The sequence below is a fragment of the Sorangium sp. So ce394 genome, from assembly GCF_051474665.1.
In the GTDB taxonomy this organism is placed as follows: Bacteria; Myxococcota_A; Polyangia; order Polyangiales; family Polyangiaceae; genus Sorangium; species Sorangium cellulosum_D.
In genome coordinates this window covers 6640097-6697767 of the sequence record NZ_CP150339.1, presented here as the reverse complement: position 1 = coordinate 6697767, position 57671 = coordinate 6640097, and the positions used below count along the sequence as shown (strand labels likewise).

Annotated in this window: 43 protein-coding genes (2 of these 43 running past the window's edge); 20 read left to right on the top strand and 23 right to left on the bottom strand. The window is 70.0% G+C overall.

Annotation, left to right across the window (positions count from 1 at the left end):
* The 10 genes in view from WMF33_RS24600 to trpA are tightly spaced (at most 14 nt apart) and all read left to right on the top strand, a layout consistent with a single transcriptional unit that may run on beyond the window.
* A protein-coding gene (locus WMF33_RS24600) for a Gfo/Idh/MocA family protein (RefSeq protein WP_437339400.1) crosses the window boundary here: on the top strand, nucleotides 1-1121 show its 3' portion. The gene continues 64 nt to the left of window position 1, outside the view; only the last 1121 of its 1185 coding nucleotides appear in the window; the start codon falls outside the window, past its left edge; its stop codon occupies nucleotides 1119-1121.
* Nucleotides 1118-2260, top strand: coding sequence for a DegT/DnrJ/EryC1/StrS family aminotransferase (locus WMF33_RS24595; protein WP_437339399.1), 1143 nt, complete (start codon nucleotides 1118-1120; stop codon nucleotides 2258-2260). Before WMF33_RS24600 ends, WMF33_RS24595 begins: the two co-directional genes overlap by 4 nt.
* On the top strand, nucleotides 2257-3366 hold the full coding sequence (locus tag WMF33_RS24590) for a DegT/DnrJ/EryC1/StrS family aminotransferase (RefSeq protein ID WP_437339398.1): 1110 nt from the start codon (nucleotides 2257-2259) through the stop codon (nucleotides 3364-3366). The genes WMF33_RS24595 and WMF33_RS24590 overlap by 4 nt, the downstream gene beginning before the upstream one ends.
* Nucleotides 3359-4228 (top strand): sugar phosphate isomerase/epimerase family protein, encoded by an 870-nt coding sequence (locus WMF33_RS24585; RefSeq protein ID WP_437339397.1) that lies wholly within the window; start codon nucleotides 3359-3361, stop codon nucleotides 4226-4228. The genes WMF33_RS24590 and WMF33_RS24585 overlap by 8 nt, the downstream gene beginning before the upstream one ends.
* Nucleotides 4225-5547, top strand: a complete 1323-nt coding sequence (locus WMF33_RS24580; RefSeq protein WP_437339396.1) for a M20/M25/M40 family metallo-hydrolase — start codon at nucleotides 4225-4227, stop codon at nucleotides 5545-5547. Before WMF33_RS24585 ends, WMF33_RS24580 begins: the two co-directional genes overlap by 4 nt.
* Entirely contained in the window at nucleotides 5544-6665 is a 1122-nt protein-coding gene (locus WMF33_RS24575) for an Ldh family oxidoreductase (protein WP_061627865.1), read from the top strand. Before WMF33_RS24580 ends, WMF33_RS24575 begins: the two co-directional genes overlap by 4 nt.
* A 14-nt stretch (nucleotides 6666-6679) precedes the next feature.
* Nucleotides 6680-7999 (top strand): Gfo/Idh/MocA family protein, encoded by a 1320-nt coding sequence (locus WMF33_RS24570; RefSeq protein ID WP_437339513.1) that lies wholly within the window; start codon nucleotides 6680-6682, stop codon nucleotides 7997-7999.
* A gap of 1 nt (nucleotide 8000) precedes the next feature.
* Nucleotides 8001-9035 carry an anthranilate phosphoribosyltransferase gene (trpD, locus tag WMF33_RS24565; RefSeq protein WP_437339395.1) on the top strand — a complete coding sequence of 345 codons (1035 nt, stop codon included), beginning with the start codon at nucleotides 8001-8003 and terminating at the stop codon, nucleotides 9033-9035.
* An 8-nt stretch (nucleotides 9036-9043) separates the two neighbouring features.
* Nucleotides 9044-10996: a tryptophan synthase subunit beta gene (trpB, locus tag WMF33_RS24560; RefSeq protein ID WP_437339394.1), complete on the top strand. Its 1953-nt coding sequence runs from the start codon at nucleotides 9044-9046 to the stop codon at nucleotides 10994-10996.
* Nucleotides 10997-10998: 2 nt separating this feature from the next.
* Complete coding sequence (gene trpA, locus WMF33_RS24555) at nucleotides 10999-11796, top strand: tryptophan synthase subunit alpha (protein WP_061627862.1); 798 nt, start codon at nucleotides 10999-11001, stop codon at nucleotides 11794-11796.
* 35 nt (nucleotides 11797-11831) lie between these two features.
* On the opposite strand, the gene WMF33_RS24550 is transcribed toward trpA, so the two are convergent.
* The 4 genes from WMF33_RS24550 to WMF33_RS24535 all read right to left on the bottom strand — a co-directional run bounded on the left by WMF33_RS24550 (nucleotide 11832) and on the right by WMF33_RS24535 (nucleotide 18608).
* Nucleotides 11832-12731 (bottom strand): DMT family transporter, encoded by a 900-nt coding sequence (locus WMF33_RS24550; RefSeq protein ID WP_437339393.1) that lies wholly within the window; start codon nucleotides 12729-12731, stop codon nucleotides 11832-11834.
* Between the two features lie 210 nt (nucleotides 12732-12941).
* On the bottom strand, nucleotides 12942-15713 hold the full coding sequence (locus WMF33_RS24545) for a beta-propeller fold lactonase family protein (RefSeq protein ID WP_437339392.1): 2772 nt from the start codon (nucleotides 15711-15713) through the stop codon (nucleotides 12942-12944).
* A 341-nt stretch (nucleotides 15714-16054) separates the two neighbouring features.
* A complete protein-coding gene (locus tag WMF33_RS24540; protein ID WP_437339391.1) occupies nucleotides 16055-17512 on the bottom strand; it encodes an NCS1 family nucleobase:cation symporter-1 in 1458 nt (485 codons plus the stop codon).
* Nucleotides 17513-17696: 184 nt separating this feature from the next.
* Entirely contained in the window at nucleotides 17697-18608 is a 912-nt protein-coding gene (locus WMF33_RS24535; protein ID WP_437339390.1) for a PAS domain S-box protein, read from the bottom strand.
* A 384-nt stretch (nucleotides 18609-18992) separates the two neighbouring features.
* On the opposite strand from WMF33_RS24535, the gene WMF33_RS24530 reads away from it, so the two are divergent.
* Nucleotides 18993-20075 carry a transaldolase family protein gene (locus WMF33_RS24530; protein WP_437339389.1) on the top strand — a complete coding sequence of 361 codons (1083 nt, stop codon included), beginning with the start codon at nucleotides 18993-18995 and terminating at the stop codon, nucleotides 20073-20075.
* A gap of 133 nt (nucleotides 20076-20208) precedes the next feature.
* Here the strand turns inward: WMF33_RS24530 and WMF33_RS24525 are convergent, their stop codons facing one another.
* The 11 genes from WMF33_RS24525 to WMF33_RS24475 form a co-directional block, all read right to left on the bottom strand.
* Nucleotides 20209-21096: a MurR/RpiR family transcriptional regulator gene (locus WMF33_RS24525; RefSeq protein ID WP_437339388.1), complete on the bottom strand. Its 888-nt coding sequence runs from the start codon at nucleotides 21094-21096 to the stop codon at nucleotides 20209-20211.
* Nucleotides 21097-22596: a CoA-acylating methylmalonate-semialdehyde dehydrogenase gene (locus WMF33_RS24520; protein ID WP_437339387.1), complete on the bottom strand. Its 1500-nt coding sequence runs from the start codon at nucleotides 22594-22596 to the stop codon at nucleotides 21097-21099.
* A 31-nt stretch (nucleotides 22597-22627) separates the two neighbouring features.
* Nucleotides 22628-23416 (bottom strand): SDR family NAD(P)-dependent oxidoreductase, encoded by a 789-nt coding sequence (locus tag WMF33_RS24515; RefSeq protein ID WP_437339386.1) that lies wholly within the window; start codon nucleotides 23414-23416, stop codon nucleotides 22628-22630.
* Between the two features lie 7 nt (nucleotides 23417-23423).
* The gene (locus WMF33_RS24510; protein ID WP_437339385.1) at nucleotides 23424-24197 is read right to left on the bottom strand and encodes an SDR family NAD(P)-dependent oxidoreductase; all 774 of its coding nucleotides are present in this window, start codon (nucleotides 24195-24197) and stop codon (nucleotides 23424-23426) included.
* Nucleotides 24198-24206: 9 nt separating this feature from the next.
* Complete coding sequence (locus WMF33_RS24505; RefSeq protein ID WP_437339384.1) at nucleotides 24207-24824, bottom strand: ATP-binding cassette domain-containing protein; 618 nt, start codon at nucleotides 24822-24824, stop codon at nucleotides 24207-24209.
* A complete protein-coding gene (locus tag WMF33_RS24500; RefSeq protein WP_437339383.1) occupies nucleotides 24821-25510 on the bottom strand; it encodes an ABC transporter ATP-binding protein in 690 nt (229 codons plus the stop codon). The genes WMF33_RS24505 and WMF33_RS24500 overlap by 4 nt, the downstream gene beginning before the upstream one ends.
* Entirely contained in the window at nucleotides 25503-26252 is a 750-nt protein-coding gene (locus WMF33_RS24495) for an ABC transporter ATP-binding protein (protein ID WP_437339382.1), read from the bottom strand. The genes WMF33_RS24500 and WMF33_RS24495 overlap by 8 nt, the downstream gene beginning before the upstream one ends.
* The gene (locus WMF33_RS24490; RefSeq protein ID WP_437339381.1) at nucleotides 26239-27216 is read right to left on the bottom strand and encodes a branched-chain amino acid ABC transporter permease; all 978 of its coding nucleotides are present in this window, start codon (nucleotides 27214-27216) and stop codon (nucleotides 26239-26241) included. The genes WMF33_RS24495 and WMF33_RS24490 overlap by 14 nt, the downstream gene beginning before the upstream one ends.
* Nucleotides 27217-27288: 72 nt before the next feature.
* Entirely contained in the window at nucleotides 27289-28194 is a 906-nt protein-coding gene (locus WMF33_RS24485) for a branched-chain amino acid ABC transporter permease (protein WP_437339380.1), read from the bottom strand.
* A 3-nt stretch (nucleotides 28195-28197) separates the two neighbouring features.
* Complete coding sequence (locus tag WMF33_RS24480) at nucleotides 28198-29487, bottom strand: ABC transporter substrate-binding protein (RefSeq protein WP_437339379.1); 1290 nt, start codon at nucleotides 29485-29487, stop codon at nucleotides 28198-28200.
* On the bottom strand, nucleotides 29484-30383 hold the full coding sequence (locus WMF33_RS24475; protein WP_437339378.1) for an NAD(P)-dependent oxidoreductase: 900 nt from the start codon (nucleotides 30381-30383) through the stop codon (nucleotides 29484-29486). Before WMF33_RS24475 ends, WMF33_RS24480 begins: the two co-directional genes overlap by 4 nt.
* A gap of 599 nt (nucleotides 30384-30982) precedes the next feature.
* Here WMF33_RS24475 and WMF33_RS24470 point away from each other — a divergent pair.
* Nucleotides 30983-32359, top strand: coding sequence for a porin (locus WMF33_RS24470; protein ID WP_437339377.1), 1377 nt, complete (start codon nucleotides 30983-30985; stop codon nucleotides 32357-32359).
* A 69-nt stretch (nucleotides 32360-32428) separates the two neighbouring features.
* On the opposite strand, the gene WMF33_RS24465 is transcribed toward WMF33_RS24470, so the two are convergent.
* A complete protein-coding gene (locus WMF33_RS24465) occupies nucleotides 32429-32752 on the bottom strand; it encodes an ArsR/SmtB family transcription factor (protein ID WP_437339376.1) in 324 nt (107 codons plus the stop codon).
* A 143-nt stretch (nucleotides 32753-32895) separates the two neighbouring features.
* Between WMF33_RS24465 and WMF33_RS24460 the strand changes: the two genes are divergently transcribed.
* Together WMF33_RS24460 and WMF33_RS24455 are read left to right on the top strand one after the other, a co-directional pair.
* The gene (locus WMF33_RS24460) at nucleotides 32896-33630 is read left to right on the top strand and encodes a TetR/AcrR family transcriptional regulator (RefSeq protein ID WP_437339375.1); all 735 of its coding nucleotides are present in this window, start codon (nucleotides 32896-32898) and stop codon (nucleotides 33628-33630) included.
* 6 nt (nucleotides 33631-33636) lie between these two features.
* Nucleotides 33637-34851: a cytochrome P450 gene (locus WMF33_RS24455; protein WP_437339374.1), complete on the top strand. Its 1215-nt coding sequence runs from the start codon at nucleotides 33637-33639 to the stop codon at nucleotides 34849-34851.
* A 56-nt stretch (nucleotides 34852-34907) separates the two neighbouring features.
* Here WMF33_RS24455 and WMF33_RS24450 read toward each other — a convergent pair whose 3' ends face one another.
* The 5 genes from WMF33_RS24450 to WMF33_RS24430 all read right to left on the bottom strand — a co-directional run bounded on the left by WMF33_RS24450 (nucleotide 34908) and on the right by WMF33_RS24430 (nucleotide 43679).
* Nucleotides 34908-37643 (bottom strand): bifunctional acetate--CoA ligase family protein/GNAT family N-acetyltransferase, encoded by a 2736-nt coding sequence (locus tag WMF33_RS24450; protein ID WP_437339373.1) that lies wholly within the window; start codon nucleotides 37641-37643, stop codon nucleotides 34908-34910.
* A 194-nt stretch (nucleotides 37644-37837) separates the two neighbouring features.
* Complete coding sequence (locus WMF33_RS24445; protein ID WP_437339372.1) at nucleotides 37838-38851, bottom strand: fibrinogen-like YCDxxxxGGGW domain-containing protein; 1014 nt, start codon at nucleotides 38849-38851, stop codon at nucleotides 37838-37840.
* 293 nt (nucleotides 38852-39144) lie between these two features.
* On the bottom strand, nucleotides 39145-40743 hold the full coding sequence (locus WMF33_RS24440; RefSeq protein WP_437339371.1) for a hypothetical protein: 1599 nt from the start codon (nucleotides 40741-40743) through the stop codon (nucleotides 39145-39147).
* A gap of 174 nt (nucleotides 40744-40917) precedes the next feature.
* Entirely contained in the window at nucleotides 40918-42555 is a 1638-nt protein-coding gene (locus WMF33_RS24435) for a hypothetical protein (protein WP_437339370.1), read from the bottom strand.
* A 296-nt stretch (nucleotides 42556-42851) separates the two neighbouring features.
* Nucleotides 42852-43679: a TetR/AcrR family transcriptional regulator gene (locus tag WMF33_RS24430; RefSeq protein WP_437339369.1), complete on the bottom strand. Its 828-nt coding sequence runs from the start codon at nucleotides 43677-43679 to the stop codon at nucleotides 42852-42854.
* A 1141-nt stretch (nucleotides 43680-44820) separates the two neighbouring features.
* On the opposite strand from WMF33_RS24430, the gene WMF33_RS24425 reads away from it, so the two are divergent.
* Both WMF33_RS24425 and uxuA read left to right on the top strand, forming a co-directional pair.
* Nucleotides 44821-48168 carry a glycosyl hydrolase 115 family protein gene (locus WMF33_RS24425; protein WP_437339368.1) on the top strand — a complete coding sequence of 1116 codons (3348 nt, stop codon included), beginning with the start codon at nucleotides 44821-44823 and terminating at the stop codon, nucleotides 48166-48168.
* Nucleotides 48169-48403: 235 nt separating this feature from the next.
* Entirely contained in the window at nucleotides 48404-49477 is a 1074-nt protein-coding gene (uxuA, locus tag WMF33_RS24420; protein ID WP_437339367.1) for a mannonate dehydratase, read from the top strand.
* A gap of 63 nt (nucleotides 49478-49540) precedes the next feature.
* Here the strand turns inward: uxuA and WMF33_RS24415 are convergent, their stop codons facing one another.
* A complete protein-coding gene (locus WMF33_RS24415; RefSeq protein WP_437339366.1) occupies nucleotides 49541-50014 on the bottom strand; it encodes an SH3 domain-containing protein in 474 nt (157 codons plus the stop codon).
* 652 nt (nucleotides 50015-50666) lie between these two features.
* Between WMF33_RS24415 and rnk the strand changes: the two genes are divergently transcribed.
* From rnk to WMF33_RS24395, 4 genes are all read left to right on the top strand, one after another.
* Nucleotides 50667-51089 (top strand): nucleoside diphosphate kinase regulator, encoded by a 423-nt coding sequence (gene rnk / locus WMF33_RS24410; RefSeq protein WP_020736811.1) that lies wholly within the window; start codon nucleotides 50667-50669, stop codon nucleotides 51087-51089.
* Between the two features lie 264 nt (nucleotides 51090-51353).
* On the top strand, nucleotides 51354-52334 hold the full coding sequence (locus tag WMF33_RS24405; RefSeq protein WP_437339365.1) for a mechanosensitive ion channel family protein: 981 nt from the start codon (nucleotides 51354-51356) through the stop codon (nucleotides 52332-52334).
* Nucleotides 52335-52469: 135 nt separating this feature from the next.
* Nucleotides 52470-54149: a protein kinase domain-containing protein gene (locus WMF33_RS24400; RefSeq protein ID WP_437339364.1), complete on the top strand. Its 1680-nt coding sequence runs from the start codon at nucleotides 52470-52472 to the stop codon at nucleotides 54147-54149.
* Nucleotides 54150-54222: 73 nt separating this feature from the next.
* A complete protein-coding gene (locus tag WMF33_RS24395; protein ID WP_437339363.1) occupies nucleotides 54223-55674 on the top strand; it encodes a PEGA domain-containing protein in 1452 nt (483 codons plus the stop codon).
* 110 nt (nucleotides 55675-55784) lie between these two features.
* On the opposite strand, the gene WMF33_RS24390 is transcribed toward WMF33_RS24395, so the two are convergent.
* Nucleotides 55785-57671 carry the 3' portion of a hydantoinase B/oxoprolinase family protein gene (locus WMF33_RS24390; protein WP_437339362.1) on the bottom strand. 1770 nt of this gene lie beyond the right edge of the window, so 1887 of the gene's 3657 nt are visible here — the last part of the coding sequence; its start codon lies off the right edge, out of view; its stop codon occupies nucleotides 55785-55787.

The following is a 57671-nucleotide window of genomic DNA, read 5'->3' as shown; positions in this document are numbered from 1 at the left end:
GCAAGGCGCGACACAGGCCGGAGGGGCGAGGGCTGTTCGATGAGCGCATCGGCGTCGTCGATCCGCTCGTCGCCTCGGGAGGCGCGCTCCAGGGCGCGGCCGGCCTCCCGGCCTATCCCTCGATCGCCGACGCGCGCGGAGCCTTCGATCCGCGGCGCACGGTGGTCCACATCTGCACGGGGCCGTCGGAGCACTACCCGGTGTTCGTCGCGGCCGTCTCCGCCGGGTTCCGCCGCTTCGTCGTGGAGAAGCCGTTCACCATCCATGTCTCCGACGCGCGCGAGATCCTCGCCCTCGAGCGGGAGGCCGGCCTCGACGTCGCCGTCGTGAGCAACTGGCTCTCGAGCCCGGTGACGGCGCGCCTCAAGGCGATCATCGACAGCGGTGAGCTCGGCGCGCTCGAGCGGATGGTCATCGAGAGCAGCAAGCCGCGCATCAACCGCACGCTGGCGAGCAGCAGCCATCAGACCGCCTTCGACGTCGAGATGCCTCACCAGATCGCGCTGGCGCTCGCCCTCGGCGGGACCGAGGCCGCGGTCCTCCACGCCGAGTGCACCGATCTCTCCGCCGCCTCGGGCACGGTGCCTCACATGGGCGGCGCGACCATCGCGACGATGCACGGCGATCGCGTGGCCGCGGTCTGCCACTCCGATCTCGGCTGCCCGATGCGAAAGCGCGACGTCATCCTCGAGCTCGAGCGCGGAACGGTCATTGGATATTACCAGACCGGCGCCGACGACAACCACGCCTGGGTCAAGGTCTTCAGCGGCGACGGCCGCCTCGTCGCGACGGACGTATACGAGGACGACCCCCTGAGCACCTGCTTCATCGAATATTATCGTCACTTCGCCGCTCAGGGGCCCGAGCCGCTGAGCAGCGTGGAGTTCAACACGGGGGTGGTGGACGTCATCGCCCGCGCCAAGGTCCTGAGCGGCCTCCTCCATCCGGCCGGCGTGCCGGACGCCGTCCTGCGCGGGGCGGGGAGGTCGCGAGGGCGCGCGGGCGCGGGCGCACCCGCCGCCTGCTCGGAGCTCGCCGCCGAGCTCTCGTCGGGCGCCGCCCGGGCGCTCATGCCGCCGCCCGTCGCGGCGCGGAGCTTCAAGCAACGGAGTCGTACATGACAGCAGTTATCCCGTTTTACACGTGCGCGGCGTCGCTCGAGCGGCAGCGCGGCGAGATCGACGCCCTGATCGACGAGCTCTTCGCCGGCGGGTCGTTCACCGACGGCGCGCTCGTCCGCCGCCTGGAGCGGCGCATCGCCCTCTTCACGGAGGCGCGCCACACGATCGCCTGCGGCAACGCCACCGACGCCCTCACCATCATGCTCATGGCCGCGGGCGTCGGGCCCGGCGACGAGGTCATCGTCCCTTCGTTCAGCTTCTTCGCGTCCGCGTCCTCCATCGCGCACGCGGGGGCCAAGCCGGTCTTCGTCGATATCGATCCGGTCACGTACGCGATGGATCCAACCCAGATCTCCGCGGCCGTCACGCGGCACACCAGGGCCGTCATGCCGGTCCACCTGTTCACGCAGATGGCCGATATGCCCGCCATCGTCGACGTCGCCCGCCACCACGGCCTGCTCGTCCTCGAGGACAGCGCGGAGGGCATCGGGATGTGGCTCGGCGGACGGCACGCCGGCCTCATCGGCGACGCCGGGGTCCTCTCGTTCTTCCCGACCAAGACGCTGGGGGCGTTCGGCGACGCCGGCATGGTCCTCACGAACGACGACCGGCTCGCCGAGGCCGCGCGCATGCTCCGCAACCACGGCCAGAGGGAGGGCGAGCCCCAGGTCTATCGCCGCCTCGGCTTCAACAGCCGCATGGACAGCCTCCAGGCGGCGATCCTCCTGGCGCGCCTCGGGCGCTTGCCCCAGGACATCGCCAGGCGCGCCGCGCTCGCCGCCCTGTACGATCGCGGCCTCGCCGGCCTCTCCCCCAGCGTCTCGACGCCGCGCATCCGGCGCCGCCCCGAGGGCGCGGGCCCTGTCTACTACGTCTATCTGATCGAGTGCGAGCAGCGCGACGCGCTCGCCTCTCACCTCGCCCGAGAGGGGATCGGGACCGAGACCTACTACCCTGTGCCGCTGCACCTGCAGCCTTGTTTTCGGGGGCTCGGCTACGTGCGCGGCGACATGCCCGTCGCGGAGCGCGCCTGCACCCGGACGCTCGGCCTCCCGATGTATCCGGACATGACGGCTGAACACGTCGAGCGCGTCTGCGGCGCCATCGCCGATTTCTTCCAGCGCGGAGGCGCCCGATGAAGGTCGCGTACTTCGATTATCCGAGGCGCTTCGGCGCCGACGCGGCGCTCGTCAAGCAGCTCGTGGCCGAGGTGGGCGCCTCGGGCGCGTTCATCCTGAAACAGCGCGTCTCCGAGCTCGAGGATGCCATCAAGGGCCAGACCGGCGCCGCCCACGCCGTCGCCGTCTCGAACGGCACGGACGCGCTGCTCATCGCGCTGGCGTCCCTCGGCGTCGGCCCGGGCGTCGACGTGCTGACGCCCGCCTTCTCGTTCATCTCCACGGCGAGCGCGCCGGCCCTCCTGGGTGCCCGGCCGGTCTTCGTCGACGTGGACCCCGACACCGGCACCATCGCCGCCGACGAGCTCGCGCGCCGGCGCACGCCGGAATCGAAGGTCGTCATCGCCGCTCATCTCTTCTCCTCGCTCGCCGCGATGGCCGAGATCCAGGCCGCCGCGAGGGCGCTCGGCCTCCGCGTCCTGGAGGACAGCGCCGTCGCGCTCGGCGCGAGGACGGCGGGTGTTCCCGCGGGGCTCGCGGGCGACGTCGGCGTCTATTCCTTCTTTCCCGCGAAGCCCCTCGGCGGCATCGGCGACGCCGGGATGATCGTCTCCAACGACGCCGCGCTCGGCGACATGTGCCGGCGGCTGCGCAATCACGGCCAGGACGGCGTCACACGCTTTCTGCATCACCACCTGGGATGGAACCACCGAATGGATGAAATCGTGGCTGCCTACCTGACGACGAAGCTCGCGCGGCTCCCCGCGCTGCACGCGCGCCGCCGCGCCATCGGCGAGCACTACGACGCCGAGCTCGGCAAGCTCGGCGCCGCGATCAGGCCGCTCGCGTCCGCGCCGGGCGAGCGCGTGTTCTATACCTATGTCATCCGCGCCGAGCGCCGTGACGCGCTCCGCGCCCACCTCTTCGAGCGCGGCGTCGAGACCCAGCTCTATTACTCGGTGCCCCTGCACCTGCAGCCGTGCTTTGCCCACCTCGGGCACGTGGCAGGCGACTTCCCCGGTGCCGAGACGCTCTCGCGCGAGGCGCTGGCGCTGCCCCTCTATGCAGAGATGACGGACGCCGAAGCGGATTACGTCGTCTCCGCGGTCAGGAGCTTCCATGCGTGAGGCGCCTCCCGTGCTCCTCGCCGGCGTGGGCGATGAGGCCTCTCCGGACCTCGACGGCCAGCTGCAGGCGCTGCGCCGCCTCGGCTTTCGGGGCATCGAGCTCCGTACACTGGATGGCGTCGCCGTCGCCGACCTCGACCCCGCGCGCTTCGCGGACGCCGCGCGGCGCATCGCGGACGACGGGATGAGCGTCGTGGCCCTGGCGAGCCGGATAGGCGGCTGGGCGCGCCCGGTCTCCGGGCCGTTCGGCCGCGACCTGGGAGAGCTCAGGATCCTCGCCGACCGCGCCCACGCGCTCGGCTGCAGGTTCATCCGCATCATGTCCTATCCGAACCAGGGGCTCGACGGCGCCGGCTGGCGCCGCGAAGCCATGCGTCGGGTCGCCGAGCTCGTCGAGCTCGCCGCGGCGCTCGACGTCACGCTCCTCCACGAGAACTGCTCGGGCTGGGCCTCCCAGGGCGTGGAGCAAACCCTCGCGATGCTGCGCGAGATAGCGAGCCCCCATCTGGGGCTCCTGTTCGACGTCGGCAACGTGCGCGTCGCGGATCAGGACCCCGTCGCGTTCCTCGGTCGCGTTCTCCCGCACGTGCGCCACGTCCACGTCAAGGATGTCGTCTGGGACGCCGACGGCGCCGCCCAGTTCACCTGGCCGGGCGAAGGTGAAGCCCAGCTCGCCGAGTGCCTCTCGATGCTCGAGGCGGCGGGCTATGCCGGCGCCATCGCCATCGAGCCGCACCTGGCCCACATCCCTCACCTCGGCATCACCGCCGACACGGCCACGCTGCGAGAGTGCTTCGTCGAGTTCGGCGGCCGCTTCGAGCGCATCGCCCGGACCGTCTGGCGCGCAGGGAGGAGTCAATGAACGATCCGCAGATCCGTTTCACCCCCGAGCACCTCGAGCACCTCCTCGGCTTGCTTGCGATCGACACGACGAGCCCCATGGAGACCGGCGTGCCGAGCGACATCCCGGACGCTCAGCGGGCCTTCCGCGACTTCGCGGTTTCCCGCGGCTTCACCGAAGCTTACCTGGGCGCTCCGTGCGCATCGGTCCTGAGCGGCGCGCACGTCCCTGTCTCCGTGCGTGAGGTGGCCGCGAGGATGGGCGGCGCGTTCCTCTCGTCGCAGCCGAACCTGGTCCTCCGCGCCGGCGGAGGCCGCTCGGCGGCTCGCACCGTGATGTTCAACCTCCACATGGACACGGTCGCTGGGCACGTCCCCGTCGCGTGCGAGGACGGGATCGTCACCGGCCGCGGCGCCGTCGACATGAAAGGCCCCGGCGTCGCGGTGCTCGCCGGCATCGAGGCGGCCATGCGCCAGGATCCCCGCCTCGCGGGCGAGATCCAGGTGCTCGTCCAGTCGGTCGCCGGCGAGGAAGGCGGCGCCATGGGCGTCTACGGGACCAAGGCCCTCGTGGACCTCGGCTACGTCGGCCGATTGAACATCTTCGCCGAGCCGAGCGAGGGCCACTTCTTCGACCGTTCGACCACGTCGATGACGGCCCGCGTCTCGGTCGAGGGGGTCGGCTCGACCGACGACGCGCCCCACGCCGGCCAGAACGCCACGGTCATCCTCGCCGCCGTCGCAATGCGGTTCGCCCGCGATCTGGTCGCCGACGTGCGTCGCATCGGCGGCAAGACCTGTGTCGCCGGCATCCACACCGGCAGGATGCATAACCGGGTTTACGGCGAGGGGGCGCTGCTCGTCAACTTCGCGTACTCCACGATGGCCCAGGCCGAGGCGATCGAGGAGGCGACCGAGATCCGCTTCGCGGAGGCCCTCCAGGGCCTCGCGACCGATTTCGCCGGCTCCGAGGTCCTCGGCGCGACGGCCTCGGCCGCGCGCGCCGTGACGCGCCTCGAATGGCTCAAGCGCCGCCTCCCGACGCTCGACAACCGCGATGACGCCATGAGGCGCGTCCTCGCGGCGGCCGGCATCGGCCGGACGCCGCCCGCGCTCGCGCATCGCGCGTTCACCTGCGACGCCATGTGGGCGCAGCGCCCCGACCGCTACACGGTCGTCTACGGCCCTTGCAGCCTGGAGCACAACCGCGCGCACGCCGACGGCGAGTTCATCGCCGTGGCCGACCTCGAGCGGTTCGCCCGCGAGGTCGAGGCCATCGTCCTCGCCTTCGGCGACCACTGTCGCAGCGGCGCCGCCCTTCTCGATGAGGAATCGATATGAGCAAACTGAACATCTCTCTCGATGAGCTGCGGCGCTTCGCGGCCGACGCCCTGACCCGGGCCGGCCTCGCGCCGGCGCACGCCCGCATCGCGGCCGAGCCGCTCGTCTACGCGGACAAAAAGGGCTTCGATACCCACGGTATCGCCAATCTCGGCCGCATCTACGTGGCCAAGCTGAGGAGCGGCCGCATCCGCGGCGACGCCGAGCCACGCATCCTCAAGGACGAGGGCGCGACGGCGCTCATCGATGGTCAGGACGGCCTCGGCCTGGTGACCGGGGTCAAGGCGATGCGCCTCGCGATGGACAAGGCTGCGGCGTCCGGCGTCGGCGCCGTCGCCGTGCGCCGCAGCTCCCATTTCGGTCCGGCCGGCTACTACGCCGAGCTCGCGCTCGAGCGCGGCATGGTCGGTATCGCCATGTCGAACCTCGGCTCCCAGACGATCGCTCGCCCGCCGCATGGCGGGGCGAAGATCGTCGGGACCAACCCGATCTGCCTCGCCGCCCCCGGCGGGGAGATGCCGGCCTTCGTCCTGGATATGAGCACGACCGTCGTCTCGACCGGCAGGGTCCGCGCCGCGGCCCGCCTGGGCGAGCGCATCCCCGAAGGCTGGCTCGTCGACGAGCACGGCGCTCCGGTCACCGATCCGGCCGCGTACGACGCCGGCACGGGGCACCTCCAGCTGCTCGGCGGCCAGCCCGAGACCGGCGCGTGGAAGGGTCTTGGCCTGGCCCTCTGGGTGGACATCCTCTGCGGCGCCCTCGCCGGCGCCGCGGCCGGTCCGGATCCAGACCTCTTCGGCCCCTCGGGCGAGGCCCGCTCCCGCGACGATCGCGACGTCGGCCACTTCTTCCTCGCCCTGGACATCCGCCGCTTCGGTGAGCTGTCGGAGTTCCAGCGGCGCATGGACCGGATCCTCGCTGGCGTCGTCGAGTGCCCGGCCAACGGGCCGGGCCGGCGCGTCACTTATCCTGGATATCTGGAGCACGAGCGCCGCCGCGCCCTGCGCGTCGACGCGGTGAGCGTGGACTCCGACCTGCTCGCGGCGCTCGGCGGGCTGGCCCGCGAGCTGGGGATCAAGCCCCTCGAGACCCTCGTTGAAGAAGGAGATGCAGCGTGACGGTGCGTATCGGTATGATCGGTATGGGAGTCATCTCGAAGTTCTATGTCGCGGGCTTTCCGCGCGTGGACGGGGCGAGGCTGGTCGCCGTGTGCGACCTGCGGAAGGAGCGCGTCGCGCCCTTCGAGGAGCGCGGCATCGACGCGACGCTCGATTACCGAGAGCTCTTGGCCCGCGACGACATCGACGCGGTCATCATCAACGTCCCCAACGACGAGCATTACGCCATCTGTCGCGACGCGCTGGCGGCCGACAAGCATGTCTGCTGCGAGAAGCCTCTGACCATCCGCCGCGCGGACGCCGAGCGCCTCGTCGGCCAGGCGCGCGCCGCCGGCCGGACGTTGTTCACGGCGTTTCACCGCCGCTACAACGCCAACGTCGTGCGCGCGTTGCCGCAGCTCGCCGACCGGTCGCGCATCGCCGCGGTCACCGCCCGATATCTCGAGAAGATCGAGGAGCACGCGGGAGACGACCGCTGGTACCTCGATTCGCGCCGCTGCGGCGGCGGCTGCCTCGCCGACAACGGCCCGAACGTCTTCGACACGCTCGCCTCGTTCCTCGGCCGGATGGAGGTCACCCGCGCCGCGATCGAGCGCGACGGCGCCGGCATCGACCGCGAAGCCGACGTGGACCTCGTGAGCGCCGATGGCATCCCGGTGCACGTCCGCCTCGACTGGGCCTACCCGCGCGGCGAGCGAAAGGACATCGAGGTCTCGCTCAAGAGCGGTGAGCGCATCGCCATCGACATGCTCGCTGGCTTCGACGAGTTCAAGGGCTCTCTCTGGCACGAGTACGAGGAGATCCTGCGCGACTTCGTCGCCACGATCGGGGCGGGCGGCTGCCACGGCGAGGACGGCCTCGACGCCGTGAGGCTCGTGAACGATGCTTACGCCGCGGAGGGGCCCGCCCGCACGGCGCAGGCGCGCAAGCGCGCCGTCCCGACGACGGTGGTGAAGCTCCTCCAGCACAAGCGGAGCGACCGCGGCTTCGTCATCGAGCGACACGCGACGCGCTGCGTGCGCGCCGGCGAGGTCCACGAGCTCGTCACCACCGATCAGGCGACCGCCGGGCCGGGCGACCGCGTCGACCGGGTGGGATTCCTCGGCTTCGTCGAGGCGCGCGCCGCCGGCGTCATCGAGCGCGGCGACCTCGTGGTCCACGGCGGCACCGTGATCGGCAGGGTGCTCGGCTTCGACGCCTGCCATTTCCCGAACCATTACAACGTCCTCGTCGCCGCCGCGGCGCCCGTCACCGCGGGCGAGCTCGGTCTCGCCGTCGAGGACACGGTGAAGTTCCTGCCGGGCGAGCCGTCGCCCGAGGGCGAAGGGCGCTGACATGAGACCTGTCGAGGTCCTGACGCGCGCGGCCGCCCGCGAGCACCTCCTCGCGAGCGAGGCGCGCGACGCCATGCTCGCGCTGCTCGACGGCGCCTTCACGCCGGCGCAGGCGGCGGCGTGGCTGTCGCTGCTCGCCTGCAAAGGCGAGACGGTCGCCGAGCTCGAGGGCTTCTTCGCCGCGCTCATGACGCGCGCCGTCCGTGTCCCGCAGAGGGCCGATGCGATCGACACCGCCGGCACCGGCGGCGACCGCCACGCCAGCTTCAACGCCTCCACGGCCGCCGCGCTGATCGCCGCCGCCGCGGGCGCCGTCGTCGCCAAGGCGGGCAACCGCGCCGCCTCGAGCCGCTGCGGCAGCGCCGACCTGCTGGAGGCGATGGACATCGATATCGATCTCGGGCCTGCGGAGGTGGATCGATCGCTCGACGAGACCGGCTTTGCCTTCCTGTTCAGCCAGCGCTTCCACCCGGCGCTCCGCGGGCTCGCGCCGCTGCGCCGCGAGCTCGGCCTGCGGACGGCGCTCAACCTCCTCGGGCCGCTGGCCAACCCAGCCGCCCCCGCGCGCCGCGTCCTGGGCGTCGCCAAGCCGGCCCTCGTCGATCTCTACGCCGAGTTCCTCCCGGCGATCGGCGCCCAGCGCGCGCTGATCGTGCACGCCCGCGACGGCCTCGACGAGCTGAGCCTCGCCGCGCCGACCGACATCGCCGAGCTGCGCGACGGCGCCCTGCGCCGGTTCACGGTGACGCCGGAGGACCTCGGCCTCGCCCGCTGCGATCTCGCGGCGTTGCGCGGCGCAGGTCCGGCCGAGAACGCGGCGCTGCTCCGCGCGCTCTGCCGGGGCGAGCGCGGGCCTCTTCATGATTTTTGCGCCGCAAATGCAGCCGCGGCGCTGTACCTCGCCGGCCTCGCGAGCGACCTGCGCGATGGCGTCGAGGTCGCCCGGCGCGCCATCCGGTCGGGGGCGCTGGCTTCGCTTGTGGACAACCTGATTGCACGCTCGGCGACGCGCCGGAGCGCGGAAGGACTGCGATGATTCTCGATGTGATCCTCGAACACAAGCGCGGCGAGATCGCCGCCAAGGAGCGCCGCGTCCCGCGCGCCGCGCTGGAGCAGCGGGCCAGGGCGGCCCGACCGCCCCGCAATTTCGCGGGGGCGCTGCGCAAAGATGGCGTGTCCGCCATCGCCGAGATCAAGCTGAAGTCGCCCTCGAAAGGCGTGTTCCGCGAGGGCTTCGACCCGGTGGCCATCGCCCGCGCCTACGCGGCGAACGGCGCCCGCGCCATCAGCGTGCTCGCCGACCGGGAGTTCTTCGGCGGCGGCCCCGAGATCGTGGAGGCCGTGGCGAACGACGCGGGGGTGAATGTCCCCGTGATGTACAAGGAGTTCGTCGTCCACCCGTACCAGGTGATCGAGGCCCGCGCCGCCGGCGCCGACGCCGTGCTGCTCATCGCGCGCGGCGTCGACGCGGCGCTCCTCACCGAGCTGATCGCGCTCGCGCGCTCGCTCGGCATGGAGGCGCTGGTCGAGACCTTCGACGCCGGCGAGATCGAGCGGGCCGTGCAGGCCGGCGCTCGCATCATCGGCGTCAACAACCGCGATCTGTCGACGTTCGCGGTCGACCTCGACAGGTCCCGCGCGCTCCGCCGGCTCATCCCGGCCGACGTGCTCGCGGTCAGCGAGAGCGGCCTCAAGAGCGCCGCGGACGTGGCCGCCGTCGCCGGCATGGGGTTCGACGGCATCCTCGTCGGCGAGGCGCTGGTCAGCGCGCCCGATCCCGGCGCGGCCCTCAGGTCGCTCCTTGGCTCCGCGGGGCCCGCGCCGGGGGTGTTCGGCGCGTTCGGCGGCCGCTTCGTCGCCGAGACCCTGATGCGCAATCTCGAGGAGCTCGAGCAGGGCTTTCTCCGCTACAAGGACGACGCGGAGTTCAACCGGACGCTCGGCGACATCCTCACGAGCTTCGTTGGCCGCCCGACGCCGCTCACGCCGCTCCTGCGCCTCAGCGAGTCCCTCGGCGGCGCGCGCATCTACGCCAAGCGCGAGGATCTCGCCCACACCGGCGCCCACAAGATCAACAACGCCGTCGCCCAGGCGCTGCTCGCGGTCCGGCTCGGCAAGCGCCGCATCGTCGCAGAGACCGGGGCCGGCCAGCACGGCGTCGCCATCGCGACAGCGTCGTGCCTGCTCGGGCTCGATTGCACGGTCTACATGGGGGCCGTCGACGCCGAGCGCCAGGCGATGAACGTCCAGCGAATCCGCATGCTGGGCGCCGATCTCCGGTTCGTCCACGCCGGCTCGAGGACGCTGAAGGACGCGAGCAACGAGGCCCTGCGCGACTGGATCGCCAACGTCGACTCGACGCATTACCTGCTCGGGTCCGCGGTGGGACCGCACCCGTTCCCCACCATCGTTCGCCACTTTCAAACGGTGATCGGCGCCGAGTGCCGGGCGCAGGTGCTCGAGCGCGAGGGGCGCCTGCCCGACGCCGTGGTCGCGTGCATCGGCGGCGGCAGCAATGCGATCGGCATCTTCGCGCCGTTCCTCGACGAGCCGTCGGTCGATCTCATCGGCGTCCAGGCCGCCGGCGGCGGCCTCGCGAGCGGGCTGCATGCGGCGTCGCTCCTCGCCGGCAAGGTCGGCGTCCTCCAGGGCTCCAAGACCTATGTCCTTCAGAATGACGACGGCCAGATCCTCGAGACCCACAGCATCGCGCCGGGCCTCGACTACCCGGGCGTCGGCCCCGAGCACGCCCACCTGCGCGACACGGGCCGCGTCCGGTACGTCGGCGTCGACGACGCGCGCGCCCTCGAAGCGTTCCAGACGCTCTGCCGCATGGAGGGCATCCTCCCTGCGCTCGAGTCCTCGCACGCGGTCGCGCACGCCCTTGAGCTCGCCCCGAGCCTCGGGCGCGACGCGATCCTGGTGGTGAACATCTCCGGCCGCGGCGACAAGGACCTCGCCTCGGCGATCGAACACATGCACAGGGAGAAAGCCTGATCATGAGAAAACTCGAAGCTCGGTTCGCGGAGCTCTCTCGCCGCGGCGAGCGGGCGTTGATCCCCTACGTGACCGCCGGCCACCCGTCGCGGGAGTCGCTCATCCCGCTGCTCGCGGCGCTCCAGCGCGCCGGCGCTGACGCCATCGAGGTCGGCGTACCGTTCTCGGATCCGGTCGCCGACGGCCCGGTGATCCAGAAGTCCAGCCACGACGCGCTGGCCAATGGCGCGAGCCTCGCCTGGCTGCTCGCCGAGATCACCCGTGCCCGCGCGGCTTCCGTGTCGGTGCCGATCGTGCTGATGGGTTACAGTAACCCGTTCCTCGCCTTCGGTCTGGACAGGCTCGCCGCGACGGCGGTCCAGGCGGGCATCGACGGCCTCATCGTCCCCGATCTGCCGGCCGACTCCGCCGATCCCTGGCTCGACGTCCTGGGTGCCCACGGCCTCGGCGTCGCCTTCATCGCCGCTCCGACGACCAGCCCGGCTCGCCTCCGCGCGCTGGGCGAAAAGGGCCGCGGCTTCGTCTACTGCGTCTCCTTGAACGGCGTCACCGGCGTGCGGGACCGCGTGGCGGACGGGGTCGAAGCGCTTGTCGACCGCATCCGGTCCGCCACGGCGCTCCCGGTGGCGGTCGGCTTCGGCATCGGGACGCCGGCCCACGTCCGCCAGGTCACGCGCTGCGCCGACGGCGCCATCGTCGGCAGCGCGATCATTCGCCTCCTCGACGCGACGCCGGCGCCGGCGCGGCTGGCCGCGGTCGAGGGGTTCGTCCGCGAGCTCAAGGACGCGACGCTCGGTTAGGGTGCTCGGGGCTGCCCCGAGCAGCCCCGCACGCGCTAACGTTGACGGGCCGCGCACAGGATCCCGCCGAAGATCAGCAGGATGCCGAGCCCGTGCGCGGCGCGGAGCTCCTCGTGCAACACGAGGTGGGACAGGATCAGCGCGCTCACGGGCAGGACTCCCGTGAAGACCGCCGCCGTGGCACCGGAGACCTTGCTGACGCCCCGGTACCACAGGACGAAGCCGAGGACCGTGACGGCCAGCGCGTAGTGCACGATCGACAGCCAGCCAGCCATCGACGCCCGCGAGAACGAGAACGAGCGGGCCTCGTAGACCGCCAGCGGCAAGAACAGCATGAAGCCGAAGGCGACCACCATGGTCGAGACCGCGAGGGGGCTGAGCTTCGCGGTCATGACCTTCCCCAGGATCGTGAACAGGCCCTCGCACACGACCGCTCCCAGGATCAGGACCGTGCCGAACAGGTGAGCCGAGCCGCGTGCGCCCTCCGCGCCGCCCTCTCCGCCGGAGCCGAGCTGGAGGGCGGCGATCCCGGCGACGCAGAGGCCGACGCCGGCCCATTTCCAGCGATTGAGCCGCTCGCCGAGGATCAAGGCCGCGAGGAGGGCGGTGACGCCCGGTGTCGTGCTGGTGATGATGCCGCTCTCCGAGGACGTCGTGTAGCGCAGTCCGTACAGGAGAAAGAGGCTGAACAGGAACACCCCCGTCAGCGCCTGGAGGAAGAGCACGCGGTAGTCGCGCCAGACAAGGGCCGGCATGCGCTTCTCCTTGGCGAGCAGGAGGAGAATGAGCACGGGCATCGCCAGCCCGAAGCGCAGGCCCGAAGCCAGGAATACCGGGAACTCGCGGGTGATGATCTTGCCGGCCACGACGGAGCTGCCGACGAGGGCCATGGCGAGGGTGAGATCCAGGAACGGTCCAATGCTGCTTCTCTTCATGTTCCCGCGCTCTTCGGGCCGTGGAGAGGCCAGTCCGAGAGCGGTTGATGCAGATTGCAAACCGCACGCCATCGAGGGGTACGCCTCTCCAGGCCCCGTGGCAGCGCGGGCAGCGGCGCTCTGGTCTGGACGCGCTCGTCGGGTCGACGGCGGTGGCCGCCCCGGCGCGTGCGCCCACGACGTGAGCGCACGCGCGGGCGCTGTCCCTGCTCAGCCTCCGGGGTGGCTCGCTGGATCCGCCGGATCGGTCTCCGCGTCCTCCTCGTCGCCGTCGAGCGCTCCATCGCCGTCGCGGTCGAGCGCCATCCGCACCCCCGAGCCCGGCGGCGCGCAGGTGTACGTCAGCGCGTGCTCCGGCGCCGCGAGCTGGCGCAGCGCCGCCGCGCCGATCGCCGCGCTCCCCGCCCGGTTCCGGCGGAACGTGCCGTCGCCCTGGTAGAGGAAGCCCGCCTCTTCGCCCTGCATGCGCCCTCTCACCACGAGATCGCACTCGCCCGCGCCGGCGCGCGCGATCAAGAGGTCCACGCGCTGCTCGGACGCCGTGTCGCCGGCGCCGGCGAGCGTCGCCTGCTGGCCCACGATGGGCGCAAGGTTCGTATCGAACGCGTGCAGATACGAGGTCACCTGCCGGCGCAGCACGTCGCCCGCCTCGCCCGGAGGGAAGCCGGCGACCCCGGGCGCCTCGTTGAAGCCGCGCTGATCGTGGAAGCGGAAGATCGTATCCATCGTCCCGTCATGGCCGAAGCCGAACCCGCGGATCTGGTCGCCCTGGAACGCGACGTCTCGATCGTTGAAGCGGGGGTTCTGCACCATGCCGAACATCCCCACCTTCTGATAGACGTTGCGCAGCTGGGCGACCTTGAAGCTCTGGAAGATGAAGTCGAACGTGTAGCGCCCGTCGGACCCGAAGAAGCCTGGGAATGGAACTCCATGCTCGGCGTTGCCCGCGGGATCGAGCACGTGGCACGTGCTGCACGCGCCGCCCGGCTCGGTGAAGAAGGCCTTGCCCGCCTCCTGGTCGGGGGTGAGCGTGTTGTCCAGCCGGCGAATGGGGTTGGGCGGATACATCACCTGGAGCATGAAGTCGGTGAACGCCTGCATGTCCGCCTCGGGGATGGGCGCGCTGCGCCCGAGCAGGCCGACGAAGGCGACGTTGAACTTCTTGAACGCCGCCTCCTCGTCGAAGGTGCCGCTGTCCGGCTGCGCGCTCGGCGCGTCGTTCCCGCCGGTGCGGTCCCCCCGCCAGTGCATCGGGCCGTGGTTGGCCATCCCGCGCAGGCTCTGCGTCGTCATCGGCCCCTTGAGGGCGGCGAACTCCGCGGGCTGGCCGAAGAGCGTTGGATCGAGCACGAAGGGCCCCGGCATCGGCGTGGTCGTCGCGTCCGGGTCGCCGAGGTCCCACGCCAGGCTGTCGACGTCGCCGAAGACATGGCAGCTCGCGCAGGCCGAGTCGCCGTGGCTCGACGAGAACGAGGCGTCGTAGAGGAAGCGGCGGCCGCGGACCACGCTCTCCGGCTCCGGGCTGTACATGGGCACGTGCGCGATCTCGGCCCGGGCGTCGAGGTCGATGACCGCGATGGAGTTGTCGAACCGCGTGAGGGCGTAGAGCTGCTTGCGCCCCTCGTCGAGCACCACGCCGGTCGGCCCGCCGCCGGAGACGGGGATCTGGCTCGCGCGCCTGGGCACGAAGGTGTCGGCCTCGAGCGCCGCGGTCGAGAAGACGCCGATCTTGTCCGAGCCGAGCGCGGCGACGTAGAGCTTCTTTCCGTTCCCCGAGACGGCCATGCCCTGCGGCAGCGCGAGGCTCTTCCGGCTCTCGGCGTTCGGGACCGGGGCGCAGCACGCGCCGTAGTCGATGTGCTTGTTCAGGTGCCGCGGGGCCACGCCGCCCGTCGTCGGATCGAGCACCGTGATGCGGTTGTGGTTGAAGCGGCCGCGCACGCTGTGGCCGGCGAAGACGCCGGCGCCCTCGAAGCGCTCCTCGTTGAACGCCTCGGTGTTGGCCACGTAGACGCGCCCGCTCACCGGGTTGACGGCCATGTTGTAGAGGACCGTGCCCACGCCCTGGAAGGCGCCCGCGGGGCCCGCGAGCTGCGCCGGCGGGTCGGCCATGGCGTCGAGGACGAAGACGTCCTTGTCGGGCAGCGCGAGGTTCACCTTGTCGTCCCAGGCTCGATTCAGCTCGTCCACCCAGTGCTGTCCGTTGAATTTGACGATGAGGGGCGCCGACGGCTGCGCCACCCCGGCGGCGTTGGTGGTCGGCGGGGGCAGGCCGAGGCCCAGGTTCACCACGTTGGTCTCGATCACCGTGGTGCGGTTGCCCGAGTGGAATGCCGCCGCGTAGACGCGCGCGCCGTCGGGCGTGGCGGCGAGCGCGCGCGGCGTGTCGCTGAACAGGGTGACGATGGTGAGCGGCGCGGCGCTCTGGCTCGCCGCGGAGAAGACCCAGACGTCGGCGCGGCCCACGCCCGGCGTGGTGAGCGCCGGGTCGACAGGGCTGTTCTGGCCGCGGTGCGCGGTGGTGATGAAGGCGCGGTCCTTGCCAGGGCCGGCGAACACGATGTCGCGAGGCTCGTCGCCGACGAGCAGGGTGCGCGCCACGCGGGGCTTCCTGGGCCTCGAGACGTCGACCACGCTCACGCTGTCGGAGAGGTGGTTGACGACCCAGACCTCGTCGTCGCTGCGGGCCGCGACCGCGACGGGCTCCAGGCCGACGGCGACCGAGCCGCGGTGCACGAGCGTGCCCCGCCTGACCTTGAAGATCTCCAGCCGGTTGTCGGGCGTGTTGACGGCGAAGAGCGTCGACCCGTCGGGCGAGAGGGCGAGAGGGCGAACCTGGCCGCTCTCGAAGAGGGTGTAGGGCCGGGCGGGGGCGAGGGCGCTCGGGGCGCTCGCGGCGGCTCGGGATTCATCCACGGATGCGCCGGTGTCGCCGCAGGCGGCGAGGGCGAGCGCCGAGAGCGACAGGAGAAGGAGCTTCATGATGGGCACCTCGAAGGTTACGGGAACATTCAAGGATACCACCGACATCCAGGCACCGAGCAATAGCGCCGAATCAGAATGAGATACGATTGTTTGGCAAGACACCTTTCAAGGGCGACAGCTCCTCGTGAATGGAATGCTCCACAATGTGCTACAGGTCCTCTGCGGTAGGGGCCTGGCCCACCAGGGCGATGCGATCGCGAAGGCGCCCTGTCGCCGTGGCGAGGGAGGGCGCATGTCGCGGCGCGAGCCGCGCGTCAGGGGCGCAGCCTTCGCCGCCGGTCTCGGTCGGCGCTGGGCGTCGCGCCTCGGCTCGTGCGGCGAGGATCACGCGGCGAGGATCACGCGGCGGCGGGCGTGGCCGGGCGGCGAATCAGCGAGAGGGCGACGTAGACCACGAACGAGATCGAGAAACCCGAGAACCACGCGTAATGGTAGAAATCCATCCATGCGGCGGAGGCCGTCACGACACCGACGGTGCCGAGGAAGCCGGGCAGATTGGGCAGGACGCCGGCGACGAGGGCGACGATCGCGATGGGGTTCCACCCGTTCGTGTACCAATACGGCCCCTCCCGCTTGTAGAGCTGGGCGAGATCGAGCTTGGTCCGGCGGATCACGTAGTACTCTGCGATCAGGATCGCGCCGACGGGGCCGAGCAGCGCGGAGTAGCCGACGAGCCAGGTGAAGATGTACCCCGTCGGATCGCTGACGAGGCGCCAGGGCTGCATCAGGATCCCGAGGATGCCGGTGATGAGGCCGCCGGTGCGGAAGGAGATCCGTGACGGCCAGAGGTTCGAAAAATCGTTGGCGGGGCTCACCACGTTCGCGGCGATGTTCGTCGCCAGGTTGGCGATGCTGAGCGCCGCGAGCGAGACGATCAGGACGACGGGGCTCTCGAAGCGGGTGATGAGGACGACCGGGTCCCAGATGGTCTCCCCGTAGATGACGACCGTGGCCGACGTGACGGCGACGCCGATGAACGAGAAGAACGCCATGGTGGGCGGCAGGCCGACCGCCTGCCCGAGGGCCTGATCGCGCTGCGAGCGCGCGTAGCGGGTGAAGTCGGGGATGTTGAGCGCCAGCGTGGACCAGAAGCCGACCATCCCCGTGAGCGCGGGGAAGAAGAATGTCCAGAGCTGGCCCTCCTTGGGCTGCCCCGCCGCGAAGGACGAGGGCTTCTCGAGCATCGGGCCGAACCCGCCGGCGCGGCCATGCGCCCAGAAGAGCAAGAGCAGGCCGAGGGCGACCAGCAGGGGCGCCTTGATGTTCAGCAGGATCCGGATCGACTCGATGCCCAGGTGGATGATCCAGACGTTGATGCCCCAGAACAGCAGGAAACAGGCGAGCTGGGCGGCGTTGATGCCGAGCGGCGTCGCCGGCATCTGCTCGATCGACGGCGCGAAGACGGCGACGATCTTGTAGATGGCCCACCCGCCGAGCCATGTCCCGATCCCGAACCAGCCGCACGCCACGAGGGCCCGGAGCACCGCCGGCACGTTGGCCCCTCGGACGCCGAACGCGCTCCGGCAGTAGACGGGAAACGGAATGCCGTACTTCGTGCCCGCGTGCGCGTTCAGGATCATGGGCAGGAGCACGATGACGTTGCCGAGGAGGATCGTGAGCTCGGCCTGAGCCCAGCTCATCCCCTCGGCGATCAAGCCCGAAGCGAGCATGTACGTGGGAGTACAGGCGCACATGGATATCCACAGTGCGGCGATGTCCTTCATCCCCCATTTGCGCTGATCGAGGCGCACGGGCGCGATGTCCTCGTTGATGTAGCGGGGGTCGACCTCTTCCATACCCCGTGAGCCGCCGCGGGCATTCTCGTTGGCGGCGGATTGCACGTCGGGCTGAGCGATCGTTTGCGCCATGATCGATCAGGCTACACGACGCGACGTGGGATTGGATAGAGGGTCGGAGATTCCTTGCTTCAATCCATGGGTTGCGCGGAGCCGAGAGCGGCCGCGTCGCGGAGGAGCCTTGCTAGCGGGCTTGCCGCCCCGGGCCGGCGAGGCCGCGCTTCAGGGCGAACGCGATACCCTCCTTCAGGGTCCGCAGCGTCACGACGCCGCCTACACCGACGCCCAGGTCGACCAGCGTCTGCGCGATCCGCGGCTGGATGCCGGTGAGCACCACCTGCGCGCCGAGGAGCCGCACCGCCTTGGCCAGCCGGATCATCGCGTCGGCTACCTGGGTGTCGATCACGGCCACGCCTGTGATGTCCAGCACCACCGTCGTGGCGTTGTGCGCGATCACCCCCTGGAGGAGCGTCTCGAGCGCCGCCGCGGCGCGGGCGCTGTCGAGGAAGCCGATCAGCGGCATCGCGATGACCTGATCCGCCACCGGCATGAGCGGGGCCGACAGCTCGCGGACCATCTGCTCGAGCTTCATCGTCTTCTCCGCCACGCGCAGCTCGAGCTCGGCGTTGAGCCGCCGCACCTCCTCCTCGGCCTGCCGGCGATCGGTGACGTCGACGCCGATCGCCTGGAACTCGGCGCTCGCGCCCCCCTCGCCGAGCGGGGCCCGGTTGGTCCAGTGCAGCCAGCGAATCGACCCGTCGGGGCGCACGACCCGGTGCTCGGTGTGCACGATCGGGTTCTCGGGGCCGAGCTTCGCGAACTGGCGATCGAGGATCCGCTGATCCTCGTCGGGGACGAGCGGCGTGAAGCTATGACCGATCAGCTCCTCCCGCGTCTTGTCGAAGTACCGGCAGTACACGTCGTTGACGAAGGTTAGCGTCCCATCCATCCGGAAGCGGCAAATGAGCTCGGTCTGGTCCTCGACGATGCCCCGGTAGCGCGCCTCACTCTCGCGCAGGGCGGCCTCCACGCGCGATTTCTCGGCGAGCTCCCGCTCGAGCTCGGCGTTGCGACGGCGGAGCCTCTCCAGTTCCACCTCCGCTGTACTGCCACTCCTCGCTTCGCCATCGTTCATGATCCCGTGGCCCCTCGAAGCGCCGACGGACGGCGCCGTTCTCCGCCAGCGTACCAAAGGCACGGTCGCCTCGGGTGAACTTCGTACGTGCGCTCGTCATGCGCAGCGCCTCCGACCCCGCCCGACCCGCACATTCGATCGACGCACGCGAGCGCACCGTCACCCAGCTTCGTGGCTCACGGCGGCCGTCCCCGTCCTCCTTCCGAGCGACGTTCGTCTCCTGTGTTGGCTGCTTTACCTTCTCAACCGCGCCGTCCTTCTCCTCGAGGCAGCGGTCGGGATCCCCTTCGTGGAATTTTTATTCTGATTATTGCCGGTGTTTAGAAAATATGTTCCAATGTCGGCATGTCCAGCAAGTTCCGCAGCCCCTTGCACGAGATGGCCTCCACCACCCCCACGGACTTCTGGAGCGACTCGTGCGCGGTCGGCGAGCTCAAGTACGCCCTCGAGCACGGCGCGGTCGGCGCCACCAGCAATCCCACGATCGTCGCCAGCGTGCTCAGGACCGAGTTCGGCGACTGGAAGGCGCACGTGGAGGAGCTGATTCACGCGCAGCCCACGTGGACGGAGGCGCACATCGCTTGGGAGCTGATGGAAGAGATGTCCGTGAAAGCTGCCCGCCTGCTCACGCCCGTGTTCGAGCAGACGGGAGGCAAGAAGGGCTGGTTGTCGATTCAGACCAACGCGGAATTTCACAAGAGCCCCCATGCGCTCGTGAGCCAGGCGCTCCGTTTCGCGTCGCTCGCCCCCAACCTGCAGGTGAAGATCCCGGCGACGGCGGCCGGCATCCAGGCCATCGAGGAAGTGACGGCGGAGGGGGTCAACGTCAACGCCACCGTCTCCTTCACGGCGCCGCAGGCCGTCGCCGTCGCCGAGGCCGTCGAGCGAGGGCTCAAGCGCCGCGAGGCAGCCGGACATTCCACGGCCAACATGGTCCCGGTCTGCACCATCATGGTCGGCCGCCTCGACGACTGGCTCAAGGTCGTGTGCGAACGACAAGGCAAGGTGCCGACCCCCGGCACGCTGGATTGGGCCGGCATCGCGGTGTTCAAGAACGCGCTCAAGATCTTCAAGCAGTCCGGTTACCGCACGCGCCTGCTCGCCGCCGCCTATCGTCATCACCTCCACTGGTCGGAGCTGGTGGGCGGGGACGTCATCCTCACGATTCCACCGGAGTGGCAGCGCAAGTTCAACGCGTCCACGATCCCGGTCATCCCGCGCATCGACAACCCGGTTCCGCAGCAAGCCATGACCGAGCTCTCCGAGCAGCTCGAGGACTTCCGGCGCGCCTACGACCCCAAGGGTATGCAGGTGGCCGAGTTCGACGGCTTCGGCGCCACCCGTCGCACGCTTCGCACCTTCCTCGATTCCTATTACGGCCTGCTCAGCTTCATCCGCGACCTGCGCATCCCGAATCCGGACGCGTGAGCTGACCAGCGCCGGCCGGCGGCTGGAGCGGGCGGGCTGCCGCGTCGCAGATCGCCCCGCGGGCTGCCCCCGCGTCGCCGCACCTCACCCGGACCGCTCGCCCGACGCCCGGCGGTGCGTGACGCCTTCAGGCCTATCGCTTCGACTTCTTACCGTTGCTGTGGCTGCGCTTGGCTTCCACGGCGCGGCCGACGCCGACGACGAGCGTGACGGCCAGCGTCATGGTGACGGCGAGCGAGCGGAACATGCCGACCGAGGCTTGCTGTACCTCCAGGCTCACGTCGGCGTGCTCGGCGAGCGGGCTGAGCGGGCTGTCGGTCAAGGCGACGATCTTGACGCCACGCTGCTTGGCTTCACGCACGACCTGCGCCACGTCCGGCGAATAAGCCTTCGAGCTGATGGCGATGATGACGTCGCGATTCGTGGCATGGCCGACCTGCTGCATGAACATGCCGCCCACGCCGTCCACCAGCACGTTGCGCACGTTCATCTGGCTGAAGGCGTAGGCCAGGTAGCAGGCGATCGGGAAGGAGCGGCGGTGCGCCACCACGTACACGATCTCGGAGTCCGTGATCAGCTTGTAGGCCTGGTCCAGCAGCGGCCCCATCCGCCGGTGCTGCTGCAGCCGGCGCAGCCCGACGATGTCCGCTTCGACGAACTGGTCGAGCAGCGCGCTGGCGTCGCCCCTGACCTCTTCGCTCGGAGCGCCCTCGGTGCCGTCGAGGGAGCGCAGGCGCTCCTTGTAGTCCGGCATCGCGTCGGTCAGCCGCGTGCGGAACACGCGCTGCATGTCGCTGTAGCCGGAGAAGCCGAATTCCTGGGCGAAGCGGATGAGGCTGCTGGGTTGCACGCCGGCGCGCTGCGAGACCTGCGCGATGGTATCGAGCGCGAGCTCACTGGGGTTGTCGAGAGCGTGGCTGGCGATCTGCTGGAGACGTTTGCTCAGGCTGGGGAATTGTTTGATGATCGCTTTTTCCAGCTGATCGTACGTCTCCGGATGCGTAGCTTCGCTCTTCTTCATTCATTTCACCGTGGGCATCGCGAAGCTCGCCCCGACGCTGGCCCCTCGCGGCCAGCGCGACGTGACGGTCTTCAGGCGCGTGAAGAATCGGACACCCTCCGGACCGTGCATGTAGTGATCCCCGAACAGCGAGCCCTTCCAGCCGCCGAAGCTGTGGAACGCCATCGGCACGGGGATCGGCACGTTCACGCCCACCATGCCGATCTGGATGCGCTTGGTGAACTCATCCGCAGCCTCGCCGCTGCTGGTGAAGATGGCGCCGCCGTTGCCATAGCGGTGGGCATTCACCAGCTGGATGGCGGCGTCAAGCGTCGGCACGCGGACGACGGCGAGCACCGGGCCGAAGATCTCTTCCTGGTAGATCTTCATGGACGAGGTGACGTGGTCGAACAAGCAACCACCCAGGAAGAAGCCGTCCTTGGATCCGGGAACTTTGAGACCGCGCCCGTCGACCAGCAGCCTGGCGCCTTCCTTGACGCCGAGGTCCACGTAGCCGGAGACCTTCTCGAGGTGCTGCTTGGTGACCAGGGGCCCCATGTCCAACCCCGGCTGGTCGCCGGGTCCGATCTTGAGCGCCTTGATCCTGGGGATGAGCGCGTCGACCAGGCGGTCGCCCGTCCCGGGGCCGACGGCGACCGCCACCGAGATGGCCATGCAGCGCTCGCCCGCCGAGCCGTAGGCGGCGCCCATCAGCGCGTCGACCGTGTGGCTCAGGTCGGCGTCCGGCATGACGATCATGTGGTTCTTGGCGCCGCCCAGAGCCTGCACCCGCTTACCGGCTCGCGTCGCGCGCTGATAGACGTCCTCGGCCACGGGCGTGGAGCCGACCAGGCTGATGGCCGCGACGTCCGGATGCTCGATGAGAGCGTCGACGACCTCCTTGTCGCCGCTCACGACGTTGAACACGCCCGGCGGCAGCCCAGCCTGCGTCCACAGCTCCGCGAGGCGCAGCGACAGCGACGGCACCTTCTCCGACGGCTTCATGATGAAGGTGTTGCCGCAGGCGATGGCGATCGGCGCCATCCACAGCGGGATCATGGCCGGGAAGTTGAACGGCCCGACGCCGGCGCACACGCCGAGCGGCTGGCGAAAGGACCAGCTGTCGACGCCGCGCGCCACGCCCTCCGAGTACTCACCCTTGAGCAGCTGCGGAATGCCAGCGGCGAACTCGACCACCTCCATGCCTCGCGTCACGGAGCCGCGCGCGTCGTCAAGCACCTTGCCGTGCTCGGCGGTGACGAGCGCCGCCAGCTCGTCCAAATGCCGGTCGATCAGGCTCTTCAGCTCGAACATGACGCGCGCGCGCCGCACCGGCGGCGTCGCCGACCAGCTCTCGAAGGCCCGCTTGGCGACCCCCACGGCGCTCGACACATCGCCGGCCGTCGACATCGGCACCTGGCTCGTGACGGCGCCGAGCGCCGGGTTGAAGACGTCGCCCCACCGCTGCGTGGAGCTGTCCGTCATCTTGCCGCCTACGTAGTTCTGCAGTTTCTTGATCATGGCTTCATTACCTATCGAGGCCCGTGCTGCCCTATTGGCAGGCCGTCAGGCCTCCGTCCACGTACAGGATCTGCCCGGTCACGAAATCGCTGCCGGGGCCGCAGAAGAACAGCGTCGGTCCGACGACGTCCTCCGGCTCCGCGACGCGACCGAGCGGGATGCGATCGACCAGCTTGGCTCGTTGCTCGGGGCTCTTGAGTGCATGTTGCGCCATCTCGCTCTGCACGAAGGTCGGCGCCACGCCGTTCACGTTGATGCCATGCGGCGCGAGCTCCACCGCGTGCTGTCGGACGATCATGGCCAGGCCGCCCTTGCTCGAGGTGTAGGCCGAATAGCCTTTACCCTGCAGGGCCAGAGAGGCGCGCACGGACAGGATGTGCACCTGGCGTCCGCCCTGCCGCTGCTGCACTTGACGCCGCGCGACGGCCTGCCCCAGGAACATGGCCGCCTTCAGGTTGAGGTCGATCACGCTGTCGAAGCTCTCCTCGGTCGCCTCGAGCACGCGCTGCTCGCGATGGATGCCGACGGCGTTGACCAGGACGTCGCAGCGCCCGAAGTGGTCGCAGACAGCGTCGACCGAGCGCCCGATGTCCTTCACCGAGCGGGCGTCGAAGGCGACGCCCCTGGCGTCCGCCCCGGTAGCGAGCACCGATTCCGTCACCGCGTGCAGCTTGCGCTCGTCGGTGCCGCCCACGACCACCTTGGCGCCGGCTTGCCCCAGGCCGCGCGCGATCGCCGCGCCGAGCGCTCCGGTGCCGCCCGGTACGTACGCGACCTTGTCGAACAGGGGTCTCGAGAGCTGGGGCGCGGTGGTCGTCATGGTGGCCTCAATCCAGGTGCAAACCGCCGTTGATATCGAGCAGCTCCCCGGTGATGAAGCCAGCCAGGGGCGAGGACAGGAACACCACGGCGTGCGCGATCTCCTCCGGCTCGCAGAAGCGACCGACGGGGATCTGCTTCAACGTTCGCTGCCGCTGCTCCTCCGTGAGCTGCTCGGTGATCATCTTGGTCCTCACGTAGGCCGGCGCGATGGCGTTCACGGTCACGCCGTGCGGCGCCAGCTCTCGCGCGAGCGAGAACGTGAGCCCGCCGAGCGCGCCCTTGGACGTGGTGTAAGCGGTGCCGGCCGTGAGCCCGCCGGTCTTCATGGCCACCGAGCACATATTGATGATGCGGCCCCACCCGCGCTCGCGCATGGAGGGCGCCCACTCGCGGCTCAGGTGGTACGGCCCGTCCAGGTTGACGGCCATGATCTTGCGCCACTCCTCCGGCGTGGTCTCCGCCAGCTTGTGGTTGGAGAGCACGCCCGCGTTGTTGACCAGGATCTCCACCGCCCCGACGCGCTCGCGAACGTCGGCGCACGCGGCCTTGACCTGCGCCGAGTCGCTCAGATCGAACAGGATCGGGTAGGCGCCATCGCCCAGGGAGGCCGTCACCGCATCGAGCGCCGCGCGATCCGCGTCCGCCAGCACCACGCGGTGGCCTTCGGCGAGCAAGGAGCGCGCGATCGCCGCGCCCATGGCGCCGCCGGCGCCCGTCACCATCGCGACGCGGCTCGGGTTGTTCGTCTTGTCCTTCGTTTCGATTCTCGTTGGAGTCATCTTCGTTGCTCAGCAATCCGCGAGCGCGCCCAGGTAGTCGCGCACGCCCGTGTGTTCCAGCAGACTGCCGTACGTCGGCAGCTCCGCGACATGACCACCGGCCACGAACAGGAAGCGCTCGCAGTGGTCACGCATGATATCGATGTGAAACGGCTCGTAGGGATGCACGCACAGCATGACCACGCGGCCGCTGGCGCGGAGCTGCTTGAAGAAGCTCAGCATGAAGCCGATGTACCCGTCTTGCGTGCTGAACTGCGGCTCGTCGAAGATGTGCACCAGCGGGTAGTCGGAGCCCGCCGGCTGCAGCATGAAATCGGGCTTGGTCTTCTTGACCGAGCGCACCTGATACGACTGGTGATAGTGAATGACCATGCGGTCACGCTCGCGGTACTTCACCGTTTGAATATCGCGCCCGCCGCACAGGATTTGCCCGCTGGTCGGCGCGTTGCTGCCCGACAGCATCTCGAACAGGGTCGTCTTGCCGGCGCCGTTCGGCCCCATCACGCCGATGATCTCCGGCCCTTCGATCGTGAACGAGGCGCTGAGGCTGAACGTCTGCTTTCTGGCGAACAGGCCGCGCGAGTACGTCTTCTTCAGGTCCCGCACCTTGAGGACCGGCGTCGTCATGACAGCTCTCCGAGCAGGCGTGCGTCCTCTAGCAACGCCTTGGCCGGCCCGTGGCGCACGACGCGGCCGCCGCGGACGACGTACGCGCGATCGCACACCGCCAGCACGCTGCGCACGTTTTGCTCCACCACCAGCACGCCGATGCCCTCGTCGCGCAGGCGCGCGATGGTCTTCATGACGTCCTGCACCAGCTTGGGCGCGAGGCCTTGCGACGGCTCGTCCAGCAGCACCAGGCCGGGACCGCCCAGCAGGGCGCGGCCGATGGCGACCATCTGCATCTCGCCGCCGGAGAGGTTCTCGCTGTCGCGATCGAGCAGGTACTCCAGCGCGGGGAACAGGCCGAACACCTCCTTCTCGCTCCAGCTGCGGAACGCCGTCTTCTTCTTGCCCAGCTGAAGGTTGGTCCTCACCTTGAGCGCGGGGAAGATGCGGCGATCGTCCGGCACCCAGCCGATGCCGGCGCGAGCGATGTCGCTCGTGGCCCTGCGCGTGATCTCGCTGCCGCCGAAGCGGATCGCCCCACGGCGAGCCGGCGTGAGACCGAGGATGGAGCGCAAGACGGTCGTCTTGCCGGCGCCGTTCGGCCCGAGGAGCGCCACGGCCTCGCCCTTGCCGACGCTCATATCGACGCCGAACAGCGCCTGCGTCTCGCCGTAGAAGGTCTCGATACCCTGGATTTCAAGCATCCGCCGGCGCTCCCAGCTTCGCCCGGCGCACCCACGGATCCGAGCGCAGCTCGTCCGGCGTGCCCTGCGCGATCACCTGGCCCCAGTGGATCACCGATACGCGATCGGCCAGTCGGAACAAGAAGTCCATGTCGTGCTCGATCATGACGATGGTGAAGCGGCGCTTGAGCGTGAGGATCAGCTCCAGCAGCCGGTCGCGCCCTTCGGCGCCCATGCCTTGCGTCGGCTCGTCGAGGAAGAGCACGCGCGGCTCCGCCGCGAGCGCCACGGCGATCTCGAGCGCGCGGCGCTGGCCGTAGGACAGGGTGGTCGATTTGCTGTCGAGGCGCTGGCTGAGCCCCACCTGCTCGACGACGCGGATCGCCTTGTCGATGGCGGCGGAGTCGGCGGCGACGCTCTTGAACGGGTTCATGCCGGAGCGGCGCATCTCCGGCACGGCGAACAGCACGTTCTCCAGCACCGTGAACTCGTCGAACAAGCTCATGATCTGGAACGAGCGCGCCACGCCCCTCCGCGCGATCTGCCGCGGCGACAGGCCGGTGATGTCCTGTCCATCCAGCAGCACCCGCCCGCGGTCCGGCGGGAAGTGACCGGTGAGCACGTTGAAGCAGGTCGACTTGCCGGCGCCGTTCGGGCCCATGATGCCCGACAGCTGGCCCTGTTCGAACGACAGCGTGATGTCCTCCAAGACCACCCGGTCGCCGAAGCGCTTGCTCAGGTGGATGGCCTCAAGCAGAGCCATTTTCAGCCTCCGTGGGCAGCGGCTCGGATCCCGTCGCGCACGATCCGCGCGAGAGCCTGGCGCGGTAATGCTGAAACGCGCCGGCGATGCCTTCGGGCTGGAACAACACCACCGCCATGAAGAGCAAGCCGTACCAGAGCAGCCAGGTCTCGGTCGCGGCGCCGAGCAGGTCGCGCGCGACGATGAACACCAGCGCGCCCAGCACCGGCCCCCAGAAGCTCACGGTGCCGCCGCCGATCAGCACCGCCATGACGATGAAGCCGGAGCTGTGCACGCTCATCACGTCCGGATAGGCGCTCTCTTGCGCCACGGCCAGGAGCCCGCCGGCCAGCCCGGCGAACACGCCGGAGAGCGCGATCACGGCCCACTTCGTGAGCCACACGTTGTAGCCGACGAAGCGCGCGCGAGGCTCGTTCATGCGGATGGCTTGCAGCGCCTTGCCGAACGGCGAGTGCACCAGGCGCCACAGCGCCGCGATCGCGAGCGCCAGGATGGCGAGCACCACGTAGTAGAGCGTGCCGTTGTCCTTCAGCTCGAGCCCAGCCAGCGCCGGCCGGCGAATGTTGAGCAAGCCGTCCTCCCCGCCCGTGATCGAGTGCGCCTTCATGGCCACGAACCAGAACACCTGCCCGCAGGCGATGGTGAGCAGGGCAAAGTAGATGCCGCGCCGGTGCGCCACGAGCGCCCCGACGAGCGCAGCGCCGAGGCCGCCCGCGGCCGCGCCGAGCGCCAGGCAAACCAGCGGGTTTTGCGACAAGCTCAGGTAAGACAGGCCGTAGGCGTAGGCGCCGACGCCCAGGAACGCGCCGTGGCCGAACGCGGGCAGGCCCGTGTAGCCCATGAGCAAGTTGTAGCCGAGGGCGTACAACATCCAGATCGCGACCTCGATGCCGAGGTACTGGTAGAGCCCGAGGTGCTCGGCCCAGAGCGGGAAGCTCGCCATCGAGGCCAGCGTGATCAGCATGGGCCTCGTGACCCAGGCTTGCCCGCGAGCCTGGCGGCCTCTGGTGGTGACGGGTGTGTAAAGCGGCATCGATCAAGCCTCGAGCGCGCTCTTCTTACCCATCAGCCCGCGCGCGCGGACGCTGAGCACCAGGATGAGCAAGAGGTACATGGACATGACCGACCACTCGGCGGCGTATCCACCGGTGATGCCGACCGTGACGCCGACGAGCAGCCCGGCGAGCACGGCGCCCCAGAAGCTACCGACGCCGCCGAGCACGATGATGAGAAACGAGGGGATCACCGCGTCCACGCCCACGTGCGGGCGCAGGCCCCAGATCGGCGTCAGGATGATGCCGGCCAGCGCCGCCAGGCCCGCGCCCATGGCGAACACGAACAGCCGCAGTCGACCGATGTTGATGCCGAGCGCGCGGACCATCTCGGCGTCGTGCGCGCCGGCCTTCACGCGGGCCCCGTAGGGCGTCTTCTCCAGGAAGAGCCACACGAGCGCCATCATCACGACGCCCAGAAGGGCGGCGAAGAACCGATACTTGGAGTAGATGAGGTCACCGGCCATGAACGCGCCGTTCACGGCCTCCGGCACCGGCAGGCTCTTCTCGCCCGGGCCCCACACGATGCGAATGCCTTCTTCGAGCACCAGGGAGGCGCCGAAGGTGAGCAAGAGGCCGTACTCGGACTTCTTTCCGTACGTGCGGCGGATGCAGCGCTCCAGGCCCATGCCCACGACGCCGAGCAGCAGCGGCGCCACGATCAGCGCCAGCGCGTACCGGAGCGCCAGCGGCAGCTCCAGGTACGCGCTGGCCGCCTCGCCCATGAACCCGGGATTGATGATCTCCACCGCCAGGTAGGCGCCGAGCGCGAACAGCGAGCCGTGCGCCAGGTTGATCACCTCCATGACGCCGACGATGAGCATGAAGCCGAGCGCCAGCAGCCCGAACAGAATGCCGAGCGAGACGCCGTTGATCAGGTGGGGCAGCACGGCTTACGGCTCGTAGACGGGCGTCGACTCGAGCGGCTCCAGCTTGCACTTGGCGTCCGCGTCCTTGTCGACGACCTGGCTCGGATCGGTGTGGCTGAGGATCTTGAACAGCGCGTCGGGGTCCTGGGAGTCGAGGTCGGCGGTGGCCAGGTAGATCGTCTGCTGCAGCTGGTGCGTCGCCGGGTTCATATAGGCGTCGTGGTGCTGCATGCGCTCTTTGGCTGAAATTCTCAGGCCCTCCAGCTCTTTGATCACCGCGTGGTTCTTGGTCGTCTTGGCGCGCTCGACCGCCTCCAGCAGCGAGCGGGTCGCCCAGTACCCGTTGTAGAACACGTTGCCCGGCGTCCTGATCTTGGCGTCGGGGTTGGCCTTGGTGTACCTGGCGTTGAACTCCTTGACCCCGGGCAAGTCGAGCCCCTGGTACCAGGTCGTGCCGAACACGCCGAACAGGTCCGTGCGCGGCAAGCCGTAGATGTCCGGCCAGTCCTGCTGGTTGTTGATCCAGGCGTACTTGTCGCCCAGCTTCATCTGCGCGACCTGCGCGCGGAGGGCCTTCAGGTCGTCGCCGCCGACGGCAGCGGCGATGACGTTCGGCGCCTTCTGCTGCACCTTGAGCAGGATCGCGCTGAAGTCACGCGTGCCTTGCGGCACCAGGATCTCGTCGATGATCTCGCCGCCGCTCTCCGTCACCACCTTCTTGGTGGCCTTGGCGGTGTCGTGACCCCACACGTAGTCGTTGGTGAGCAAGAGCCACCTCTTGCCGAACGCCTCGATCGCGCCCTTGGCGGAAGCCTGGGTGAAGTTGCTGCCGTTGGCGTCCCACACGAACTTCACGCGGTGGCAGTTCTCGCCGGCCTCCGTGGCGGAGCTGCTGTTCGTGTTGAGGTAGATGACGCCGTACTTCTGCGCCACCTGCGAGATGGCGTTGGCCACGCCGGAGCTGACGCCGCCGACGAGGAAGGCGACCTTGTCCTGCTTGATCATGCGCTCGGCGACGCGGGATCCCGTCGCCGGCGTCGTCTCCGTATCCATGTGCACCCACTTTACGGGCCTACCGAGCACGCCGCCTTTGGCGTTGGCCTCGTCGATGGCCATGAGGATGCCGCGCTTGTCGGAGTCGCCGCTGTTCGCGTACTGGCCGCTGGCGTCCGCCGTGATGCCGATCAGGATCGGCGGCTTGCCTGATTCCGCCTGCGAGGACGAGGCGCCCTCGGCGCCCGCCTTCTTGCCGCACGCCGCTGTGAGCGCGCACAGCGCGCCCACCGCCGCAAGGTTCAAGGCGCGAGAGGTCATTTTCCGAGCTCGACGCTGTTCTGCTTGCAGTGGGAGGCGACCATGTGTCCGACGAGCCCGTCCGCGTAGCCGGAGTTGAGCGCGGACACGAGCGCGTTGAGCACCGCAGGCCCCATCGGCGCCGTGAGCGGGATGTCCGCCACCATGCGGTTGTAGTAGCGGAGATCTTTGGCGGCGTTGGCGAGCGTGAAGTTGAGCCCGCTGAAGTCGCCGCTCTCCAGGATCTTCGGCACGATCAGCTGGAAGATGCCGCTGTTGGCGCCGCCGCTGCCCACCACCTTGGCGAATTTGCCGAGGTCGACGCCCGTGGCCGCGCACGCGCACAGCGCCTCCGCGATCAGCGCCGCGTGCCCCATCGTGATGAGGTTGTAGATGAGCTTGGTGCGGGCGCCGGAGCCGACTCCGCCCATGTAGAAGATGTTCTCGCAGAACGCCTCCAGCACCGGCCGCACCTCAGCGAACGTCTGCTCGTCGGCGCCGACCATGGTGTTCAGCTTGCCGGCCTCGGCGTCCTTCGGGCTGCGCGCCAGCGGTGCGTCGGCGTAGGACGCGCCGAGCGCCGCCAGGTCGTTCGCGACGCGCTCGCTCATGGCCGGCTCGCTCGTGGAGCAGTCGAGCAGGATCATGCCTTTCTTGAAGGCACCCAGGATCCCGTCCTGTCCGTACACGACCTGCTCGACCTGCGGAGCGCCGGTCACGCACAGGAGGACGAGGTCGGAGGCGTCGGCGATGGCCCGCGGCGTCTTGGCCTCGCTCGCGCCTTGCGCGAGCAGGTCTTCGATCGGCTTGCGATTCCTGTGAGCCATCACGGTGACGGGGAAGCCCTTGGCCAGGAGGTTCTTGGCCATGCCGTGTCCCATCAAACCCACTCCGACGAACCCGATCTTCTTTGCCATGATGGACTCCTACCAGGGCGCTGATCGCAGGATCTTCGCCTCCACGCGCTCTGAGTTGCTCTCGCCAGCGGCTCTGGCCCAGGGACCTTTCTCGTAGAATATTTGTTCTATTTTGTCAACCGGTAGAACAAGGTCCGACTGCGGTTTTCAGAGGGGGTCTGGTACAGGCCCGAGCTCGCCCGCAGCGCTCGTGGCACAGGATGTGCCTGGGACGCTCGATGGGCGCCCACCGTCGCAGGGCGAGCGCGTGAGAACATCTAAGTGCCCATAATAATTAGTGATTTTTGCACTCATGCCGTCTGCAATGCAGTGAGTTTGCATATTTATTCACTTTGATGCGCTCGCCGTCCCGCCCACCGACTCGACTTGCGCCGTCGAATCGTTGATGCCCTGCGCCAATGTCGACGGGAGCTGGCCGAGCGCATTGCCGCCGCTCCGAGCGCCATTCGGTAGAGTTGCTTGGAATTTTAATTTCAAAGTTTTTAAATTTGGACTATTCGTTCCGGCTGCTGCGTGCGCCGCCGGCTGCGCTCCACGCCGGCCTTCGTTCGAGACCCAGGCAGAGGAGAGCGACAAACGTGCTTCATTCAAAGAGAGTCGTGCGAGCCCTCGTGGTCTGCGCGGGCGTCGTGCCCGCGCTGCTGTCCTCGTTGCCGGCGCGAGCCGAGATCTTCCTGCTCAAGAAGGAGAAGGTGGACGACTGGGAGGTCTCGACCAACGGCCGCGTCGACGCCTACCTCAACTGGATCGGCGGCGAGACGATCGACGCGGATGGCCTGGGCAACAAGGTCGACCCCGACGACCCTGCCTCGACCGATCGGTACATCCTGGTAGGACCGCAGATCTCCATCCGCGGCAACCCGACGCCCGCTGGCGCCGTCGGCAACACCGTCACTGACACGGATCTGAACACGTTCCGCATCCGCGGCGGGTTCGCCAGCACGATCCTGGCCTTCAACGTCTACAAACAAGTTTTGCCGGACGTGAAGCTCACCATCAAGCTGGCGTTGTGGGCGGGCATTCAGAACGCCCAGAACAACAACGTGCGCCAGTTCAACGACGCGGCCTCGGTGGACTTCCGCGAGCAGTATGTGGACCTCTCCGGAAGCTGGGGCGCAGCGTGGGGCGGCCGCCGCCTCGGCCTGTTCAACCGCGGCGGCATGAGGATGAACTGGGCTCTGATCCACCAGCACGGCGTGGGTCACCCGTGCAACGTGGACTCGTCAGGGGCGGCCACCTGCGGCCACACGGGCGTGGGCTCGATGTTCCCGTCTCGTCACGCGCAGCTCGGCTACGCTACGCCGGAGCTCGCCGGCGTGCAGCTCTCGGTGGCGGCGCTCGACCCGGCCATGATCGACGCCTCCTGGAATCGCACGGTCGCGCCCCGCTTCGAGGGCGAGCTCACCTTTCGCAAGGTGCTGGACGACAAGCCCGCCGTGAAGGACGAGGTCAACGCCTGGCTCAACGGCCTGACGCAGATGGTCGGCCGCACCAAGGAGTCGCCGAGCAACCCGGACGCGCAGGACCCTGGGATTCCAGCGGACGCGGTGCGCAACGTGTGGGGCGCCGGCGGCGGCGCCTGGGGTCGTTACGCCGGCTTCGGCATCGGCGCCACGGGCTGGTTCGGCGAGGGCCTCGGCACCGCGTGGGCGCTCGGCAACACGGCCATCGACAGCATCGGCGAGCTGCGTATGCACTACGGCTACCTGGCAGCCGCGAATTACCGCGCGGGTGATCTCGAGGTCGCGGTCACCTACGGCTCCACCAACGTGGTGGAGACGGATTGGGACAAGGCCCCCTCGAACCCGGTCAAGATCAGCGTGATCGAGGAAGTGCGCGGCATCGGCGGCAAGATCGCCTACTACATGACCCCTGTGGTGTTCTCGATCGACGGCATGAATCTGAAGCACACCTGGCATCGCGGTGAGACGCAGGACGCCAACGTCGTCAGCGCCGGCGTGCTCGCAGAGTGGTAGCTGGAAGCAGCGCGTCGCCTCCGCGCAGGTGCGCGTCGCGATCGGCCTGCGACTGGTAGACGATCCTGCTCACCCCTTCTCTTCGTCGCGTTGGATCTCGGTCCGCAAATCGTCGAGCTGCTCGATGCGCTCGTCCCAGATGTCCCGGAAGCGCTCGAGCCATGCGCCGAGCTCGCGCAGCGGCGCCGCGCGCAGCCCGTAGATGCGCTGCTGCGCGCGGGGCTGGACGCCGACGAGGCCGGCGTCCCGCAGCACGCGCAGGTGCTTCGAGACCTGAGGCTGCGCGAGCGGCAGGCGGTCGCAGATCTCGCCGACCGGCAGGGGCCCGGCGCGAAGCAGCTCGACGATGCGCAGGCGGGTCGGATCGGCGAGCGCCGCGAAGGTCTGCATCATCGACGCGTCATATTCCTAATCCAGTATATACCTGTCAAGGAATATAAGTCGAAGAGCGCTGAAATCTAGGTGCGCGCATCCTGACTGGTCGACGCTTGACCAATTTTCAAAATCGGTCATTTATCAAGGCGCGGAGGGCGAGGGTGGCCGACGGAGATTTCTCGAAGCAGCGGCAGCGGGCCGAGCGGATCCTGGATGCAGCGGCGGAGCTGGTGCTCCGCTGGGGGTACAAGCGCGTCACCATCGACGAGGTCGCCAAGCGGGCGAACATCGGCAAGGGCACGGTCTACCTGCACTGGAAGACGCGCGAGGCGCTCTTCCTCGCGGTCCTCGCGCGCGACGCCCTGCGCATGTTCGACAGGTTCGCCGAGGTCATCCGCGAGGACCCGGCGGAGATCCTGCTCCACCGCGTGATGCGGCGGCGGCTCCTCCTCCTGGAGGAGTATCCGCTGCTGCAAGCGCTGTTCTCTCGCGACACCGAGGTGCTCGGCAGCCTCATCAGCGACAGCACGGCGCGGCCGCTCCAGGCGCACAAGCTCGCTTACCTCCGCGAGTATTGCGGGCTCCTGCGGTCGCACGGGCTGCTGCGCACCGACGTGGATCTGGACGCCCAGATCTACGCGATCAACGCGGCCGTGTTCGGCTTCTACCTGATCGATCCGCTGCTCCCGGCCGAGGAGCGGCGGTCCATCGAGGACCGGGCCGACATGGTCGCCACGATGGTGCGCAGGGCCTTCGAGCCCCCGGAGCCCCCCGAGCCCGGCGTCGTGCGCGCGCTCGCGCCCGCGATCATCGACCGCTTCGAGCAGCTACGCGCTGACTACGCGCAGTTCGCACAGGGCAACATCACCTCAACGCGGGAGAGCCCCGAGGAGTGATCCGATATGAGCACAACCGACGTGACCACCCAGCCGACCCAGCCCACGCTGGACGCCTTTCTGACCTGGCTGCGCAACGCGCGGGAGTCCACCCCGGTTCTTCACGACGAGAAGCAGCGCATCTGGCACCTCTTCCGTCACGCGGACATCCTCCGCGTGCTGTCCGATCCGGCGACGTTCTCGTCGGACATGTCCAAGTTCATCCCGCCGCAGGCCGACTTCGACCTGTTCTCCAAGGGCAACTTCGTCCGGATGGACCCGCCGAAGCACCGGAAGCTCCGCGATCTCGTCAGCCAGGCGTTCACGCCGCGCGTGGTGGCGGGGCTCGCCCCGCGGATCGCGGCCGTCACCGGCGAGCTGCTCGCCGACGTCGGGGACGCCGAGCGCTTCGACCTGGTCGGGAGCCTGGCCCATCCGCTGCCGGTGATCGTCATCGCCGAGCTGCTCGGCATCCCGACCGCGGACCGCGCGGCCTTCCAGACCTGGGCCGACACGATGCTGTCGAGGGAGACCCAGGGCCCGGGCCAGTTGCCGGATCAGGCCATGTTGGACCGCCTCGGGCCGGTGCTCGGCGAGATGAACCGCTACCTCCTTTCGCACATCAAGCAGCGCCGCGAGCGCACCACCGACGATCTCATCGGCCAGCTGGTGCGCGCGGAGGTCGACGGGCACCGCCTGGAGGACGAGGAGATCGTCGGCTTCGTCGGCCTGCTGCTGATCGCCGGGCACATCACGACGACAGCGCTCCTCGGGAACGCGATCCTCTGCCTCGACGAGCACCCCGCCGCGGCGGCGGAGCTCCGGGCCGACCCGGCGCGGATCCCGGCGGCCATCGAGGAGGTGCTCCGCTACCGCCCGCCGTTCCCGCGGCTCGCCCGGCGGACCACGAAAGAGGTCGAAATCGGCGGGGAGACGGTCCCCGCCGACCAGCTGATCATGCTGTGGATCGCCTCGGCCAACCGGGACGGCGCCCACTTCCAGGACCCCGACACCTTCGAACTCCACCGCAAGCCCAACCAGCACCTGAGCTTCGGGCACAGCATCCACTTCTGCCTCGGCGCCCCGCTGGCCAGGCTCGAGGCGAAGATCGCGCTGGAGATCCTGCTCGACCGGTACCGGACGATCGCGGTGGCCCGCGACGCTCGCTGCGAGTTCCACAACCCGTGGAGCATGATCAGCGTCCGTCGACTTCCCGTGGACGTCCAGCGGAGCTTGCGCTGAAGGGGTAGGCAGCGCTCGTCGGCCGAAGCGCCTCCCGCCGGGCCAGCGCGCCCGCCCTACAGGAGGAGCTCTGCCCTCGAGGTCGAGTCCTCGAGATCGCGGGTGATCCGGAAACCGAGCTTCTGGGCGACGCGCTGCATCTCGATGTTCTCGGCGAGGATATCGGCGCTGATGCGGGAGAGCCCCTCGTCCCGGGCGATCTGCACGAGGAGGCCGAGGAGCCGCGACCCGAGCCCCTTTCGCTGGTGCTCGTCGCTGATCAGCAGGGCGAACTCCGAGTCGTTGGTGCCGGGCAGCTTGCTCAGCCGGCCCACCCCGATGATCTCGCGATCGGCGCCGTCCGCGGGCGGCTTCTCGACGACGAGCGCCATCTCGCGGTCGTAGTCCACGAAGCAGACGCGCGTCAGCCGCTCGTGCGCGGTGCGCAGGTCGAGCTGCATCGGGTAGAAGTACCGGAGCCGCACCGTGCGCTCGGAGAGCGTCTGGTGGAACTTGACCAGCAGCGGCTCGTCCTCGGGGCGGATCGGGCGGATCGTGAACGCCTGTCCGTCTCGGCCCTTCAGCGCCGTCACGTACTGCGTCGGATACGCGCGGATCGCCGACCGGGGGAGCGCCGACTCGGGGGTGTCCGCCGGGTGCAGGACGACGCGGGCGTCGAGGGCGATCATCCGCTCGGCGCTCACGGCCAGCGGGTTGATGTCGATCTCGCGGATCCACGGCTGCTCGATCACCAGCTGCGAGAACCGCACGAGCAGGTGCTCGAGCGCCGCGAGGTCCACCGGCGCGCGGCCGCGCACGCCCTTGAGGGCGCGGTAGATCTTCGTCTGCTCCATCATGCGCCGGGCCAGGGTCGCGTTGAGCGGCGGCAGGCCGAGCGCGCGGTCCTTGAACACCTCGACGAGCTGCCCGCCGGCCCCGAACAGGAGCACCGGGCCGAACTGCGGATCGATCGAGCTGCCGAGGATGATCTCGTAGGCGTCCTTCAGGGCGATCATCGGCTGGACCGTCACGCCCTGGAAGTGCTCCGCGCCGGCCTTTTGCGAGACGCTCTCGTGGATCTCCGCGAACGCCCGGCGGACGGCGTCGTCGTCGCGCAGGTTGAGCTTCACGCCGCCCACGTCGGTCTTGTGCGTGATCGTCGCGCTGTACAGCTTGAGGACGGCCGGATACCCCATCTCCCTGGCGATGGCCGAGGCCTCCTCGACGCGCTGAGCGACGGCGGTCTGCACCGTCGGGATGCCGTACGCCGCCATGAGCTGCTTCGACTCGAACTCATCCATGAGCGTCCGGCCCGACGCGCGGGCGCCGGCGACGAGCGCCGCGGCCTTCTCGCGGTCGACGTTCTGCGCGCGCTCATCCATGCTCGGCGTCTCGTACAGGCCGCGCAGGTTGTACGTGTAGCGGTACATGGAACAGAACGCGCGCGCGGCGGTGTCGGGGTACTCGAAGGTCGGGATCCCGGCGCGGTTCAGGATCGACTTGCCCGCCTCCACCTCGGCGCCGCCCATCCAGCTGGCCAGGACCGGCTTGCCCTCGACGTGCGCGTGCTTGCGCACCGCCTCGGCGGTCTCGGTCGATTCGGTCATGTCCTGCGGCGTGAGGATGACGAGCACGCCGTCGTTGTTCGGGTCCTTGGCGCAGATCTCGAGGGCCTTCTGGTAGCGGTCGGCGCCGGCGTCGCCGAGCACGTCGACCGGGTTGTTGCGGCTCCAGGCGGCGGGGAGGAAGCGGTTCAGCTCGCCCAGGATCTCCGGCGAGATCGGCGCCAGCTCGCCGCCGTGGGCGACGAGCGCGTCGGCCGCGAGGACGCCCGGGCCGCCGGCGTTGGTGACGACGCACAGGCGGTTATTGCGCGGCCGCGGCTGCTTGGCCAGCGTCTCGGCCATCGAGAACAGGTCCGCGATGTCGTTCACGCGCAGCACGCCCACGCGCCGGAACGCCGCGTCGAGCACCTCGTCCGAGCCGGTGAGCGAGCCCGTGTGCGAGGCGGCCGCCTTCGCCGCCGCCTCGCTGCGGCCGGGCTTGATCACGATGATCGGCTTGTTCAGCGCCACCTCGCGGGCGGCCGACAGGAACGATCGCGCGTCGCCGATCGACTCCATGTAGATGAGGATGCTGTTCGTCTTGGGGTCGTTGCCGAGGTAGTCGATGAGGTCGCCCCAGCCGACGTCGAGCATCGAGCCGATGCTAACGAACGCGCTGAAGCCGACCTGTTCCTGGAGGCTCCAGTCGAGCACCGCGGTGCAGAGCGCGCCGGACTGGCTGATGAACGCCACCTTGCCCGGCCGCGCCTGCCCCTTCGCGAACGTGGCGTTGAGCCCGCCTATCGGGTTCATGACGCCGAGGCAGTTGGGGCCGATGATGCGCATCTTCCCGCGGGCGCGCTCCATGATCTGCCGCTCGAGCGCGACGCCGGGAGGGCCCATCTCCTTGAAGCCGGCGGAGATGACGATGGCGCCGGGGACGCCGGCGTCGACGCACTCGCCGAGCAGGCCCGGCACGCTCGCGGCCGGCGTCACGATGACCGCCAGGTCCACCTTGGCGGGGACGGCCGCGATGTTCGGGTAGGCCTTGACGCCGAGGACGCTGGGCCGCTTGGGGTTCACCGGGAAGACGGTCCCGCCGAACGGGTTGCTGATCAGGTTCCAGAGGAGGGTGCGGCCGACGGCGCCGCTGTTCTCGGTCGCGCCGATGACGGCGACGTTCCGCGGCTTGAAGATCGGGTCGAGGCTCTGAAACTCCTGGCGAAGCACGTCGTGGGCGCGGTCGGTCGTGGGCAGGGGATCAGGCATGACGCTCCTCGGGGGGCTCTGCTTTCGGTGGTCGTCGAGGGCGCTCCTCGGCGCGTCGCCCGGCGGCGACGGCGGCTGTCTTGCCACGCGGTCGGGCTCGGCGCATCGGCTGTCTCCCGGAGGATGCGAGATGCAGATCCTGTGCCCCGAGCAGGCTCTGCTCGGCCGGCGGGCTCAGCCATCGTTGTGGGTGTTCACCACCGGACCCATCGCGATATGCGCTTGACGCGTGTGTAGCCGCTCCCGTCGACGTGCAGCCCCAAGAGCCGCGCAGACGCTGAGTGGAGATGTGGACCCCAGCCACCGTCGTCCACCGGACTGTCCGCGTCAGAGCCGAGGTTGTACCTCCAACAGCTGCTGTAGTGCTGCGTCACGCGCGAATATTTCACGGAGCAGTTCTCGGCAAAGGTATCGCCGTCGAAGTCCGAGGACGACCAACCAGCGGCGAACTGAGCTGCGTAGATCTCGGAGTCGCCGGATACGAGCTCCGGAGCCTTGAAGTGCAGGGTGTCTGGCTCGATGCCGGCCGACCTCGCGTGGAAGAGCTGGGCGACCTTCCCCTGAATGTCTTCCACCTCGTCGCGGTACTCGGTCCCATGGTGGTATAACCACCCTTGATAGACGTTGGTGTCGAGGGATGGCTGCCCTTTGCTGCCGAATCGATGGAGGTACGGAATGTCCCAGAAGGCCATCGTGGTCCCCTGGTCCGAGCCGACGCTGTTGTAGAGGAGCGCCCAGCCGCCGCCTTCGGACTCCATGTCGCAGTACACCGCGGGCGCTTCGGCGGCGCCCGAGGCGCCAGGATCGTGAAGGTACACGCCGCTCGGCGAGCCGGCCGGAACGTCGGCGCAGCTCGGATAGATACACCCCTCGTTGATGATTCCGTCGCAGTTCTCGTCGGCTGGCGTATCGCACAGCTCGATCGCAGGTTGGATCTGACCCTCACACGGGCCATACTCCGTCCCCTCGTCATTGCAGGTCCTCGCCCCCGCCCTGCACAGGCCAGCACCCATCGTCGATGGCGGTCCGCCGTAGCAGAGCTCCTGCGCTCCAGGCTCGCAGATTTTGTCCAGGCCGCCCGTCGCCCCAGACGCGCCACCGGCGTCGCGATCGAACCCCCGCGTCTTCGAAGAACAGGCCGCGATCATCGTCAACATAGTGGTCGCCGCGCAGAACGTACGTGCTCTCGGTATGACGCGCAGAAGCATCCCGCACCCCCCTCGGTAACCACGTGATCTCGAGCTTCACGGCGCGGCGTCCTTGACGATCGCCCCCACGCCCGGAGAGCTCGAGAACCACTCAGGTCGGTACCCAATCTCGATGCCGCAGGAGAGGATGCGTTTCCCGAATTGTCTGGCGCTCGCGCAGCGCGGCGTCGCGATGAATTCGAGACGGAAGCAGGGATGTCGGGGGCGATGTGTCAGGCGGTGCCAGGGCCTTGCACGATGAGCAATGTAGTCCGGCGGCGCGCGTCGCCGCCAGCCGGCGCGCGGCGGCCGGCTCAGTCCCAGATGTACTGCATCACGTCGAACGAGTCCTTGTGCCAGACGAAGATGCCGTCACTGAGATAGTGCGGGTGATGCTCGCCGCCGCACATCACGTAGCCTTGCAGCGGATCGCAGTGCGGGGCGCCGAAGAGGTGTCCGGTCTCGTGCACGGAGATCAACTGGCTGACGCCCACGTTCAGAGCGGAGCTGAACTGCCCGCTCACCTGCACGCCGAGCCAGCCGCACGCGGCGCCGCCGCCGTACTCCGGCGTGAGGCCGATGAGGATGTCGAACCCGTGGTGGTCGGGATCGGTGTAGTTGCCATTGAGCTCGTCGATGTCCCAGTCGCGGGTCAGGCCGAGGGCGGTGCGCCCGTAAGCGCCGACGTGCTCGCAAAAGCCGCCGCTCGACGGGTTGTTCGGGAGCCCGCCGACGGCGTGGAAGATCTGCCGGATGCCCATCATCTGATCGAAGCCGTTCGGGTAAAGCACGTACGAGCCCGAGCTCGATCCCGGGCTCGACGGGGTGAAGAGCTCGGTGGGCCGCGTGAACGCGTTGAGCAGGTAGGCCTCGGCCGTGCCGGTGTAGCCGATCGCGTCAAAGTAGTCCTGGTCGTAGACCACCGCGTTGAAGAGCACGTCGCTCGCGCCGATCGTGAAGGCACCGCCGGTGAAGGAGGTGTCGATGGACGCCGTGCCGCCCGCCGGCTCGACGCTCACGCCGGAGAGGGTGTAGGCGCTGCGGCCGAGGGCGAAGCGCTTGCCCTGCGCCGTGTCGACGAGGATCGGCCCCGACGTGAGCGTGACCTGCTTCGTCTCCCCGGCGGCGAGCGAGGTGCTGACGCTGCCCGCCGCGACGTTCGTGAAGTCGTTGAACCGGGCGCTCGTGACGCGGGGCCGGAGCACGACCGTGCCCGCCGCGGTGCCGGGGTTCGTCACCGTGAGCGTGATCTTCAGCGGGTCCCCCTTCACGGGCGCGAGGCCGGCCGGGTTGGTCACGGCCACGGCCGTGACGTTGGGCTCGAACCCCGCGGTGGCGTTCACGACGTCGAGCCGGTCGAGCAGGTGCGGCCCGCTGTTAAGCGGCACGTTCACGGTGACGGAGAACGACAGATCGGACGCCCCGGAGGCCAGCGCCAGCTGGACCGCCGAGGGCACGTTGAACGAGAGCCGGTGGAACGTGCCCTGCGCGAGGTTCGTGAGCGGCTTGGTCCCGAGGCTCTGCGACACGCCCTTCGAGGGCGCCTGCACCGCGAGCGTGACCTCGCCCGCCCACCAGGGGTTCGGCTGCGCCGACGGCACGCGCACGTCGAGCGAGACCACGCTCTTGATCGGCTCGGTGATGTTGAGCGGCCCGCTCTGGACCACCGTATACGCGGCGTCCGCGACCGAGAGCGAGCTCGCGCCCTCGACCCGCGTGGTGCTCAGCGACAGCGTGCCCGCGCTGGCCGTCCAGCCGGTCAGCGTCTCGAACCCGAGCACGGCGGCCGCGGCGGCGCTGAGCCCCGAGGCGGACTCCCCGCAGTCCTCGCAAGAACCCGCGTCTCCCTCGAGAGCGCAGCCCGACGACATGATCCCCAGGCAGAATGCAGCTGACAAGTACGAATAACGCATTCGAATCCTCCTAAAAACGGTGCGGCCGGGCGCGATGGGCGCCTCTCTCGGCCCATTCGCAGCCTGTCCTATAATGTAACTTGATTGCGATTGGTCAAGATCGGTCGTTGCAAAGTGCGAGTCGTCCGCTTCGACGACGTGCGTTTGGATGAGCCATGGCCATCGGCGGGGCGCTCAGAGCCCGAGCGCGAGCTTCGCGGCGGCGTACGACCCGGCGTGGGGGATCTCCATGGCGTCGAGCACCGGCGCCATGTCGGCGCCGCCCGCGGCCTCCGTGAAGTAGACGAGGATGCTGTTGCCCGTCTGCGCCACGTTCTGCGTGCAGCTGTTGAAGCCGTACTGGTGCTGCGGATGGAAGATGCCGTGCATGAAGCTCTCGGTGAGCAGCCCGGCGTTCTTGACGTGCCAAAAATAGCAGTTGCCGATGTCGTGCGTCCTCGTGAGCTCGGTGCAGCCGGTGTCGAAATCGATCCCGGTCAGGCCGATGGGGCCGAAGTCCTCGACCGGCAAATACCCCGTCAGGTACGCGAGCGCGTCGGCGATGCCCTCGTTCAGGCACGAGTCGTCGCCGAGGAACGACGAGCGGATCTCGTTGTACAGCTCGTGCGCGTTCTCGTGGGCGAACCGCGGCATCGCCGCGTTCGGGATGCCGCCCTTGTACGCGATGAACGGCGGGTTGCCGTAGTTGATCGTGACCGTCCCGTTCCCGAACGACCAGTTTCCTTCCCCCTGGACCCCGCCCAGCTCGGAAGGCATGAAGAACGCGTTTAGCTTCTCCGAGGTGACGCCGGTCATCGCGCGCTCGATCGCGACCGCGTCCTGCCCCTGCGCGTGCAGATCGGCCGCGGCCGTCCCCGTGCCGTACGAGGGGTGGCGGTAGAACACGCTGTCCACGGTCGCCGAGGTCAGCTGCGTGCTCTCGAACGTCACCGGCGTCGTCCCGCTCCAGACCGGCGCCACGTCGTAATAGCTGAGCAGCACGTCGAGGTCCGAGCGCAGCACGAGGCTCGGCGCGTACGAGTAGGATATGGTGTTATAGCTCACGCTGGCCGAGCCGGAGACGTGGCGCAGCACCGCCCCCGCCGGCAGCGTCATCGGCAGGTACACGCCGCTGATCGGCTTGCCGTTCACGTTCGGCACGACCGTGGTTTGCCGGGTCGGCGTGCACAGCGGGTTGCTCTCCGGGCAGACGTGGACCACGACGGGAGCCGCCGCCGCGCAGGGGGCCGCGTCGCAGTACTCGAGCCACGGCGGCAGCGGCGCCGCGGCGACCGGCGGGGCGGCGTCGACGACGTCCAGCCGATCGAGCAGGTGCGGCCCGCTGCCGGACGGCACGTTGAGGGTGATGGTGAACGACCAGTCGGGCGCCCCGGCGGACAGCGCCTGCTGGACCGCCGAGGGCACGCTGAACGAGAGCCGATGGAAGGTGCCCTGCGCGAGGCCCGTCAGCGATCGCGTCCCGAGGCTCTGCGACACGCCCTTCGAGGGGGCCTGCACGGCGAGCGAGATCTCGCCGGCCCACCAGGGGTTCGGCTGCTGCGCCGGGACGCGGACGTCGAGCGAGACCGCGCCCTTGATCGGCTCGTCGATGGCGAGCGGCGCGCGCTGGATCACCGTGTACGTCGCGTTCGCGACCGAGAGCGCGCTCTCGCCCTCGCTCCGCGTGGCGCTCAGCGACAGCGCGCCCGCGCTGGCCGTCCAGCCGCTCAGCGCCTCGAACCCGAGCGCCGCCGCCGCGCCGGCGCTGAGCGCCGAGGCGGCCTCGCCGCAATCGTCACATGACGCGGCCTCTTCCGCCGAGCAAGCGGACAAGAGGACGCCCAACCAGACTACCGCTGGTGCGATCAGATACCGCATTCGATTTCTCCTCGAGCGAAGTCGCCGGCTGCCAGGTCGCTCCTCCGGCGCAGCTGGTGGATAGGAGTCGTCCTGGGGGCTGTCAAGCGCGCGTATACGCGGCGATCCATGCATTCATCCCGGAGATGATGCCTGTTAATTATTCTTAATTAGTGTTGCGCTCCGGTGATCGCTGACTGACCACCTTCTCCGGTCGTGCCGCTCGACCTCGACCTCGGCGCCCGGCAGGGGCCTTGGGGCCCCTCTCGCCCTCAGACCCGGCCTTCGCCCGGGCCGCCGCGCCGCTCCGCGATCAGGAGCGCGACGGCATCGAGGATGCGCTCCACGCCGAAGTGAAATGCGTGCTCCGGGCTTGACGCCCCTTGATAGGCCTGACCCGCGGATTGCCCGACGCGCGTCGCCACGGGGAACCGCTTCGCGTCGATGACCTTGTCGAGCAGCGGGGCGGTGGCGACCCACCACTCCACGTCCGTCATGCCGCTCTCCTGCCGCGTGCGCCGCGCGCTCGCCTGCGCTCGCGCCGCGCCCTCGACGTGCGTGAGCAGGAGGGTGAGCACCGAGTCCATCTCCACGTCGGTGAGGCCCAGGCCGTCGAGCGGCCGCAGCTCGGCCTCGTACTTGAGCGAGGCGTTCGGCCCGATCACGGGGCGCCCCCCCACGATCTCGAGCAGCCACGGGTGCCGCTGGTAGAGCTCCCAGTTGCGCGCGGCGATGTATCCGAGCGACGCGCGCCACCCGCCCGGCTGCCGCGACGGCGCGTCCACGTCGTCGTAGAGGTCGCCGTAGACCGTGTCGACCATGAGATCGGTCAGCTCGGCCTTGCCGGGAACATGCGTGTAGAGCGACATGGTCCCGACGTTCAGCCGGTCGGCGAGGTGCCTCATGGAGACGGCCTCCAGTCCGCGCGCGTCGGCGAGCTCGATGGCCGCCGTCACGATGGCGCGCACGGTGAGCCCCGACCGGCCGGGCTTGCCGTGTGCGCCCCAGAGCAGCGCGAGGCTCCGCGCCGGGTCGGCCGCGCGCCCTTCACCCTCGCGCTGCGCGCGCTGGCTGGCCGGCTTCGCGGGGCCCTTCCTCATCGAGACGCCCCCGCGCCCTCGAGCCCGACAGCGGCCCGCCGAGCCGCACCGTCTGTGGTGCACATCACGGAACGCCGCATCGGCGGGAGTATGGGCGGGAGCGGAGCGGCACGTCAACGCAAGACGTCGCCGCCAAGCCGGCCTCCGCGCGGCGCCCCCGCGCGCGGTGCGAGCGATGAGAGGCCTCATGGGCGCGCGGCCGCCCGCGCCCGGAGCGCCCGGAGCGCCCGAGCCGCGGCGTGTCACGCGCGGCTTCCCGTGCCCGGCCAGCGGGTGTAAGAGCGGAGCGTGCCTCACCTGATGTCTGTCCTGCTCCCGCTCGCCGCGGCTCGCCGCGCCTCCAGCGGCGAGCCCGGCGGAGGCTCCGGGCCGAGCGGCGCGGGCGCAGCCGGTGGCGGCTCCGGCGCGGGCGCCGCCGGCCAAGGGGAGGGGGGAGACAGAATGATTCGAGGATGTCAAGACCGAATCACCGCGCCAGCAGCGCGCGACCGGAGATCCCTTGTGCGAGCCGCTCGCGCTCCCGGAAGAGGGATGAGCCCTCGATGATGTCTCCGCGCCTCGAGGGGCCCGCCTCCGGCCGGTCGCGTCGGCCGCGCGCGACGGCCGGCATCTCGCGAGCTCGGGAGTGACGAGCACGTGAGAGAGGGCGAAGGCGGGGAGTTCCGGCCGCGCGCCGAGCAAGCGCGGATCTCGGCGAGCTGCCCGTTCGGCGAGGCCCTTTTGCGCGCCGCAGGCGGCGCCGGCGCGATGAGGGTTGTGTCGCTCACGTCCTACCACGGAAGCGCCGATGGTGAGATCAAAACGGACCTTGGCGGGAATATCAACAACGCCTAAATCTCATCAAATCCGTCGGGTTACTTACGGGCTCGAAGGCTGACACTGCTGGAAGAATTTTCGAGCCGTGGTCGACAGGCCCGCGGCTCCGTGGATTCAACACGAAGCGGACCACTGCAGGCGCACGTCTTCGAGGGACATCGGTCAATGCACAGGAGCGGCCTGCCCCGGCGCCGGATGACACGGCCGGCGCTCGGCGCGGGCGAGCCGACCAACACCGGTCAGCCGCATCAACGAGGAAAACACCGTCATGAGCTATGCACGCATTGCCATCAGGAAGGGTCGAATCGGACCCTCGCTACTCTGCTTGTTGCTCCCCCTGTCGCTCTCCGCGCTGACCGCCTGCGGGTCGGACGGCGAGAACGGCGAGCCCGGCGAGCAAGGTCCGCCGGGCGAGCAGGGGCCGCCGGGTGAGCAGGGGCCGCCGGGCGAGCAGGGGCCGCCGGGAGAGGACGGTAATCCGGGGGAGAACGGTGTGTCGGACGGGCCAGGGGCCGACCCGGGCAAGTACGTCTCGACCGAGGGTGGCGCGGGTCGCTTCGCCCTGGCCGTGAACGGCAAGGTCCCTCCGCTGGTCGTCAGCGACGACGATTACGCGGGCGTGCGCCGCGTCGTGGACGACCTCGCGGCGGACATCCAGCGCGTGACCGACGCCCCGGCGGAGGTCGAGAACGAGATCCCGGAGTCGGCGTCCGAGGTGGTCATCATCGGCACGCTGGGCAAGAGCCCCCTCATCGATCAGCTGGAGGAGAGCGGGAAGCTCGACGCCTCGGCGCTCACCGGGAAGTGGGAGACCTTCGTCACGCAGATCGTCGAGGACCCGGTGGAGGGCGTGGAGCGGGCGCTCGTGATCGCGGGCAGCGATCAGCGCGGCGCCATCTTCGGCGCGTACGACCTCTCCGCGCAGATCGGCGTGTCGCCCCTGTACTGGTGGGACGACGTCCCGCCCCAGAAGAAGGGCGCGCTGTACGTGCTGCCCGGGGTCCACACCCAGGGTGAGCCCGCCGTGAGGTACCGCGGCTTCTTCGTCAACGACGAGAACCCCGCGACGGGCAACTGGGCGGCGAAGATGTTCGGGCCGGGCAAGGCGCCGAACTACCCGGGCGGGCTCAACCACCTCTACTGGGAGAAGGTCTTCGAGGCCGCGCTCCGCATGAAGGCGAACTACATCTGGCCCGCCGTGTGGGGCCGGGCGTTCGCCGAGGACGACCCCGAGAACCACAAGACGGCGACGCGCTACGGCATCGTGATGGGGACCTCGCACGAGGCCCCGATGATGCAGGGCATCGAGGAGTGGAATCGCCACGTGGTCCCGGAGGTGAAGGACGCTCAAGGCAACGTCGTCACCCCGAAGACGGACCCGTACGGCGGCACCGGCGACTGGCGCTTCTCCGTCAACGCCGAGGCGCTGAAGAAGCACTGGACCAAGGGCATCCAGCGGATGCACGACGAGAACATCGAGGGCGTCGTCACGCTCGGCATGCGCGGCCCCGGCGACGTGAGCCTGCCCCCGGGGGACGGCATTCCCTTGATGCAGGACATCATCGCCGCCCAGCGGGAGATCCTCGACACGATCATGGATCAGGACGTGGAGACCATTCCCCAGGTCTGGACGCTCTACAAGGAGATCCAGGGGTACTGGGACGCCGGCATCCGCGTGCCGGACGACGTCACGGTGGTCTGGGCCGACGACAACTGGGCCAACATGAAGCGCCTGCCAGAGCCCGGCAAGCAGCGGGCCGGCGGATACGGCCTCTACTACCACTTCGACTACGTCGGCGGCGGCCGCAACTACAAGTGGGTCGACACGACGCTCCTGCCCAACGTCTGGGAGCAGCTCCACCTCGCTTACAACTATGGCGTGGATCGGCTCTGGGTGGTCAACGTCGGCGACTTCAAGAACGAGGAGCTCCCGCTCCAGTTCTTCCTGGACTACGCCTGGAACCCGGAGCGGTGGCCGGTCGAGCGCATCGGCGAGTGGTACGAGCGGTGGACCGAGCAGCAGTTCGGCCCGGACTACGCGGACATCATCGCCGACATCCTGCACGGCTACTCGCTGCTGCAGTCGGATCGCAAGCCGGAGCTGACGAACCGGAAGATCACGGTCGATTACGACCTCCTGTACTCCGAGCCCACCACGCAGCAGCCGGACCCCGACACCGCGGCCGTCACGTACGACGACAGCGCCAGCCCGTTCAGCCTCACCAACTACCAGGAGCTCGAGCAGGTCGCCGGCGAGTGGGAGTCGCTGGCCTCGCAGGCGGAGTTCGTGGCCAAGCTCCTGCCGCACGAGGCGCAGGACGCCTATTTCCAGCTCGTGCTCTACCAGGTGAAGGCGACCGCCAACCTGTACGCGCTGCGCCTGGCGGGCTTCAAGAACAAGCTCTACGCGGCGCAGGGCCGGGCCGCGACCAACGACATGGCCGCCATCGCGGAGGCGCGGCTCCAGGACGACCTGGCGCTCTCGTACTATTACAATCACGATCTCGCCGGCGGCAAGTGGGAGGGCTTCCAGACGCAGCCGCACATCGGCTACGGCGCGCCTGGCAACCCGTCCTGGCAGCAGCCCGAGTACCAGTACAACAACATCCAGGAGTTCATCTGGCCTGAGCTCGTGTCGATCGAGGTGCCCGCGGCGGCGGAGCTCGGCGTGGCGATCGACGGCTCGAGCGACTACTGGACGGCGGGCGGGGGCAGCGAAGAGGAGCCCGTGCTGCCGTCGTTCAGCCCGTACCAGACGGCGCCCGAGCAGTACATCGAGGTGTTCAACCGCGGCAGCGAGCCGCTCGAGTACACGATCGAGGCCGAGCTGCCCGTCGACTGCCCCGCCGGCTGGGCCAGCTGGGGCGGCGGCGCCCCGTGCCCGCCCTGGCTGACCGTCTACCCGAGCCACGGCGTCGTCGACAAGGAAGTGCGCGCCACGGTGCGGGTGGACTGGACCATGGCCCCCACGACGTACCCCGACCCCGCGGATCCGTCGAAGCAGCTGCCGCTCCAGTTCCCGCTCGAGATCCCGATCACGGTGAGCGGGTCCGACGGCAGCTCGGTGGTGGTCAAGGCGCGCGTCGAGGACCCGAGGAAGCTCGACTGGAAGCCCAACCGCTACATCGAGGCCAACGGCTATGTGTCGATGCAGGCGGAGCGCTACAGCCGCGCGATCGAGACGGACGAGATCTGGTGGAAGCATATCCCGGACATCGGCCGCACCGGAGACGGCATCACGCCGTTCCCGGTGACGGCGGCGGCCCAGCAGCCCGGCGGCAACTCGCCTCGGCTCGAGTACGACATGCACCTCAAGAGCAGCGGCGAGGTGAACGTCTACGTGTACGTGTCCCCCAGGAACAACTTCCAGAACTGGAAGGACGGGATGCAGTACGGCGTGTCGATCGACAACGGCGCGATCCAGCGGGTCAACATGACCCACGCCGTCGACCTCAACGGCAATGGCAACAAGATCTGGGAGCGGCACACCTCGGACAACGCCAACATCATGCGCACCAAGCACACGATCAGCGCGCCGGGGGATCACGTCCTGAAGTTCTGGATGGTCCACCCTGGCGTGATCCTCCAGAAGATCGTGGTGGACACGGGCGGCGTGAAGGACAGCTACCTGGGCCCGCCCGAGAGCTACTGGATGGGCAAGGGGACGGAATAGTCGCGCGTCGGCTGTAAGCGACCTCGGAGGGCCCGCTGCGCACGGGGTGCGCGGCGGGCCCTCGCCGTTTGTGGCGCCCCGCGCTCGGCGCCCGCGATCCCTTTGCTCGGCGTGCGGCTGGCTGTACGATGCCCGGCGCTCGCGGCGAGGAGCGCCGCGCCGCTCTGCCCCGGATCTACCCCGGATCGAGGCCGCGCCGCGCGCTCCCGCGCGCCCGCTCGAGGAGATCGCAACGATGAAGATGACCTTTCGCTGGTACGGAGAGAACGATCCCGTCAAGCTGGAGTATATCCGCCAGATCCCGGGCCTCTACGGCATCGTCTCGGCGATCTACGACGTGCCGGTGGGCGAGGTGTGGCCGGTCGAGAAGCTGGAGGCGCTCCGGGCGCGCATCGAGGGCGTCGGGCTGAAGTTCGAGGTGGTGGAGAGCGTGCCGGTGCACGAGGACATCAAGCTCGGCAAGCCGACGCGCGAGCGCCTGATCGACAACTTCTGCCAGAACATCCGCAACTGCGCGGCCGTCGGCGTGAAGGTGATCTGTTACAACTTCATGCCGGTCTTCGACTGGACGCGCACCGAGATGGCCAAGGAGCTCTCCGACGGCTCGCTGACCCTGGCCTTCGACGCCGGGGCCGTGGCGAAGATCGACCCGGAGCAGGGAATCGCGCTGCCCGGCTGGGACGCCAGCTACAAGCCCGAGGAGCTCCGCGCCGTCCTCGGCGAGTACAAGAACGTCGATGAAGAGGCGCTGTGGGCGCACCTCGAGCACTTCCTCCGGCGCATCATCCCGGTCGCCGAGGAGGTCGGCGTCCGCATGGCCATGCACCCGGACGACCCGCCCCGGCCGATCTTCGGCCTGCCGCGCATCGTCAAGAACCGCGACGACCTGATGCGCCTCGTGAAGATCGTCGACTCCCCGGCCAACGGCATCACGCTGTGCTCCGGCTCGCTGGGCGCGGACCTGTGCAACAGCATCGTATCGCTCGTGCACGAGTTCGGCGGCATGGGCCGCGTCCCGTTCGGGCACATGCGCAACGTGGCGGTCCAGGAGGACGGCACGTTCTTCGAGTCCGCCCACCTGTCGTGCGAGGGCTCGCTCGACATGGCCGCCATCGTGAAGGCGTATCACGACGTCGGCTTCGACGGCTACGTGCGCCCGGACCACGGCCGCATGATCTGGGGCGAGACCGGCAAGCCGGGCTATGGTCTGTACGACCGCGCGCTGGGCTTGGTCTACCTCAACGGCCTGTGGGAGGCGACGAGCAAGCTCTCGCGCGGAGGCGGGAGCAAGGGCGCCGGCCCCGCGTGAGCGGGGAGGGGAGTCTGGCGGGGCGGCGAGCGAGAGGCGGGTCGCCGCGCCTCGCTCCAGGGCTCAGGACGAGCCGCTCGCGCCGTCGGGCCTCTTCATGCCCCAGGCCAGATCCTCGCGCACCCAGCCCTTCCCGCCCTTTTCGTCGATGACCTGGAGCCAGCGCCCCTTGCGATCGAGGACCTTGAACACCTCGCCGCGCTCGGCCTGGAACGCGACCTCCGCGGAGGTCGTCGGCGCCTCGCGGATGTTGCCCCGCACCGCCTTGATCACGATCGTCTTGACCCTGGCCAGCAACCGATCGGCCACCCACGCGAGATCGCCCTCGAAATCCTTGATCTTGCACCACCCGCCCTCGCGCTCCAGGACCTTGACCGGGTAGTACCGGGTCGCGGTGAACTCGACGGGCTCACGCGTGGACGGGCCCGCGCGGAAGTTCGCGATCGGGACCTTGACGCTGAGCATCTCGGCCTGCGCCGCGCTCGGGAGCGCGACGACGATGAAGAACAGAACTGGCACCATCGGCCGGATGTTCACGTTTGCCTCCTCTGTGGATGGTCATGCGGCCGCGAAGGCCCTGGCGTGGAGCGATGCTGTCATGGGCTCGAGCCCGGTCGCCGCGCCCGCCCGCGGTGATGCGCACCGGCGTGCGCCCGCGCCGACCGGCCTCGTCCGAGGCGGGCGGCGCGGCCGCGGCCGCGGCCGTCGTCGCGGGCAAGCGGCGCGCCAGCGAGCGGCGTCGCTGTCCCGCCGTCCGCCGTCGCCGCGGGCACGAGCGCGTCGCGCCGAGCGGCGCCGCCGGTTCGGCGCGACGGCGGGTGGCGCGGAGGCGCGCAGCGCCTGGAAGACGTGAAGCGTTGCTCGATGGCTCGCGGAACACCACCGTGCTACCGTCTGAGCGGAATGAACGCCCGCCTGCATCTCGAGTCGTGTTCGCGGCGTCGCCGCGGCGCGCGCGGCGCGTTCCTCCCCCTGCGCGCCCGGCTGCTCTGTCCGAGGTCGCCCGCACGCTCGTAAGGGAGCGGTCTTTCGGCGCCTTTCGCCGGCCGCTCCCGGGATGAAGCGCGGGTGTCGTCGAGCACGCCCGCGTCCGGACGAGCTGGACGGGCGCGCACGCCGGCCTGCTCGCCCCCGCGCGGGCCGCCGGCCGCGGCCTGGCTCGAGTCGACAACACAAGGAGATCCTGCTCATGGCACCTCACACGAACCCCATCGTCATCACCGAGTTCGACCGCCAGCGGCTCACACGGCTGCTCGAGGCGCTCCGCGAACGGCCAGGGGGCGAATCCCCGAACCTGGAGGCGCTCGAGATCGAGCTCGAGCGCGCGGACGTCGTGAAGCCGCACGAGATCCCGCCGGACGTCATCACGATGAACTCCAGGGCCCAGCTCGTCGACCTCGACACGAAGGAGGAGCTCTGCGTGACCGTGGTTTTTCCCGGGGCCGCGGAGGTGAACAGCGGGCGAATCTCGGTGCTCGCGCCGATGGGGCTCGCGCTGCTCGGCTGTCGGGAAGCAGAAGAGGTGGAGTGGCCCACGCCGAGCCGAACCCGCCGACTCCGGATCGACCGCGTCGTCTACCAGCCCGAGGCGTCCGGTCGCTTCGATCTCTGAGGCCGCTCCGAGCGCCGCGCGATCCCCCGCGCCGGGGGCCGGCGCGAGCCCGCGGCGCTGGCCCGCGCGCCTCGGCGAGCGCTGGCCGCGACGCCCGGGCGCGCGACCGCTGCGACAATTCGGCTCCTCTGCGACATCGTGTCGCACCGTCCGGCGCGCGACGCGTCCGCCGCGTCACCGCGCGCGCCCGCCGCCGGACCTCGCACCCCCCGAGCTCGCTGGCATATGGGTTGCGGACGTCATGCGGAGGAGGTGCCATCCCCCATGGCGCAGCTCGACTCTTGGCTCGACGTCACATCCTGGCGGGACGTTCTCCGGCGCGCCGTCGCGTGGGTCATCCACGCCTTGCCGACGGCGCTGCTGCTCCTCTTCGTCGCGCTCGTGCTGCTCAAGGGGCTCCACGTCCTGTGCAGGCGCGTCGAGGTGTCGTTGATGAGGCGCAGCCGCAGCGGCGACGTCAAGTCGGTGCGCGAGATCGAGAGGCGCTCCGAGGCGCTGCTCGGCATCATCCGGACGACCGGGAGGGTCGTCATCGGGGTCGTGGTGGCGATGATCCTCCTCGTCCAGCTCGGGGTCGACATCGCGCCGCTCCTCGTGGCCGCCGGCATCGCCGGTCTGGCCATCGCACTCGGCGCGCAGGAGCTCGTGCGCGACGTCATCTCCGGCTTCTTTCTGCTCCTCGAGAACCACCTTCGGCCCGGCGACGTGGTGAGCGTCAACGGCACCTCGGGTGTCGTGGAGCACATCGGCCTCCGCACGGTCTCGCTGCGCGACGACGCCGGGGTGGTGCACGTCTTCCAGAACGGGAAGATCGACGCGCTCTCGAACATGACCAAGGAGTGGTCTGCCCTGGTGTTCGACGTGGCCGTCGCCACCACGGAGGACGTCGACAGGGTGATGCGGGTGATGCGCGAGGTCGCGCGCGAGCTCCAGGAGGACAGGCGCTACAGGGCGAGCATCCTCGAGCCGCTGGAGCTCGTCGGCGTGGAGTCGTTCGACGAGCGGGCGGTGGTCGTCCGCGCGCGCATCAAGACGCAGCCGGGCGAACAATGGCAGGTGGGGCGGGAGTACCGGAGGCGCCTCGCGAAGGCGTTCGGCGCGCACGGCATCGAGATGCCGCCCGTCCACCGGACGAGCCACGCGGCCCAGGCAAAGCCTCCGCCCAGGGCCGAGGCGAGGGCGGCGAACGGCGCGGCGAGCGGCGAGAGCGGGGCGCGGTTCGAGGGCGCCGGCGCGCAGGGGTGACGCGCGCCGCGGCGCGCGGCAGGTCGCCCGCCGGACAGCGCGGCGCGCCGGCCGAGGCGCCTGCCCACCGCGCTGTCTGCGCCTGAGCTGCGCCTGATTTGCAGCCGGGCGCCCTTCGACCTACCCTGCTCCGCCTTGGAAGGCGAGATCGTCGACCGCAAATACCGCCTTACCCGCTTGATCGGCGAGGGAGGGATGGGCTGCGTCTACGAGGCGCGGCAGACCGACTCCGGCGAGCGGGTCGCGGTGAAGCTCATCAGCTCGCAGAAGCGACGGGAGAGCGTCACCGCGCTCGGCCGCTTCCAGCGCGAGGCGCGCGCCGCGGCCGGCATCGAGACCCCGCACATCGTTCGCCTGCTCGACGCCGGGACGGATCCCGCGACCGGCTCGCCGTACCTCGTGATGGAGTACCTCCACGGGGAGGACCTCGGGCAGCTCTTGCACCGCCTCGGGCCGCTCCGGCCCGACGTCGCGCTGCGCATCGTCGTCCAGGCGTGCCTCGGCCTGCAAAAGGCCCACGAAGCCCGGGTGATCCACCGGGACATCAAGCCTGCGAACCTGTTCCTGGCGCGCTCCGGCGACGGGGAGATCGTGGTCAAGCTCCTCGACTTCGGGATCGCGAAGATCAAGCCGTCGGAAGGCGGCGTGACGACCGGGCTGACCACGACCGGGAAGATGCTCGGGTCGCCGCTCTTCATGGCGCCGGAGCAGATCGAGGACATCCGCACCGTCGATTACCGCACCGACATCTGGTCGCTCGGCGTCGTCCTGTACGCCGCGCTGGCGGGGAACGCGCCTCGTCATCAGATCGCCTCGATCGCGCGCCTCTTCGTCCTCCTGTGCACGGAGCCGGCCCCGCCCATCCAGGACGCCGCCCCGTGGGTCCCGCGCGAGATGGCCGCCGTGGTGCACCGCGCGCTGGAGCTGAAGATGGGCGACCGCTTCCAGAGCGCGGAGGAGATGCTCGCCGCGATGCTCCCGCTGGTGCCCGGCGGCCACGCGCTGCGGGAGGAGATGCTCGTGGCCGTCACGGATGAGGAGCGCGCCGTGCTGGCGCCGAGGCTCGACGTCGGCCACGCGGCGCGCCGGGAGGGGAGCCTGGCGAACGCCGCCGAGGGCCGCCCGGGCGACTCGACGACGGACGGCGGGCGCGGCCGCGCCGTGATCGCGACGTCCGGCGCTCCGATGACGAGCGGGGCGGCGGGCGCCGCGTCGGCGACGGGCGCCGCGGCGCGGTCCCGGGCGCCGGCGGTCCTGCTCGCCCTCGGCGTCGCGGGCGCGATCGCGTATTTCGCGGCGCCGCGCGCGGCGGAGCCGGGCGCCGACGCCGCCGTGGCCGCCGGCACGGCCGCGGCCAGCGCGGCGACGGCAGCGCCTGCGGCGAACGAAATCGCGGCGGCCAGCGCGTCGCCCGCGGCCAGCGCCGCGTCCGCGACGCCGCCGGAGGCGACCGATCCTGCGCCGGTCGCCCTCAGGCGGGTCGTCCTGGCCGTCGCGCCCAGCGACGCCGCCGTGGAGGTCGACGGGGTGCCCGCCGAGGTGCGCGGCGGGCTGGTCGAGATCTCCGGTGTGCTCGGCAGCAAGCACCGCGTGCGCCTCGTCCGCGCGGGGGCCGAGCGGGTGGAGGAGGTCGCCGTGACCGAGGACGGCGCGTCTCCGGCGCGGCTCGCCCTCGATGTCCCGGCGGCCCGCGCGAGCGGCGCGCCGCCCGCCAGACCGCAGCCGCCACGCCGGCCGGCGCCGGCGCCGGCGAAGGAGCCGTCGGCGCCGCCCAGGCCGCCGGCGGACCCGCTCGTCCCGAGCACGCTCCAGTAGCCGGCGGCGCCCAGAACCAGGTTGCGGGAAAGGGACAGGGTTCCTGTAAGCTGCGGGCGTCGCATCCTCGATCATGCGAATCCGGATCTGCCCTCCCCGACGCGCCGCTGCGGCCGTCGCATTGCTCCTCGCCGCGTGGGCGGCGCCGCTCTTCGCGCAGGGCGCCGGACGCGCGCAGCCCGCCGCCAGCAGGCCTGCGGCTGCGCCTTCCGGCGCCAGCGGGCCCGCGGCCAGCGCGCCTTCGGCCGCCGCGAGCGCGCCGTCCGCCACCGCGCCCGCCGCCGTGGCGCCCGCTGCCACCGCGCCCGCCACCGGCGCGCCCTCTGCCGGCGCGCCCTCTGCCGGCGCGCCTTCTGCCGGCGCGCCTTCTGCCGGCGCCGCCGCCGAGGCCGCTGCGAAGGCGGACGCCGAGGCCCGCTTCCAGCGCGGCCTGCGCATGTACAGGGCCGAGGCGTGGGAGGCCGCCGCGGCCGAGTTCCTCGAATCGCGGCGGCTCTTCCCGACGTGGGGGGCCACCTCCAGCGCCGCGCGCTGCCTGCAGAAGCTCGGGCGCACCACCGAAGCGCTCGATCTGTTCGAGTCGGTCCTCGCCGACTTCGACGACGTGCTCCCGGCCGACGCGAAGCAGGCGGCGCTCGCCGAGGTGGAGCAGCTGCGCGAGCTCGTCGGCGCGATCGCGATCGAGGGGGGCGCGCCCGGCGCGGTGGTCCTCGTCGACGGCGAGCGCCGCGCCGAGCTGCCGCTCCCGGCCCCGCTGCGCGTCGCGGCGGGCGCGCACACGGTGCGCATCCAGAAGGACGGCTTCGAGCCGTTCGAGGCGCGCGTCGACGTCCTCGGCCGGAAGACGGCGCGCGTCGCGGCGAGCCTCAAGGCGATCGAGACGCGCGGGCGCCTGCGCATCTCCGAGATCACGGGCAAGCAGCTCGGCGTCGCGCTCGACGGCGTGCGCGTGGGCACGACCCCCTGGGAGGGCAAGGTCGAGCCCGGCGCGCACGTGATCGTGCTGTTCGGCTCCGACGGCTTCGGGACGCCGCCGACCACGGTCTCCGTCAAGGCGGGCAAGGTCGTCGACGCGCCGCTCCGGGCGGTGAAGGCGCGCCCCATGCTCACCGCGGCCGACCCGGTCGAGCTCGACTACAAGAAGGGCGACCCCATCCCCCTCGGGTACCGCCTCGAGACGAACGCGCGCGGCGGGCTCATCTCCGCGGGAGCGACCATCCTCGGCGTGGCCTACACGCCGTTCTCGGTCTCGGGCACGCTCCTCGGCTACCCGGTCCTCGCCGTTCCGGTGGCCGGTCCGCTGATCCACGCGGCGCGGGTGGCGGACAGGGGGGACGAGGCGATCTTCGTGATCGACGGCGTCTTGCAGGCGGCGGGCCTCGCGATGATCGCAAGCGGCATCCTGGTCCGGAAGACGACGCTCGTGCGCGAGGACGTCGCGCGCTCCGGCCCGCGCCTCCTCGGCGCCGCGCCCGCCCGGCTCGGTCGCGACGGCCTCGGCGTCCAGGTGGTCGGCGGCTTCTAGCCTCGACGCGGACACGGCTGTCGGCCGCCGGGCCGCGGCCCGCGTCGAGACGAGGGCGCGCGCCGCGGCGGCGACGGCGCTCCCGCCCCGCTCCGTGGCCGCCCGCGCGCTCAGCCCGGCGCCGGCGCTCCGTACCCGCCGCCCCCGGGCGTCTCGATCACGAACACGTCGCCGCTCCCCATCTCGACCGACCCGATGTGCGGCAGCACCTCGGTCGAGCCGTCCGCGCGCACCACGACGTTGCGCCCGGGCGCGCCCGCGCCCCCGCCGGCCAGGCCGAACGCGGCCGTCGAGCGCCCGTTCGACAGGATCGACGCCGTCATCGGCTCGAGGAAGCGCACGGCGCGCGTGCCGCCGTCCCCGCCCGGAAAGCGCCCGGCGCCCCCCGAGCCCGCGCGGATGTCGTAGCGATCGATCCGCACCGGGAACCGGTGCTCGAGCACCTCGGGGTCGGTCAGGCGCGAGTTCGTCATGTGCGTCTGCACGACGCTCGTGCCCGGGAAGCCGCGCGCCCCGCCGGCGCCGAGCTCGATGCCCGCGCCCGAGCCGCCCGAGATCGTCTCGTAGTACTGGACCCTGTCGTTGCCGAACGTGAAGTTGTTCATGGTCGGCTGGCTGCTGGCCAGCACGCCGAGCGCGCCGTACAGCGCGTTGGTGACGCAGGTCGACACCTCCACGTTGCCGGCCACCACCGCGGCGGGCGGGCGCGGGCTCAGCATCGAGCCCTCGGGGACGATCACCTCGATGGGCTTCAGGCACCCGGCGTTCAGCGGGATGTCGTCGTCCACGAGCGTGCGGAAGACGTAGAGCACGGCGGCCATGGTCACCGCGCGGGGCGCGTTGAAGTTGTTGTCCATCTGCGCCGACGTGCCGGTGAAGTCCACCACCGCCGAGCGGCGCGCGCGGTCGATCCGGACGGAGACCGCGATCGTCGCGCCGTTGTCGAGCGGCAGCGTGAAGCGCCCGTCGCGGAGCAGCGCCGGGTCGAGCCGCGCGATCGCGAGGCGCACGCTCTCCTCGGCGTTGTCCTGCACGTGCTTCATGTAGGCGTGCACGGTCTCCAGCCCGAACTGGGCCACCATCGCCGAGAGCTCCTGCGCGCCCTTCTCGTTCGCCGCGATCTGCGCGCGCAGGTCGGCGAGGTTCTGCTGCGGGTTGCGCGCCGGATACGGGCCGCCGCCCAGCGCCGCGAGGATCTCGGCCTCGCGGAGCCGCCCGGCCTCGACCAGCTTCACGTTGTCGAGCAGGACGCCCTCCTCCTCGATCGTCCTGGAGAACGGCGGCATGGAGCCCGGGGTGATGCCGCCGATGTCGGCGTGATGCCCGCGCGAGGCCACGTAGAACAGCACGCGGGCGCCCGGGTCGTCCCAGACCGGCGTGACCACCGTCACGTCGGGCAGGTGGGTGCCGCCGTGGTAGGGGTCGTTCAGCACGTAGACGTCCCCCGGCATCATCCCGGGGTTCCGCGCGATCACGGTCCGGATCGACTCGCCCATCGATCCGAGGTGCACCGGCATGTGCGGCGCGTTCGCGATCAGGTTGCCCTCCGCGTCGAAGAGCGCGCAGGAGAAGTCGAGCCGCTCCTTGATGTTGACCGAGTGGGCGGTGTTCTGCAGGCGCAGCCCCATCTGCTCGGCGATGTTCATGAAGAGGTTGTTGAACACCTCCAGCATCACCGGGTCGACCTCGGTGCCCACCGCGCGGCGCTCGGGGCGCGGCGCCACCCGGGTGAGCGTCATGTGGCCGAGCGCGGTGATCTCGGCCTGCCAGCCGGGCTCGACGACCGTCGTGGCGTTGGCCTCGGCGACGATGGCGGGGCCGTCGATGACCGCGCCCCGCCCGAGCCGCTCGCGCCGGTACAGCGCCGCGTCGCGGAAGGCGCCCTCCGCGAACATGCGCGCGCGCGCGTCGGCCTCGGGGCGGTGCGGGCGCGCGCGCGTGTTCGCGGCGGGCCGCTCCTCGGCGGCGTCGCCCGGCCCGATCGCCTCCACCGACAC

What these genes read in the sequence shown, in the direction of transcription:
- WMF33_RS24595 (WP_437339399.1), top strand. Translation starts at nt 1,118, where the DNA reads ATGACAGCAGTTATCCCGTTTTACACGTGCGCGGCGTCGCTCGAGCGG.
- WMF33_RS24590 (WP_437339398.1), top strand. Translation starts at nt 2,257, where the DNA reads ATGAAGGTCGCGTACTTCGATTATCCGAGGCGCTTCGGCGCCGACGCG.
- WMF33_RS24585 (WP_437339397.1), top strand. Translation starts at nt 3,359, where the DNA reads ATGCGTGAGGCGCCTCCCGTGCTCCTCGCCGGCGTGGGCGATGAGGCC.
- WMF33_RS24580 (WP_437339396.1), top strand. Translation starts at nt 4,225, where the DNA reads ATGAACGATCCGCAGATCCGTTTCACCCCCGAGCACCTCGAGCACCTC.
- WMF33_RS24575 (WP_061627865.1), top strand. Translation starts at nt 5,544, where the DNA reads ATGAGCAAACTGAACATCTCTCTCGATGAGCTGCGGCGCTTCGCGGCC.
- WMF33_RS24570 (WP_437339513.1), top strand. Translation starts at nt 6,680, where the DNA reads ATGATCGGTATGGGAGTCATCTCGAAGTTCTATGTCGCGGGCTTTCCG.
- trpD (WP_437339395.1), top strand. Translation starts at nt 8,001, where the DNA reads ATGAGACCTGTCGAGGTCCTGACGCGCGCGGCCGCCCGCGAGCACCTC.
- trpA (WP_061627862.1), top strand. Translation starts at nt 10,999, where the DNA reads ATGAGAAAACTCGAAGCTCGGTTCGCGGAGCTCTCTCGCCGCGGCGAG.
- WMF33_RS24550 (WP_437339393.1), bottom strand. Translation starts at nt 12,731, where the DNA reads ATGAAGAGAAGCAGCATTGGACCGTTCCTGGATCTCACCCTCGCCATG.
- WMF33_RS24545 (WP_437339392.1), bottom strand. Translation starts at nt 15,713, where the DNA reads ATGAAGCTCCTTCTCCTGTCGCTCTCGGCGCTCGCCCTCGCCGCCTGC.
- WMF33_RS24540 (WP_437339391.1), bottom strand. Translation starts at nt 17,512, where the DNA reads ATGGAAGAGGTCGACCCCCGCTACATCAACGAGGACATCGCGCCCGTG.
- WMF33_RS24530 (WP_437339389.1), top strand. Translation starts at nt 18,993, where the DNA reads ATGTCCAGCAAGTTCCGCAGCCCCTTGCACGAGATGGCCTCCACCACC.
- WMF33_RS24525 (WP_437339388.1), bottom strand. Translation starts at nt 21,096, where the DNA reads ATGAAGAAGAGCGAAGCTACGCATCCGGAGACGTACGATCAGCTGGAA.
- WMF33_RS24520 (WP_437339387.1), bottom strand. Translation starts at nt 22,596, where the DNA reads ATGATCAAGAAACTGCAGAACTACGTAGGCGGCAAGATGACGGACAGC.
- WMF33_RS24515 (WP_437339386.1), bottom strand. Translation starts at nt 23,416, where the DNA reads ATGACGACCACCGCGCCCCAGCTCTCGAGACCCCTGTTCGACAAGGTC.
- WMF33_RS24510 (WP_437339385.1), bottom strand. Translation starts at nt 24,197, where the DNA reads ATGACTCCAACGAGAATCGAAACGAAGGACAAGACGAACAACCCGAGC.
- WMF33_RS24505 (WP_437339384.1), bottom strand. Translation starts at nt 24,824, where the DNA reads ATGACGACGCCGGTCCTCAAGGTGCGGGACCTGAAGAAGACGTACTCG.
- WMF33_RS24500 (WP_437339383.1), bottom strand. Translation starts at nt 25,510, where the DNA reads ATGCTTGAAATCCAGGGTATCGAGACCTTCTACGGCGAGACGCAGGCG.
- WMF33_RS24495 (WP_437339382.1), bottom strand. Translation starts at nt 26,252, where the DNA reads ATGGCTCTGCTTGAGGCCATCCACCTGAGCAAGCGCTTCGGCGACCGG.
- WMF33_RS24490 (WP_437339381.1), bottom strand. Translation starts at nt 27,216, where the DNA reads ATGCTGATCACGCTGGCCTCGATGGCGAGCTTCCCGCTCTGGGCCGAG.
- WMF33_RS24480 (WP_437339379.1), bottom strand. Translation starts at nt 29,487, where the DNA reads ATGACCTCTCGCGCCTTGAACCTTGCGGCGGTGGGCGCGCTGTGCGCG.
- WMF33_RS24475 (WP_437339378.1), bottom strand. Translation starts at nt 30,383, where the DNA reads ATGGCAAAGAAGATCGGGTTCGTCGGAGTGGGTTTGATGGGACACGGC.
- WMF33_RS24465 (WP_437339376.1), bottom strand. Translation starts at nt 32,752, where the DNA reads ATGATGCAGACCTTCGCGGCGCTCGCCGATCCGACCCGCCTGCGCATC.
- WMF33_RS24455 (WP_437339374.1), top strand. Translation starts at nt 33,637, where the DNA reads ATGAGCACAACCGACGTGACCACCCAGCCGACCCAGCCCACGCTGGAC.
- WMF33_RS24450 (WP_437339373.1), bottom strand. Translation starts at nt 37,643, where the DNA reads ATGCCTGATCCCCTGCCCACGACCGACCGCGCCCACGACGTGCTTCGC.
- WMF33_RS24445 (WP_437339372.1), bottom strand. Translation starts at nt 38,851, where the DNA reads ATGCTTCTGCGCGTCATACCGAGAGCACGTACGTTCTGCGCGGCGACC.
- WMF33_RS24440 (WP_437339371.1), bottom strand. Translation starts at nt 40,743, where the DNA reads ATGCGTTATTCGTACTTGTCAGCTGCATTCTGCCTGGGGATCATGTCG.
- WMF33_RS24430 (WP_437339369.1), bottom strand. Translation starts at nt 43,679, where the DNA reads ATGAGGAAGGGCCCCGCGAAGCCGGCCAGCCAGCGCGCGCAGCGCGAG.
- uxuA (WP_437339367.1), top strand. Translation starts at nt 48,404, where the DNA reads ATGAAGATGACCTTTCGCTGGTACGGAGAGAACGATCCCGTCAAGCTG.
- rnk (WP_020736811.1), top strand. Translation starts at nt 50,667, where the DNA reads ATGGCACCTCACACGAACCCCATCGTCATCACCGAGTTCGACCGCCAG.
- WMF33_RS24405 (WP_437339365.1), top strand. Translation starts at nt 51,354, where the DNA reads ATGGCGCAGCTCGACTCTTGGCTCGACGTCACATCCTGGCGGGACGTT.
- WMF33_RS24395 (WP_437339363.1), top strand. Translation starts at nt 54,223, where the DNA reads ATGCGAATCCGGATCTGCCCTCCCCGACGCGCCGCTGCGGCCGTCGCA.